Genomic DNA, 45,945 nt, shown 5'->3' on the forward strand with positions numbered 1-45,945 from the left:
GGCGTACCGGTTGGGCGGAGCCGAAGACGGAAGGCGGCCGTGCGGCCGTCGCTGTGGACGGAATCGATCACCGAAGTGCCGTGCGGGTCGTGCGGCGGGCTACGAGGTCGTCGGGGCGGCGAGCCGGGATCACGGCAGCGAAGCCAAGGGCTTACGGCGTCGCCCTCGGGTGGTGGCCTGCCGTCGGTGGCGGTGCCGTCGGGGTGCCGAGGCACTCATCGGGGTCGGTGGTGGCCGGCGGGCCCGCCAGTGGTCAGGCCGGTGAGAAGACGTGATCGCTGATGAGCCGGGCCGCGCCGATGACTCCGGCGGTCGGCCCCAACTCCCCCAGCACGATGGGTAGATTGCGCGTGGCCAGCGGCAAGGACTGCCGGTAGACCTGCGTCCGGACGCTGGCCAGCAAGGTGTGCCCGAGCCCGGTCACACCGCCGCCGATCACCACCAGCCCCGGATTGAAGAAACTGACCAGCCCGGCGATGACCTGGCCCAGACGCCTCCCGCCCTCCCTGATGAGTTCGAGAGCCACGGCGTCCCCCGCCGCGGCGGCCGCCGAGACATCCGCGGCCGTCAGGTGCCCGGCCGTCTCCAGCCGGGCGGCAAGCTCCACCGACCGGCCCGTACGCGCGGCCTCCTCGGCGTCGGCGGCCAGCGCGGCACCGCTGAAATGCGCCTCCAGGCAACCGCGGTTGCCGCAGGCACACGCACGGCCCTCGGGTTCCACCGGGATATGGCCGATGTCGCCGGCGCTGCCCGTCGTCCCCCGGTAGACCTCGCCACCGACCACGATCCCGCACCCGATGCCGGTGCCGATCTTGATGCACAGGAAGTCGCGCACGGAACGGGCCACGCCCGCGTGCTGCTCCCCCACGGCCATCAGGTTCACGTCGTTGTCGACCATGACGGGGCAGCCCAGTTCCTGGCTGAGCGCCTCCCGTACGGGAAAACCGTCCCAGCCCGGCATGATCGGAGGCGCGACCGGCACACCCTCCGGAAAGCGGACCGGCCCCGGGACACCGATGCCGGCCCCGTCGAAGCCCTCCGCGACACCGGAGGCCCTCAGCTTGGCGGCCATCGACAGCACCTGCTCGAAGACCGCCACCGGTCCCTCGCGGACGTCCATCGGATGGTTCAGATGGCCCAGGACCTCCAACTCCGCGTTCGTCACGGCCACATCGATCGACGTGGCACCGATGTCGACGCCGAGAAAACGCAGCGTCGGCGCGAGCCGGATGTTGTGCGAGCGCCGGCCACCGCGTGAGGGCGCGAGCCCGTCCGCGACGACCAGCCTCGTCTCCAGCAGCCGGTCCACCTCGACGGCCAGCTTCGATCGGGACAGGTCCACCAGATCACCCAGCTGGGCGCGGGAGTTGGGCCCGCTGTCACGCAGTAAACGAAGCAGCCGCGCCTGATGCGTGTTCTCAGGTCGAGCAGTCATACGTCTCACGAGCCTCTCCCCTCCCCTCGCCCACGGCTGGGGACCAGGCGCCTGTCTCCGTCGGAGGAGTCGTCCGGCTTCCGAAGAGGAACGTAGCAGCGATTTACCTGACTGAGAAGAACTTAGGAGTGGATTGAGTACAACTTCTTCCACTCACAGGACAAAGGCTTGAACGGGCCAGTGCGCGCGGTCGGTTCACTTCGCGGTCGACCACTTGAGCTCGATCTCCAGCTCGATCTCCCCGTCGCCGATCTCGACCTCGATCTCGCCGCGGAGGTCGTCGGGGACCCTCAGGCTCAGCGTCCCCGGGCCCATGTCCAGTTCCGCGTCCTCGCCCTTCCGCAGCGCCGCTGCGAGTGCCATGAGCTGGTCGGCCGCCTCATGGCGGGACAGCGAGCGCTTCTGCTCGAACTTGAGGTCCTTCATGGGTGTCTCCGATCCGCGTGCGGCCCGGTCGGCGGACCGCGGCCGAGGGCAGTTGTCCGCCCCGTCGCTCCGATGCACCGAGGTCGGCGCGGAAGGCCAGGATCACGAAACTGCCGGTCGCGAGCAGGGCGAGGCGGCTGCGGGCCCGCGCGCGGGGGATCCTCCGGAAGTCCGCCTGCACGGCCGGGCCCACCGGAAGGCCGCGTGCACGGCCGGGCCCGCCGGCGCGCCGACGGCGCCCGCGATCGGATGGATCCATGCCCATCGCCGGTTCCTCCCGCTTCCACGTCGTACCGCCCCGCGTCACCGTGCACGGGGTTTCGGCCGTTCGGGCTACTTCCAATCTGTGCCCGCCAGTGCCTCACCGCACCTCGGGAGGTCCCGGCGGCAACGCCCGACCGCCGGTTTCACCGGCCGTCCTTCGGCGACTGCGCCAACCGGCCGACCTCCGGGGCGGGTCGCCGCCCGAGCGCCGGGACGGCTGGGACGATGCGCGCATGGCAACCAGGACAGAAGCTGCTGGGAATCCGTCGAAGGCGCGCATCGTGTTGCTGGCGCTCGCGGCCGGTCAGTTCCTGATGGCACTGGACAGTTCGGTCATGAACGTCTCGATCGCGACGGTGGCCGAGGACGTGGGCACGACGGTGACCGGCGTACAGGGCGCCATCACGGCCTACACCCTCGTGATGGCGATGTTCATGATCCCCGGCGGCAAGGTGGGGGCGCTGATCGGCCGCAAACGCGCCTTCATGATCGGCTGCGTCATCTACGGCTGTGGCTCGCTGACCACGGCCCTCGCACCGAACCTGCCCGTGCTGCTGCTCGGCTGGTCGTTCCTCGAAGGGATCGGGGCGGCCCTCATCCTGCCCGCGATCGTGGCACTCGTGGCGAGCAACTTCGCCACGGAGCGCCGGCCCGCCGCCTACGGCCTGGTCGCCGCCGCGGGAGCCGTGGCCATCGCGGTCGGACCGCTCGTCGGCGGCGTCGCGACCACGTACTTCTCCTGGCGGTGGGTCTTCGTCGGTGAGGTCGTCATGGTGCTCGGCATCCTGGCGCTGGCGGGCCGTATCACCGACGCCCCGGTCGGCGCACGGCCTCGCGTCGACCTCATCGGCGCCCTGCTGTCCGCGCTCGGACTCGGGCTCTTCGTGTACGGCGTCCTGCGCTCCGACGAATGGGGCTGGTTCCAGCCGAAGCCCGACGCGCCCTCCTGGCTCGGGGTCTCCCTCGTCGTGTGGTTGATGCTGGCCGGTCTGCTGCTGGTCTGGCTCTTCCTGCTCTGGGAGGCCCGCATGGTCCGGCGGCGCAGGGAGCCACTCGTCGACCCGGCCATGCTGCGCAACAGGCAGCTCACCGGCGGACTGACGATGTTCTTCTTCCAGTACCTCGTCCAGATGGGCGTCTTCTTCGTCGTACCGCTCTACCTCTCCGTGGCCCTCGGCCTGTCCGCGCTCAAGACCGGCGCCCGCATCCTGCCGCTGTCCGTGACCCTGCTGGCGGCCGCCGTCCTGATCCCCCGCCTGCTCCCGGACGTGTCACCGCGGCGGGTGGTCCGGCTCGGGATCCTGGCGCTGTTCGCGGGCGCCGTGGCCCTGATGGCCGCGCTCGACGTGAACGCGGGCGCGGAGATCGTGACCCTCCCCCTGCTGCTGATCGGACTCGGCATGGGCGCGCTGGCGTCCCAGCTCGGGGCGGTCACCGTGTCCGCGGTGCCCGAGGAGCAGAGCGCCGAGGTCGGCGGTGTCCAGAACGCCGTCACCAACCTCGGCGCCTCGATCGGCACGGCACTCGCCGGATCGATTCTGATCGCCACGATGACGACGTCCTTCCTCACCACCGTGGAGAACAATCCGGATATCCCGTCCCAGGTCAAGAACCAGGCGAGCGTCAATCTCGAGAGCGGCGTGCCCTTCCTGTCGGACGCCCAGCTCAAGTCCGCCCTCGACGAAGCGGGCACGAGCAAGCAGGTGTCCGAGGCGGCGCTCGACGCGAACGAGAAGGCCAGGATCGACGGTCTGCGCGCCGCGCTGGCCATCCTCGCCTTCACCGCGCTCCTCGCGATGTTCTTCACCACCCGCATCCCGAACACCCAGCCCCGCTCGGCGAAGTCCTGACGGTGAACCGGCGAATCGGTGGGGACCGAGCCCGGTCTCTCACCCACCGATGCCGAAGGGCAGTCCGCTTCGATCACGGCTCAGTGATCGCCGAATGGCGTTGACCAGCTTCACCTGCGCCTGGGCCGGTGCCGCTCTGGCTCGTTCGAACTCCTCCGGACTCATCGGGTCACGCAGCGGATCGCGTGTCCGGGCCACCTGGTCGAGGAAGGAGCCGACGGCACGGCCGAACGCATCGATCTCGGCGGCGATCCCCGGAGGGGCGACCAGGCTCACGCGCATAAGAGCAGCGTTCCACTCACCCCAGTCGTAGTCCCATCCACGTCGGTCACCGTGAGCTCGCCTGAGTTCCATCGTGAACTTCGCGTAGTGGCCGAACAGCTCCTGATAGGCGACGAGCTGCTGGTCACGCAGCCACTGACGCTCCGTGGCGCGACGCGTCACGACACCGCCGACCAGGACGCCCACCGTGGCGGAGACGGCCCCGGCAGCCGTCGTCAGCAACGTCTCCAGCACCAGACCCCCCCAGTCACCCCGAGCGCTACGAGACGAACGTACTGTTCATCGCTCCTTGGCGACAACGATGCCGTCCGGGGGACGTCGGCCACCGGATCCGGGACCGTGATCGGGGTGTGGGCGCCGCGACGAGTTCTGCCCACCCGACCACGGCGATCACGTCGACTTCGGCGGACGGACACCCCGGCATACCATCGACGGTGGCAGCACCGAAGAAGCGGGCTCGACCACCCTGGCCTCGCCCTCACCAGTGCGGCGACGGATCCAACTCCCCTGCGAGGGGGTGGACGGCGGCGGTCCACGTCCGGTCGGCCCGGGGACGACCGGCTACAGTGCCGGGACGGCAGCCTGGTCAGAGAGGGCAAGTGTGACCGACACCAGCGACACCCGACCCGCCGACAGCGCAGTGCGGGCTCCTCGGCGGAGCGTGCTGCACCGCCTGATGAGCTACCTCCCTCTGATCGCCCCCGTTCTGCTGTGGACCGTGCCGTGCTGGGTGCTCCTGTACGGCGGCCAGCACTGGCCGCTGCCCGTCACACTGGTCGGCACCGCTCTGTTCGTCCTCGGCCTGATCGGCATGCCGCTCGCGATGGCGCGCGGCCACGGTCGGCGCCAGCAGGACTGGGCGGCGATCATCGGTGACACCCTGCTGGGTACCAGCTGGGTCCTGTTCACCTGGTCCGTGCTCCTCGGCGTCCTCCTGCGGCTCGCCCTGACCGTGGCCGGCGTCGGCGGAAGCCAGGACCGGGCACGCATGGTCAGCTGGGCCGTCCTCGCGGTCGCTGGCGTACTTCTCACCTGGGGGTACGCCGAGGCCCGCCGCGTGCCGCGCGTACGCCGACTCGACCTGCAACTACCGCGCCTGGGCGCCGGGTTGGACGGTCTGCGTGTCGTCCTCATCACCGACACCCACTACGGCCCGCTCGATCGCGCTCGCTGGTCGGCACGCGTGTGCGAGACGGTCAACGACCTGGAAGCCGACCTGGTCTGCCACACCGGCGACATCGCCGACGGCACGGCCGAACGCCGCCGCGCCCAGGCCGTCCCGCTCGGCACCGTGCGGGCAACCGAGGCCCGCGTGTACGTCACGGGCAACCACGAGTACTACAGCGAGGCCCAGGGCTGGGTCGACCTGATGGACGAACTGGGCTGGCAGCCGCTGCGCAACCGCCATCTGCTGCTGGAACGCGCCGGTGACACCCTCGTCGTCGCCGGCGTGGACGACGTCACCGCCGAGTCCTCCGGCCTGGCCGGCCACGGCGCCCATCTCGCCGGTGCCTTGAACGGCGCCGACCCCGAACTCCCCGTGCTGCTCCTGGCGCACCAGCCCAAGTTCGTCGACCGGGCGGCAGCCGCCGGTGTCGACCTCCAGCTCTCCGGCCACACCCACGGCGGCCAGATCTGGCCCTTCCACCACCTGGTCCGCCTCGACCAGCCCGCCCTCGCCGGGCTCAGCCACCACGGCCCCCGCACCCTCCTCTACACCAGCCGCGGCACCGGCTTCTGGGGCCCGCCGTTCCGCGTCTTCGCCCCCAGCGAGATCACCCTGCTCGTGCTCCGCTCCCCGAACGCGCCCACCTCGGCGTAGAGCCGGCCGGGCCACTCCTCCGACAGAAGGCTCGCGCCGTTCAACCGCCGGCGGTCAGAAACTCCAGCTGTAAAGGCCACCGCCCCTGTTCACCGCAGACACCGCGAGCCGGGCAACGTCCCGAAGGACCGCCGGCAGGTCGTCGTCGGTCATGTCGTCGCCGTCCTCGGCCCGCAGACGCGCGGACCAGCGGCCCGCGAGCTCGTCGAGTTGGGCGGGGCTCGCCTCGGCCAGTGCCCGCGTCAGCCGCCTCGGCAGAGCGAACACCTCGACGCCGTCGTTCATGGGGGTGGTCACCCACTGCGGCCACTCCCACGCGAGGAGCCGCTCGAGCGACGGGACCTCGGTCGAGGGCTGTGCGAAGTACATGTCCCACTCGGCGATGGCACTGTCCGGCTCGACGAAACGGCAGGCCACCGTCTCGAAGGCCGCGCCGGGCCCACGCAGGCGGGTCGCAGCTGCGGCCTGGTCGTCGGGCGCGAGGAAGAACACGATGTCGTGGGCCATCCGGGCATGATGGCAGGCCGTCGTACGAAGGCAGGCGCGGATATCGCCTGCACGGGGCATTGCCGACCGCCGACAGGGATTCAGACCAGGCAGCCAGAACGGCTACAGTGTTGCCGTTAATCCGTTCGTGACAGGCGGCATACTTTCCCGCGTGCCGACATCACGAGATCACCTGCGAGGAGGCGAGTCGCCGGTGCGGCGCTCCCCCGGCCGTCCACCCGTCCCGCTCGAACGGATCGTCGCCGCGGCGGTGCAGATCGTCGACGAGGAGGGTGCCGAGGCCCTGTCGATGCGCACGCTCGCCCAGCGCCTCGGCTCCGGCACGGCCACCCTCTACCGGCACTTCGACAACCGGGCGGCCCTGGTGGCCCATGTCGTCGACCGCATGTTCGGCGGCATCGAGATCAAGGACGACGAGTTCGCCGCCCTGGGCTGGCGGGACGCGTGCCGCACGGTGGCGCAGGCCATGTTCGACGCGGTGAGCCGGCACAGAAACGTGGCGCCCCTGCTCGTCGAGGCGATCCCCGTCGGCCCGAACGCGACGGCCGTGCGGGAGCGCTGCCTCGCCGTCCTGCTCGCCGACGGATTCCCGCCCCAGGTGGCCGCCCACGCCTACGCCACCCTGTCCCGCTACGTGCTCGGCTTCGCGATCCAGATCCGCGGGGACCAGGGCGCGGAACGGCCCGGCGGCGACAGCGGGGCGACCGCCGTCTTCCGGGCCGTCGACCCCTCGGTGCACCCCGCGACCGCTGCGGTGGCCGACTGGATGCCGGTGCCGCTGGAGGACGAGTTCCGCTTCGGGCTGGGGCTCCTCCTGGACGGGCTCGGCAGCTTGCGCGAGGGCGACTGACCGTCGGCCTGACGTAGTGCCGCTGGAGGCGCGGCGGCCGCAACGGGCCGTGGGGACAGCAGAAGAGGAGCTCCGCTCGCCGCGGCTTCACGAAGAGAATGCCTAAGATCACCCGCCCGCATACGCCATGCGGGGTATGTCAGTAGGGTGAGCGCATCAGAGCGAGGAGGATCGGTGAGAGCGGCGCGCACCCTGGCGACACTCGACGAGGCCGGCGTCGGTGATCACGTCTGCCAGCTGATGGGGCCGACGGACGATGTCATCGACCGCAGCCGGGCCTTCGTCGCGGACGGCGCCCTGTTCGGCGACAAGGTGATGATCGTCGGCCCCGCGGTGGAGGCGGCCGGCGAATTCGCGCAGACGGTGCTCGACCCCTCCCGGCTGGACGGCTCCCTGATAGCCGCGGTGCGCCGCGAGGCGGAGAGCGCCGGACGCGAGGGCTACCGGTCGCTGCGCGTGCTGCACCACGTGACCCCCGGCGCATGGTCCGAGGGCCCCGAGGAACTGCTGCGCAGTGAGCTGGATCTGGAGGAGTTCGCCGCCGACAGCGGTGCCCTGGTGGTCTGCGCCTACAGCGGTGCCGAATGGGGCGCTTCTACACTGGACGAAGTCAGGTGTGTGCATCCCCATCACCTGGGCAGCCGTCCGTCATCACCCGCGTTCCAGGTGTACCGGACGGGAAAGGAAGGCTGGACGGTGAACGGGACCATCGACGCCGAGGGCGCCGACGCTTTCGGTGCGGTCCTGTGCTCGCTGCTCGCCCAGAGCGCGACCGTGCGCCTGCTCTGCCACGGGCTGGAATTCCTCGACGCGGCCGCGATGGGCACCCTGGCCGACGCCTCCCGGCACCTTCCCGATCGCAAGGTGGTCCTGGAAGGAACGAACGCGACACTGCGGCTGGCGTGGGAGCTGTCCGGCTTCGCGGTTCCCTCGATCCCGGTGGTGATGGCGTCGTGACCCGCTCTTCCGAGACCGGGACTCCCCCGCAGGCACAGGCCGGGTACCGGCACGAGCTGTACCCGTACGCGGGCCGCGACGAGTTCCTCCAGGGCACTGTGGAGTTCATCCAGGAAGCCCTCGACGGCGGTGAGGCCGTCGTCGTGGCCGTCCCCGAGCGCAAGGCGTCCCTGCTGCGCTCCGAGGTGCCCGAGGACGGCTCGGTCCGCTACGTCGACACCACCGCCGTGGCACACCACCCGGGCCGGCTCATCGGAGCCTGGCAGGAGTGGATCAAGGAGCATGCCGCGGACGGCCGGCCCGTACGCGGGATCGGCGAGTCCCCCTGGGACGAGGTGCGCAGCCAGGCGCAGGCGGAACAGCTCCGCTACCACGAGTGGCTGCTGAACAAGGCCTTCGCCGACGGCCCCGCCTGGTGGCTGCTGTGTCCCTACGACACCGCCGGGGACAACTCCGCCCTGGACCAGCTCACCCGTTGCCACCCCCAGGTCCGCTCGGGCGGGCACAGCACGGCCTGCGAGGACTACGACCCGCAGGCTCCGTTCGCCTTCGCCCCGCTGAGCCACCCCTGCGACCCCTACGAGGAGTTCATCTACGCCCGTGGCGACCTGCCCGCCCTGCGGGAGAAGATCTCGGCCTGCGCCGAACAGCTCGGACTGGGCGGACACCGACTGCGCGAGCTGCACCTGGCCGCCACCGAGATCGCCAGCAACAGCATCCGGTACGGCGGCGGGCACGGCACCCTGCGGACGTGGAGCGAGGACCAGCGGCTCGTGTGCGAGTTCCGTGACACCGGCTACATCGCGGACCCCCTGGCGGGACGGCGCAGGCCGACCAGCACCCAGGTCGGCGGGCGGGGCCTGTGGCTGGCGCACCAGCTCTGCGACCTGGTCGAGATCCGCTCCACCCCCGACACGGGAACCACGATCCGCCTCCACACCGAGCTCACCGGCTGACCTGAGCGCAGAGACTCCGACGCCGCCACAAGGCCCGTCGGGCGTGCGGTGGTCCGGCACCGGCTGCCCACGCACGCGGGGCGGGGGCGGACCCGTCCATGGCCACCGTCACGGCCACGGCGTCCGGACGCGCGGCATGCGTCGACGGGCCCCAACACCGCCGTGGGCAGCAGTACTTGACCCTCACACCGTGTCAGGCGGTCGGCTGGGAGACATCATGTTCACCATCGGAGACTTCGCCCGGCACGGCCGCGTCTCGGTCCGGATGCTGCGTCACTACGACGCCACCGGCCTGCTGCGACCGGCCCACGTCGACCCTGCCAGCGGCTACCGGTACTACACCGCCGCCCAGCTCGCCCGCCTCAACCGGATCATCGCGCTCAAGGACCTCGGGTTCACCCTTCTTCAGGTGCACGCCATCGTGGAGGAGAAGGTCGGCGCGGAGGAACTGCGCGGCATGCTGCGGCTGCGCCGGTCGGAGCTGGAGACCGCCATGGCCTTGGCGGAAGCACGGCTGGTCCAGGTCGAGGCGAGGCTCCGAGCGATCGAGAGCGAGGGGCACATGCCCACGAACGACGTTGTGATCAAGAGCGTCCCCGGCCTCCGGGTGGCGGAGCTGACCGCGACCGCCGCGAGTTTCGGGCCCGAGGACATCACCCCGGTCATCGGGCCGCTCTACGACGAGTTGTTCCAGCTCCTGGACGCGGCGGGCATCGCCCCCACGGGTCCCGGAGTGGCCTACTACGAGGACGCCCCGGAGGGCGGCGGACGGATCAGCGTCCACGCCGCCGTCCAGGTGTCCGCCCCTGTCCAGGACGGCGCCTTCCGCGTCCACGACCTGCCCTCCCTGGACCAGGCGGCGACCATCATGCACCACGGCTCGATGGACACCGTGCTCCCCACCGTCCAGGCCCTGGCCCACTGGATCGACGCCCACGGCTACCGGTCGGCCGGGTATCCGCGCGAGATCAACCTGGAGTGCCCCGAGAACCGGGACGACTGGGTGACGGAGCTACAGGCACCCGTCACCCGGGCCTGACCGCACCCGCCCGGCCCGAGCAGTGATCACGGTCGCCCCGAGGCCGCACCGGCGGCGGGGTCGGCCGCCCGGGCCGGGCGTTCGGTCACCCGGGCGCGTTGCCGACGGCGCGTCACCAGCACATAGGACAGCGCCACCACTGCGACGAAGGGCACGCCGGCCTGCCAGGCCAGGGAGAAGGCGTCCACGAAACCGGTCAGCACCAGGACGAGCAGGGTGAAGGCCATGGCGAGCGCCGTCGTGACCGGCGCCCCGGGCAGCCGCACCGTGGGCCTCCGCACCGGATCCTCGGCCCCGGCGCGCCTGAAGGCGAGATGTGTGGCGAAGATGAGCAGCCAGGTCACCATGCCGGTGAACAGGGCCGCGCCGAGGAGCACGGGAAACGCGGTGTCCGGCGACACGACGGACACGACGGAGGCGGCCACCAGCCCCACCGCGGAGGCCAGCACGGCGGGCAGCGGGATCCTGCGGTCGCTGGTGCGCCCGAGAGCGCGCGGCGCGTATCCGCTCAGGGCGAGGGAGTGCATCATGCGGGAGGCCACGTACAGGTTGATGTTGGCGGCGGAGAGGGCGGCCGTCAGCACCACGGCGTTCATGATGTCGGCGGCCGCGGGGACGCCGACGAGGCTGAAGAGGCGCACGAACGGGCTCTGCTGCACACCGGAGACCTGCACGGTCTCGGTCCAGGGCATGATCGACACGATCACGGCGGTCCCCAGGACGTAGAACAGCAGCAGCCGCAGTACGGCCCCTCGTGCCGCTCTGGGCACGTCCCGGCCGGGGTCCTTGGATTCGGCCGCTGTCATGGCCACGGCCTCGGTGCCGCCGTAGGCGAGTGTGGTGACCGTGAGCGCGAGCAGCATCCCCTTGAGGCCGTTCGGGGCGAAGCCGCCGTGCTCCGTCCAGCCGCCCAGGCCCGCCGCGGGATGCTCGCCCGCGCCGAAGAAGACGAAGGTCACGCCGAAGCCGATGAACAGGACGACGGCCAGCACCTTGACGAGGGCGAACCAGTACTCGACCTCACCGAACACGGAGACCGCCGCGCAGTTCACGAGGGTGATGAACAGGGTGAAGACCACCACCGGTACCCACAGGGGAAGCTCCGGCCACCAGAAACGGAGGTAGATGCCGGCCGCCACGATCTCGCCGCCGATGGTGACGACCAGGCAACCCCAGTAGCACCATCTCTGCACGTATCCGGCCAGCGGCCCGAGGTAGCGGTCGGCGAGCCGGCCGAAGCCCCCGGCCTCCGGGTGCGCGGAGGTCATCTCGGCCAGGGCGTAGGCCAGGGCGATGGCGCACAGCGCTCCGGCGAGGTACAGGACCGTCACGGACGGCCCGGCCATGGACATGGCCAGTGAGGATCCGAGAAAGAGGCCGGTGCCCAGGGCGCCGCCGACGGCCAGCATGGTGATCTGGCGGCTGCCGAGCGACCGGTCCAGTCCGCTGTCCTCTCTGCCCGCTGCGTGGTCAGTCATGGTCGAGCGGCTCCTTCACCCGGGTCTCGTCGTCGGCTTGCGGTGCACTGCGCTCACGGATGGCTCGCCCGAGCCCCCACTGTCCGGCGGCCACCAGAGCACAGACCCCGAAGCAGGTCGCCCACAGCGTCGTGGGTCCCGCGTGGGCGTACAGCTGCGTGCCTGCGGCCGGGGCGACCACGGCGGCCAGCGCGTAGGCCGCGCCGAAGAGCCCGTTGTAGCGCCCGCGCAGATGCTCCGGTGCGAGGTCGGCGACGATGGTCTGCACGACGGCCGCGACGGTGATCTCGCCGGCAGTCCAGATCACCACCGTGACGGCGTAACCGGCGAGGCTGGACATCCAGGCGCCCAGACCGAACCCGGTGCCCATCAGCAGGACACCGCAGGCGATGACAGCGCTGTGGTCCCGCCGGCTGAGCCACTTGATGAGCAGGGGCTGTACGACGACCACGAGCACGCCGTTGACGGCGACGGCGAACCCGTAGTCGGCGGCGGTCAGTCCGCTGTCCACCATGGCGAGCGGCAGGGTGGAGCCGACCTGGAACTGGACGGACGCGTGCAGCAGGAGCAGCAGCACGTAGGCGACCATGACGCGGTCCCGCAGGACCTCCCGGTAGCTGCCCGGAGGTTGTCGCGCGCCCTGCTCGGGGCGTGGGGTGTCGGCCGGGAGGCGCCACCACACGAGGAGGCCGAACAGCACGCAGGTGACGGCGTCGATCCAGAAGAGCCACAGGAAGCCGCGCTGCGCCAGCACACCGCCGAGCACGGAGGCGACGGAGAACCCGACGTTGACCGCCCAGTACAGAAGGCCGTAGGCGCGGGGCCGGTCCTCCTTCTTCACGGCGTCGGCGACGATGGCCCCCGAGGCGGGCTGGTACAGCTGGAGGCACAGCCCCGCGAGGAAGGCCGTGGCGAGGATGGCCGCAAGGCCCCGGACGTAGCCGAGAGCCAGCAGGGCGGCCCCCGCGGCGACCGGACCGGTGGCGAAGGTGGCCCGGCGTCCCCACAGGTCGCTGAGGAACCCCCCGACCAGCTGGGAGCAGGTGCTGCCCAGGCCGAGTGCGGTGACGACGGCTCCCGCCCAGGTCACCGACATGGCGCGCTGGTCGGTGAGATAGAGGGTGAGGAACGGGACCACCATGGTCCCGGCCCGGCTGACGAGAATGCCGGACCAGACCACCCAGTAGAGGTGCGGCAGTCCTCCGAAATGGGCCCGCAGGAAGCCGGCGACCCGTCCGGAGGGTGCGCCGCTCGGCGGACGGTCGGTCATCTGTCCTGTCACCAAGGGAGTTGCTCCGGCCGTGCGTGCGTGAGCCGGGCATGGGAGACCCGGACCGAATCCGGATCGAGGCACGCCATGAAGGCCGCCGCTCGCGGATCCGTCCGGATCGATTCGGCGGCGGCCAGGGCGTCGGCGAGGTCCTTCCACCAGACCAGATCGACGCGGCTGCCGTCGGTGTCGACGGTCAGCACCTGCCGGGACAGGAAGCCGGGCTGTTCCGCCAGGAAGTCGCCCACGGACCGGACGGCCTCGTCGAATTGGCGCTCGCCCACGCCGTCGTGGATGCGGAACGTCACGAGTTCAAGAATCACCGGCTTGCCTGCCCATCGTCTTCCATGAGGAACTTCTCCGCGGACCCGTGATCCGGTGCCGTGAACAGGATGTGTCCGTGGCGCCGGTGGGGAAGTCTGATGTTGTCGAGCGCGTCGGGCTCCCGGCTGTCGGGTCCGGTGAGGACGACCTCCGCCTGGACGCCGGCAGGCAGGGCGGGCAGACGTCGTCCCATGCCGTCGGCGGTCCGGCCGAGGAACCGGACCCCCGCGATCCGGTGCGGGGCCGCCGGGGTGCGGGGCGCCTCGCCCGACAGCAGCGCGTCGTAGAACTGGCCGAACACCTTGATGTCCAGGGCTCGTTCCATCAGGAGCGGGATGAGGTCGCCGCCGAAGCGGGTGTGGATCTCGATGAGATCGACGGTCTCGCTCGTCACCTTCACCTCGGCGTGGATCGGGGCGGTGCCGATACCGAGGGCGGCCACGACGTCCTGGACGTAGGACGCGAAGCGGGGGTCGTCCTGCTGGGCGCGGGCGGGCAGCACGTGCCCGGTCTCGTAGAAGGAGGGAAAGCCGCTGGTCTCCTTCTGCGTCACGGCGAGCAGATGGAAGGTCCCCGCCAGGCAGATGCCCTCCACGCTGTACTCGGTTCCGGGGACGAACTCCTCCAGCAGGAGGCGGCGCCCGCGGTCCTGTTCGGCACGCGGATCGTCGAAGAGGTCCGCGTAGGACGACACCTCGGCGTGATCCCGTACGGCGCGCACGCCGATGCTGCCGGTCATGTCGACGGGCTTCACGACGAACGGGACGGGGAAGACGGCCGCGGTGCGGGGCAGGTCCGCCAGCGTGGTCACGGCGGACCGCACGGTGGACAGCCCCTGGTCGACAAGCCGCTGCCGGGTGGCGCCCTTGTCCCGGATCAGGTCCTCGACGGCGCTCGGCTCACCCGGCAGGCCCAGTCGCTCCCGGACCCGTGCGGCGAGGCCGAGATGCAGCTCCGAGAAGGACAGGACCTGCTCCGGGGAGAGCGCGGCCACCGCGTCCGTGACGTGGTCCGGTGTCATGTCGGCGACCTCGATCAGCCGGGACACCGGAAGCGTGCCGGGGACGACACCGAGGCCCTCCGCCCGGTCGACGAGTGCGACGTCGAGCCCGCGCAACCGTGCCTGCACCACCGCTTCGTGCAGGGTGTACGACGTGCGGGGCACCCCCACGAGCGCCAGGTACGTCATACGGCCTCCTCCAGTTCCGCCTTGAGAACGCCCCTGATCCGCTCGGCGGTGGCCTCCACCCCGGACCGGCTCTCCCCCTCCACGAGGAAGGCCGCGATGTGGTAGTCGGTGCCCTCCGGCAGCGTGACGAGGACGTCTCCCGGCTTCTTGATGACGTCCAGGAGAAGCACTCCCGGCAGTTCACGAGCCGCTTCCTCGCCCGTGATGTGGACGACCCGGCCCGGGCGTTCCACGTTGACCGCGCCGTACAGGCAGGCGCGGTCGGCGGCTGACGGGGGCACCTGGGGCAGGGTCCCCTCGGCCATGAGCCGTACCAGGGCGGTCAACGGATCCACGCCGGTCAGACGCTCCACGGCGAGAGGGGTGAGGAACCCCCCGGGGCGCAGCGCGCCCTCGATCACGACCGGTCCACGGTCCCCGACGCGGAGTTCCATGTGCGCCGCTCCTCTGGTCGCGCCCAGGGCGCGCGCGGCCCGCACCGCGACCTCGACGGCCCGGGCGACGTCGGCGGGGGCGAGGGAGACGGGGTGGACGCTGTGCACCTCGCCGAAGGTGGGGCCGGCGGCCGGGTGCTTCTCGAAGACGCCGAGGACCGCGTGACCGTTCTCGGACAGCAGCAGGTCGATGTTGAGTTCGGTGCCGCTGACGTACTCCTGGGCGAGGACCGTCGCCGTGTCGTCCGTGGGCGCGTAGAGGTCGGCGAGCCTGTTGGCCGACGCCTCGGCCCGGTAGAGCCTGCGGATGACGGACAGTGCCTCTTCGAGTTCGGTTCGCGTGCGGACGAGCATGACGGACTGGCTGTTGGTGGACCGGGGGATCTTCACCACCATCCGGCCGTCGGCGCACTGGTCCAGCGCCTCCGCGCCGGCGTCGGGCTCCGCGGCGTCGAAGGTCCAGCTGCGGGGGTGGGGCACATCGGCGTGCCGGAAGCGGGCGGAGGCGAGCGACTTGTCCCGGGCGGCGCGCGCGGCGTCCGGTGTGCAGCCGGGCAGGCCGAGCGCCTCGGTGATGAGAGCGGCGGTCTCCACCGCGCCCTCCCACACGGAGAAGGCCGCGTCCAGGGGGGCGTCCCGATGCAGCTTCCGCGCGAGCGTCACGGCCTCGCCGGGGCTGCCGTACGTGTGCACCACGACTCGCTCGGCAAGGGCCGGCGGCGCTGTCGGTGTCGGGCCCGCGGTGGCGGGGACGAGCAGGACGACCTCGTCCGCCGCGGCGAGCAGGGAACGCAGCAACCTCGGTGCGGCAGAGGCGTGCAGCGCGAGGACCCGTGTGCTTCGAACCGTCATAGTCCTTCGCTTCCAGACACCGCGAGTCCGGCAGGGATGTGTTCGTCGAGCGGTTCACAGGCCGCGGGCGCGAAGAACGCGCCCTGGTGGACGTTGGCGACACCATCGGTTCCGGCGGGGACGCCGCGGGCGAGGAACCCCGCGCAGTGACCGTCCACGTAGAGGCAGCCGACGCCCACTTCGAAGGGCGCGCGTCCGCCGGGGACAGGAAGATCGAGGCTGCCGGAAGCCACGTGGTCCTGGAGGACGTGCGGGCGGTCGAGCGCGGCGGCGAGCCGTTCGTCCCACACCTCGGCCGGCACGGCACGCCCGATGACCACGCCCCTGCCTCCGTAGCCGATCGCGGGCTTGAGCACGAGGTGCTCGCGTTCGGCGCGCGCCCAGGACAGGACGTCCGGGGTGAGCAGGCGGGTGGCCGCCACTCCCCCGGGCCCGTCGGGCGGTTGCTCGCCGTCCTCCGTCGCCAGCATCGCCTTGTTGCCGAGCAGGCTGAAGACGGGCGGTGCCACATAGACGGGTCCACCGCGTGCGTGGCAGGCGAGGGCGGCGTCGACGAATGTCCGGTACCGGGGCGTGATGACCTCGTCGTAGGTGAAGCAGCCGTAGACGAGGTCGACGCGTTGTCCGCCGGCCTCGGCACGGGCGCCGTCGAAGGAGATCTCCGAGGTGCGGGCCACCGTCGCTGCGAAGCCCTGGCCGGTCAGGTAGTGCGCGGCGTCGTGGGGGATGGGGATGTCGGCCTCTTCGTCTGTGACGGCCAGCACGATCCGGGGGCGGGGCCCGTCCGGCGGCACGTCGACCAGACGCCGGAGTGCGCTCCCCCAGGGCACGGCCGGCCGGGGCAGGCGCTCGCCGGGTGACTCCGAGCGGAACAGCTCGGCGGCACCCGGCAGTTCGTCCACGACCTCGGCGTACCGGTCGAGGATGCCGATGCCGCCGACGGTCGGGCCGACGTTGATCTCGACCAGGCGCGGCCCGCCGGGGCCCAGGACGAAGTCGGCGCGGGCGAAGGAAGCGGCCATGTCCAGTGCCGCGGGCGTGTGCATCGAGGCCAGCCATGACGCCTCGTCAGGGGGGTGTCCCAGGCCGCCGAGCGTGCTGCCGGAGCCGTCGGCCAGAGCACGGGACGCCCGGTCACGCAGCCGTGCCATGCAGGTGCGGGTCGTGTCCCACATGACGCGCGCCGCGCCGGAGGAGACGACCAGGGGCGCGAAGGCGGGCCGGATGCGCCGGTAGCCCTCGTGGTGCGCCGCGAAACGTGCGGGCAGCGCGGTGCCGAGCTGGCTGAACGACGCGTCCCAGGCGGCGTCCGGCACCCGCAGAGCCGGTTCGTTGCTCCTCATGAGCCGGACGCCTCCCTGGCAGCCGCTTCGTCGGCTCGCGGCGACTGCGCCAGCATGAAGTCGATGTTCTCGCGCACCGCACGGTGGGCGGGGGCGCGGAACAGGGCCCGCCCGGCGCGCCAGTACATCAGGCGCACGCCTTCGTAGGCGCGCAGTTTGGGTTCGGCGGTCGCGTCGACCTCCAGCTGTACGACCGCCTCGGGGTGCGGGAAGTCGTACGAGGCCCAGCGGAAGGGCGATCCGACGGGGGCGCTGAAGAAGCCGACGCCCCAGACCGCGTCACGGTTCTGGTCGCTCGACGCGGGCCGTGTCCCGTCGAGCATCGCGGCGAAGTAGGCCTCGAAGGGTCGTACTCCACAGCTCTTCTCCAGCAGCCGCACGATGTCGTCGCCGCCGTAGCGGGTGTGCAGCTCGATGAGCTCGACGGCGTCGTCGGTCATCTTCAGTTCGGCGTGCACCGGAGAGGTCACCACGCCGAGCGCCGTGACGCAGCGTTGCAGGTAGTCCCCTGCCCGCGCCCCCCACTGCGCGCTGTGCGCACTGGGCATGAGGTGCCCGACCTCGACGTAGTGGGGGGAGCCGGTGTTCACCTTGTCGGTCAGCGCGAACACGTGCAGTTCGCCGTCGACGACCAGGCCTTCGACGCTGATTTCGACACCGGGTACGTAGCTTTCGACGAGCAGCCGGTGACGGTCGAACCGCTGGGCCGTCTCGCGCTGGTACTGCTCGATCAGCGGCGCCACGTCCGCGGGTGAGGCGACCAGCCGGACGCCGGCACTTCCCGTCAGCTGACGGGGCTTGACGACGACCGGCAGGTCGACGGCCGCGACGAGGTCGGCGACCTCGTCGAGCGTCGTCTCCCAGTGACCGACCCGGGTCAGCCCGTGCTTCTGCAGGAGGCCTCGGGTGCGGAACTTGTCGGCGACGGTCAGCTCGGTGTCGGCCGCCGTGCCCAAGTGGCCCACGGCCGTGCGAACCCGGGCGGCGAGCTCCATGGTCAGCTCGGTGATCGACACGATGCAGTCGGGCCCGATCCGGTGCGCCGCCGCGACGAGTTCGGGCTCGTCGAGGACGGGGACCGGGACGCGCTCGTACGTCGGGTCGTCACCGAGGGAGCTCAGTGTGTCCGCGGTGTCGACCACGTGCAGCCGAGCGCCCAGCCGCTCGGCGTCACGTGCCGCCGGGGCGAGCTCGTGGCTGCTCCACGGGACACCGACCACCATGATTCGCCTGGCCATACTCCACTTTCCGTTCACGCGGCGGAGGTCACAGGGTGACGCGGTTCGAATAGTGCGAGTCGAGTTCCTCGACCCAGCTGTCGTGGATCTCCCGTTGCGGGTCCTCGAAGAGGTCCACCGTGATGTTCGGGATCCACTCCTTGCCCTTGTCCGTGAGCCGCAGCTCGCCGTCGTCGATGAGGGCGTATCCCTGCTCGACGAGGTTGTCGAGGAAGACCCGGGTCCGCGCGTCGTCGGGGATGCGGTCCAGCGGTGTGCGGAAGAACTTCGGGAAGAACACCATGCCCCGGTTGCGGGGGTCCGCAAGGAGCGCCGACACCTTGTTGACCGGCAGCTTGCCCTCTTCGATCTGCTCCACGTAGGGGTCGGGGGCGAGCGTGTTGGCGTAGCTGTAGCCGTTCAGGTAGCCGCGGGCCGAGGCGCCGACGGCCAGGGTCTCGGCACGGTGCTCGCCGAACCCGCCGCCCCACAGCAGGCGGTAGTACTCGGAGCCCTGGGGGTTCTTGGCGTACACGTGGTCGGTGACGTGGTGGTAGCCGAGTTCCTTCATGCGGCGCTGCACGAGCTGCCCCATCTGGGGCCGCATCTCCGCGGGCGGCCTGCGCGGGTACGTGCCCTTCTCCATGCCGAGGAACGTGCTCTTGGGCATGGCGTAGTAGGACATGTAGTAGTAGTCGACGCTGTCGAACCCGCAGTTGCCGAGTTCCTTGAGGTCGCGCTCCACCGCGGCCAGGGTCTGGCCGGGCATGTAGTACATCATGTCGACGTTGATGTCCTCGAAGCCGAGCTCCTTGGCCCGCTCATTGGCCGTGAGGGCGTCCTGCACCGTGGCGGCGATGTTCATGGTCATCCGCAGCGGCTCGTCGAACGTCTGGATGCCGTAGCTGAGCCGCTTGGTGCCCTGCGAGGCGAGGAACTCCAGCAGCTCCGGGTTGCACAGCCCGGCCGGCTCCCCTTCGAAGGTCCACTCGGCGTCGGGTTCGATGGCGAAGTTGCGGCGCAGCGCCTCGTACAGGCGCTTGATCTGCGGGACCGTGAGCAGCGAGGGGGATCCGCCGCCGAAGTACACCGCGCGGAAGGTCATGCCCTGCACGTAGGGCAGCCGGCCCAGCATCTCGATCTCCCGCAGCAGCGCGACCACATAGCGCTCGTACACGGAGACGTCGCGCTTGACGCGCACGTGGAAGGGGCAGAAGGTGCACCGCTTCTCGCAGTACGGGATGTGCAGGTAGAGCAGGTTGTCCGTGGCTTCCGGCTTGGGGCTGTCGAGCACCCGCAGGAAGTCGGAGAACGGGGCGACCTGTGGGTCGGTGTGCCGCTGCAGCGGGTAGAAGTGGTGCGTCACCGGCACCAGCGTTTCGTACACGGCCGTGCTTCCCCTTTCCTACTGAAGTCCGTGGAGGGACCGCAGGTACCGGTAGTTGTCGCCGAGTCCCTCGGCGTGCAGTTCCTGCTCCTTGCGGATCGCGCTGAAGTGCTGCTCGGCGCCGGCGACGGACTCGGGCCGGTGGTCGAGGATCGGCAGGGGGTGGTCGGGCATGAGGCCGAGTCCGGCGAAGATGCAGTAGTAGCTGCCGTTGGTCCAGAAGTTGCGGAACTCCGCCCCGGGGTCGCCGTAGTAGGTGTCGGCCGTGGTGTACGGCTGGTTGATGGGCAGACCGGCCTTGTACGCCTCGACCTTCTCCAGGATGTTGTCGGTGAGCTTCAGCTCCTTGTTCGCGCGCCAGAACTCCGTGTCGTTGCGCGGCGAGAAGTAGAAGTGCGCCTGGATGAAGTCCCGCGTGTCGTCGAACATGACCTCGATCTCGCGGTTGAAGCCGTCGATGAGGGCCTGGTCGAACCGGCGGTCGGGGAAGTGCTTGACCAGCTGGTAGATGGCTCCGTACGTGAAGTGGATGCCCGTCGACTCCAGCGGCTCCAGGAAGCAGGAGGCGAGGCCCACGCTCACGCAGTTGCGGACCCAGGCGCGGCGGTTGCGCCCCACACGGAAGCGGATGCGGTTGACCTGCGTGGCGTCGGGGTCCAGCCCCCACAGCCGGCACAGGTCCTGCGCGGCACGGTCGTGGTCCGCGAACCGGCTGGAGAACACGTAGCCGCTGCCGAACCGGCCGAGCAGCGGGATCTTCCACGTCCACCCGGACTCCATCGCGATGGCCGAGGTGTAGGGCTCGATGCCGTTCTTCTCGTCGTCGTGGGGTACCGAGGTGGCGACCGCGCTGTCGCACAGCAGGTGGTCGCTCATGTCGATGAAGGGTTCCTCCATGGCCTGATTGATGAGCAGGCCGCGGAAGCCGGAGCAGTCGATGAACAGGTCTCCGGGCAGGGAGTGTCCGTTCTTCGTCCGCAGTTCGGTCAGGAACCCGCGCTCGTCCTTGAGGACCTCCGTCATCTCGTCCTGCACATGGACGACGCCCTGCTTGCCGGTCGCGTAACGGCGGAGGTAGTCCGCGACCAGGTGGGCGTCGAAGTGCCAGGCGTAACGGGTGGCGGGCCCGCCGTCGGCCCACCTGGGCGCCCGCTTGGCGTCCATCATCGCCGGCTCCTTGAAGCAGGCGTAGTCGAACGGAAGGTCGGTCTCGCCCAGGGCACGCTTGCGGTACCAGTAGTGGGACAGCGGGATGCCGTCATGGTTCGGGAGGAGTCCGAACGGATGGTAGAAGTGGTCGCTGCGCCCCTCGTGGGGCCTGCCCTCGGCCTGCGCGGGGCCGGGCGTGCGCCAGTTGATGAACTTCACGGCCGTCTTGAAGGCGGCATTGCACTCGCGCATCCACTCGTCCTCGGGGATGCCGAGGTAGTTGAAGAAGGCGTTCTGCAGCAGGGGGATGGTGGCCTCACCCACACCGATCTTGGGTATGGAGGGCGCCTCCAGGACGGTGATGGTCGCCGTGCCCTGCAGCGCCTTGCCGAGGTACGAGGCGGCCATCCAGCCGGCCGTCCCGCCGCCGAGGATGACGACGTTCCGAATCCTGTGATCTTCCATTTCTTCCCCTCGCCAAATGAGTGGACACGAAAGAGAGTCGGATGATCGGGCGTAGCACCCGCAAATGATCGTTCAGCCTGTGTGGACTGGCCACGAAGCGAACGTGCGCAGTCCGTACATCAGCGGCGAACCCTTCGACGTGCCGTCTATGCGAGTGACGCGTCCCAAAGTCAGCACGTGATCTCCGACTTCATGGGTCTCGGTCAGCGCACATTCCGCCCAGGCGAAGGAATCGTCCACCAGCCATGGAATTCCGGCGATCCCAGCAGGTTCCCAGTTGACTTTCTGGAAGCGATCAGGGACCGGAGTGGAAAATATCCTCGCTGCTCGCTCGCCCTTCTCATGGAGCAGGTTGACGCCGAATACCCGACTCCGTTGCATCGCGTCGAGCACGGGGCTCGCGCTCTTCACGGACACCAGCAGGGTCGGCGGCTCCAAGGTGACACTGACGAGGGAGGAGCAGGTCAAGCCGTATGGCTGCCCTGTCGCAGGACAGCGGGTGGTGATCACGGCGACACCGGTGGGGAAACCACTCATGAGGTCCGCACCGGCGCGCGGAGAAACGTAGGAAACACCAGTCGATGCCGAACCCGATCCGGGCATCAACTCCCCCATTCAGCACGACTGCGTCCTGATAAAGGTTCGCCACGGCGCGGATATGGCAGATCGTTCGGAACCCTGACGAGGGTTCCTTGCCGGTGCCACGCAGATCGCTGATGCGCCGTACAGTTCGGGGACTGTACATAAGCCCGGGTGGGCCGCACAACATCCGCTGTCATTGCGTCAGAGTTTGGCCGAAACGCTGCATGGTTTGCCCGGGACCGCGAGGGTCCTGGTGTACTACCAGTTGCATCGGGGTAAGGTGCGCAGTTGCCGCTGGCGTATGCCACTCGCATGTCGGCGGTGCAGTGCTCGGGTGCGCCGGGATCGGACGGACTTCCCTTGCTGTGGCGTGCCCTGCGGGCTTATTCGCGTTGGTCAGCAAGTCGTCCAAGCCTGTTGAGGAGTATGTTCCATGACCCAGCCTGGCGTGGGGCCCTCGGTGCCGACCCTGCTCGGGCGGCAGCCACGGCCCCCTGCCCACACGGGTTTCGATCGACTGGCGGTCGTCGTGGCCGCCCCCGACATGAAGCGTCTGGAGCTCGCCGTCGACGACCGTCGCGGCAAGCTCGCCGAGGCGGCCGAGTACGCCCGCGAGAACGCGAAGTGCTACTCGGACTGGTTCACCCGGAACGGCCATGCCAGTCCCCTGGCCGGCCAGCTCCGGGCCGTCGCCGACGGACGGCCCCTGCGTGGCCCCGCCCCCGTACGGGCTTTGCTGCACTGCGAGTTGTCCCACGGAGTGCTGATGGGCGTGCAGGACTTCGACGCGGTACGCGGCCCGGTCCGGGTGGAGTACGCCGCGGCGGGGGACGAGTTCGCGGGCTTCCGGTCCACGGTGACGTGCGGTGCCGGCGAGCCCGTCCTGCGGGACGACGCCGGCATTTTCGCCTCGGTCTTCCAGGGGCCCGACGCCCGGACCGGCATCACCCGGGACACCGAGCGGCTCCTGTTCCTGGTCTTCGACGCACCAGGTCTGAGCCCCGAACGGTTCGAAGCGGCGGTGCACGACGTCTCGGCACTGCTCGACGAGGCCGGCGGAGCTCCTCGCGCCGAAAGAGTCGACCTCGCATGAGGGTCAACGGCACGGTCCGCTCCGTCTGGGACGGGCCGTTACCCCCCGCGCACGAACGCCGGGTCCTCATCCACGTGTCCGACCGCGATCCGAAACCTGACGTCGTCACGGCCGCCCTCGACTGGCAGCAGGCCCGCATCGGATCGGTGTTCGTGTCCGTCGGAGCCCGGCACGCCGGAAGCGACGACGAAGCCGAACTGGTCCAATCCCTGCTGCGCATGGGGTACTTGCCGCAGCAGACCACGTTCTACACACCACGTGAGGTGCGCCGCCTCCCGGAGCTGGCCGACATCGTCAGCGAGCTGTGGCGGCGATCGACGGACGATCATCTGCCCACACCGCCCGACCATCGGGCCCCCGCCGTCGCCGAACTCCTGGCGGTGGGTGCCACGGACACGTTCGGCATCCCCGACTCCCTGGTGGACGCCGCCCGTCACACCGCGGCCTGTCTGAACCGACTGCTCGGGTCCAGCGAACTACCGCTAGCGACCGCCGGACCGGCGTCCCCGCCCACGAGGCACCCGCATGCCGTTTCCGCTCCGGTGACTCCTCCTGGTCCGGCGGACGGCCCGACGAGGCGCCAGGACGCCCGTCGGCTGCTTCGCACCGGAGGGGTCCAAGTCACCCTGGAGTGCGACCAGTTGCTCAGTCTGCTCTGTGACATCTAGGAAGCGCGCGGCCTGAGGGGATCGAGCCGATCGTGCCGACGCCGGTCGGCAGCCCCCGCCAGGACCTTTGGTACGCCACCTTCTGACTCCTGGAGCCCTCATGAAGGCACCGTCGGTTGTCCGTGCTGTTCTCGACTTCGACGTGGCGGAGTACGTCTCCACGACACGCGCGGTGGGAAGGCATCACCTCGATCCCGAACTGCGCAACCGTATGGCCGAGTTGTATCTGGACCTGCGCGACGCACTTCACGAGCCCGACGCCGTGTTCGACCGTCGGGAGCTGCGCGTGCTCCGCTTCGCCGAACTGGCGCTGCAAAGCGAGTGGAAACTCGCCGACCCCTCGGGCGGCACGGACTGCGCGGGCCTGCTGAACACGGTGAGCGGCCCCCGGGGCAAGCGCTACCAGCCCTACGCGAACGTACGCCTTCTCAATCAGGTGCTGGGAACCCGACGCGGTTCCAGCGACGCGTCCATCGAGTACCGCTGCCGGCAGACACTGCGGTTCCTCGTCCGTTCCTGGCTGGAGTACGAACGACGCTCGTCGAACGGCACGGAGACGACATGGGGGTGGCAACGCCCGCTGACGCCGGACGCGATGAGCGAGCGCCTCGACCGCCTCGCGCGGCTGCGGCAGGACACCGCCGACTGGCCGTCACTGCCACGGCCGCATCCTGTTCCTCCCGCTCGCTGGCATCACTACGTGGGCGACGCGGGGCGCAGCGACACCCTCGAGTACCTGGTGAACCTGCCCCAGACGCAGCATCACGACGAGAACGCGTTCCTCCGGGTCATCCACCTGACCGAGGTGACGACGTCCGGCATCCTGGCCCGCACGCTCGGAGCCAAGACATGGCTGGAGGCGGGAAGGCTGCGGGAGGCCGCGATGTGCCTGGAGCGCGCCGCCGCCCTCGCGTCCCTGCAACTGGACGTGATGCGGGTGCTGCGCCGGACCATGTCGGTGGAGAACTTCCTCGGCTTCCGCAAGGAGACCGGAGACGCGAGCGCGGTCCAGATGACCTCCTCGCAGGCCCTGCACGTGCACCTTCTCGGCGTACACCCCCTCAAGGTGGAGGCCCTCGAAGGGGTCCCCGAGAACGCCTTCCTGCTCTTCCACCTCAACGACCGCTTCCGCCCCCTGCGCTCCCTCCTGCATGAGCTGCCCACCGACCGCGACGAGGCCGCCCAGGTACTGGCCGCGGCGCGTGATCTCGACGAGACGCTGTACGCGTGGCGCCGGCTGCACCTCGGACTCGCTCATCGCTATCTGCCGAAGGACTCGATGGGCTCGGGAGGCACCTCCGGAGCGCCGTACCTGGCCGGCTTCTACCAGGACCGACTCTTCGACCACGCGGGCGAGTTGACCCCGCACCCGGTGCCCGTCACCTCGCCCGCCCTGGAGGGCCGGCCGGTGTGGGCGCGTGCGGTCTTCTCCCCCATGAACTGAACGGGCCAGGTTGACTCAGAGCACGAGGAGAACTTGTGTCCAACGCCGAACAGATGACCCGCCTTCTGATCTCCTTGCCCGTCGTGATCCTGGCGTGCCGTGCCGGTGCCGCGGTGTTGCGTCGCCTCAGGCAGCCGCCCGTCGTGGGCGAGATCGCCGTCGGAATCCTCCTGGGCCCGTCGCTCCTCGGCCGGCTCTGGCCGCAGGGCCATGCCTACCTATTCCCGCAGGGTGTCATCGACCACATCGAGGTGCTCGGACAGCTGGGACTGCTCGCCTTCATGTTCTTCGTCGGCCTGGAACTGGACCCGGGCCGCCTCAGGGGGAACGGACGGGCCGCCGTCGTCGTCAGCCAGTGCAGCATCCTCGTGCCGTTGCTGCTGGGGTCGTTGCTGGCCCTGGCCATGTACGGCTCACTGGCTCCTCGGGGCGTCAGCAAGGGCGCGTTCGTGCTCTTCGTCGCGGTGGCGCTGAGTGTCACGGCCTTTCCGGTCCTGGCCCGCATCCTCATCGACGACGGGCTCTATCACACCCGGTTGGGCAGCTTGGCCATGACCTGCGCCGCCGCGAACGACGTCATGGCCTGGTGTCTGCTCGCCGTGGTGGTCGCGGTCGCGACCGGCGGCACGTCCCTCGCGTTCCTGAGCACCCTGGCCCTGCTGGTGGGCTACTTCGCGGTGATGCTGCGGGTGGTGCGTCCCGCGCTCGCCCGGGCGAGCCGGCTCCGGCGGTTCACCGTGGGCGGAGAGAACCATGACGGACTGGTCCTGGTGCTGCTGTTCAGCGGGTTGTGTCTGTCCGCGCTGGCCACCGACGCCATCGGGGTGCACGCCATCTTCGGCGCCTTCCTCTTCGGTCTCGTCGTGCCACGGCGAACGGTCGTGGTGGAGCGGGCCGCGACCCGGATGCGCTCGGTCACCGAACCCCTGCTGCTCCCCCTGTTCTTCGTGACGACCGGCCTCCACACCGACATCGGTCTCCTTGCCTCCGATCCGAGGCAGTGGCTGTGGTTCAGCGCCGTGCTGTTCGTGGCCGTCGTGGGCAAGTGGGGCGGCGGCGGGGGCGCCGCGCGTCTGAGCGGCATGCCGTGGCGGGAGTCCCTCGTGCTCGGGGCGCTGCTGAACTGCCGGGGCCTGACCGAGCTCATCGTCCTGAACGTCGGCCTCGATCTGGGGGTGATCTCCGAGAGCATGTTCACCATGCTGGTCCTCGTGGCCATGCTCACCACCGCGGTCACCTCCCCGGCGGTCAGGGCGCTCGGCACGGGGGCACCCATCGTGCCCGCCCGTGAGGAAGAAAGGGTCACCGCGCGAGACGTTCCTGAGCGTTCTCAGCCAGGATGATCCAGGAGCGGGTTCCTGTGCGGGAGGTCAGGCATGTGGTCGATCACTTCAAGGCCGGTGTCCCGGCGTCTCGCCGCCGCGCTCGCGGTCGCTGCGGGCCTGGCCGCGGTCTCGGGGTGCACGGTTCCCATCGACGCCGTGACCGGCATCTCCGTGACCGGGGACGGCCATCTGCTCGGCGTCATCATGGTCTGCGGCCACGAGATCGACGGCGCGACCCTCTCCGTGGACGATGACGACGTCGACGAGCAGGCGACGGTGGGTTCATGGACCGCCGGCCGTCCCCTGCGTGCGGGACTCACCACCTGGACCCTCGACGCGCCTGCCGCAGGCTGGAAGACGACCAGGCCCCTCACCCCACTCAACTCCAGGACCGCCTACGCCCTGTACGGCTGGACCAAGGACAACTCGTGGTCGTCGAGCGCTGTTTCCTTCGGCCTGGCCGACCGGGCCCGGCTCACCCCGGGCCAGGTCCGCTACGACCGCATCTCGGAGAACGGCGACGAATCCGAAGTCACCGTCTCCCTGGCCCGGTTCGAGGCCGACGCCTGCCGGGACATGTGACGCCCCTGCACGCACTGAGCCAGCGGGCCCGTCACTCGTACCGGTACTTCAGCGAGTCCGCCTCCACCTGCTCGATGTCGGCGATCGTCAGCTCCGGCATCCGCAGCTGGGCCAGGGTCACCTCCGCCGAGCTCGGCTGCGCGTCCGCGGGCAGCCACTGCTCCGGCTTCCAGGCCGCGCTGCGCAGCAGCGCCTTGGGGCAGTGCGGGTAGACCTCTTCGATCCCCACCACCAGCGCACTGGCCGGCGGCTTGCCCACGGCGGTCAGCTGGGACAGCAGCTCCGGGTCGGTGGAGACGCAGGCCCGGCCGTTCACTCTGAGTGTCGTGGTCCGCCCCGGGATGACGAACAGGAGCCCGGCCCGCCCCGTGGCCATGACGTTGTACAGGGTGTCGAGCCGCTTGTTGCCGGTCGCGTCCGGTATCGCCACCGTGCGTGCGTCCAGGACGGCCACGAACCCTGCGGGTCCGCCGCGTGGCGAGACGTCGCAGTTGCCCTCGGCGTCCGCGCTGGCGACCATGACGAGCGACGCGCAGGCTATCAACTTCCGTGTCTGCTCCGTGAGTTCGGTCATCTGCTTGCGTATGGCCGCGTCACTGGGCAGCGCGTAGACCTGACGCAGCGCCTCCGGGTCGTGCACGGCGTCGAGGCGGAGCAGGTCGAAGGCACTGTCGGCAAGGGGTTGCGTCATGCGACCGACCCTAATGGCCGGGCTGCGGCTGTGCGCCGCGTCAGCCGGCCCCATGGGCTTCCGCGCCGATCGGTTGATCACCACGGGACCGGGCGGAAGACTGTCGCGGTGTCGTGCCTGTAGTCGACACCGCTGCCTGGGGAGTGTCCTGCGTTGCCAGATCTCGAACCGCGGCTGCCTCCGGGATACCGGGCGCGTCCGGTCACCGCCGACGACACCGCTGATGTCCATCGCCTGGTCGCGGCCTGCGAGTTCGCGCTCTTCGGGAGCGTGCATTCCGATCCCGGTGGCATCGCCGCCGTCCTCGCCCGACCCGGTCTGGTCCCGGAGCTGGACACCCGCCTGGTGCATGACCAGGCGGGACAGCTGGTCGCCCGGGCCTGGGTCGACAAGCGCTCCGAGGTGGACGTGCATCCCGCACACCGGGGCCGTGGCCTGGGCCGCGCGCTCGTGGCCTGGGCCGAGGCGAGGGCACGGCAGGCGGGCAGTGCCCGCATCGTCCAGACCGTGGCCGACGGCGACACGGAAGCCCTCGCGCTGCTGCGCTCGCGCGCGTACGAACCGATGGTGACCGAGTGGCTGCTGGAGTTTCCCCTGGAGCAGGAACCAGCCGTGCCCGAGGTGCCCGCGGGCATCACGGTCCGGCCGTTCCGGGCGGGCGACGAGCACCACGCCCACCAGCTCGTCGAGGACGCCTTCGACGAATGGCAGCAGCGGCGCAGAAGCTATGAGGAGTGGGCCCGGCACACCGTCGCGCGCCCGTCCTTCGCCCCCGCCATGTCGGCACTGGCGTTCGCCGGCGGCCACCTGGTGGGCGCCGTGCTCTCCCTGGACCTCCCGGACTCGGGCGAGGCCTACATCGAGCAGGTCGCCGTGCGCCGCGACCACCGCCATCGCGGCATCGCCCGCCTCCTGCTGCGCACCGCCTTCCTCGCCGGCCACCGGCACCGACGCCGGACCTGCACCCTCGCGACCCACTCGGACACGGGCGCACTGGACCTGTACCTGCGTGTCGGCATGACAGTGCGGCACAGCTCCACGGTGTTCCGGAAGGACCTGTGAGCCGGTCACCGGGTGGTCCCAGCAACACCCCCACATGCACCGTCTGGCCGCACTGTGCTGTCGCCCCGCGTCCGCCAGAGTCGTGAAGGTCGGCGGGCTCTGCCGACGGACGCAGCAGCGGGAAGGGAAACGGCATGTCCGACACGACAGTTGGGGCACCACACGGCATGGCCCGACGAGGATTCCTGGCCGGGGCCGCCGCCGTGACGGGTACGGCGCTGACGAGCACGGTGTCCACCGGCACGGCACGCGCGGCCGGGGCGAGGGCCGAAAGCGGCGCCGACAGCGGCCCGTTGGCGCTCACCCACGTCACCGTGATCGACGGATCGGGAGCACCCCCGGCGCCCGGCATGACGGTCGTGGTCGAGGACGGTCGCGTCACCGGCCTCGCCCCGAGCGCACACATCCGGCTCCGCCCGGGCACCCGCACGGTCGACCTGACCGGCAAGTACCTGATCCCGGGGCTGATCGAGGCGCACACCCACAGCGACGGCCCGGAGACCGTGGTCCCGGCGCTGTACGCCCTCGCCGGCGTCACCACGGTCCGGGAGATGCGAGGTCAGCCGGTCCACCACGAGTGGCGCGAGAAGATCCGCAGCGGTGCCCTGCTCGGCCCCCGCTGGGTGGTCGGCAGCCCCATCGTCGACGGCACGCCCTCCCTGTGGGCGGCCGACGTCGGCCCGACGATCGAGGTGCGCGACGCGGCCGAGGGCCGCCGAGCCGTGCGGCGGGTCAGGCGCGAGGGCGCGGACTTCGTCAAGGTGTACTCCCGGCTGTCCCGTGAGGCCTACTTCGCCATCGCGGACGAGGCCCGGCGCCAGGGCATCCCCCACCTCGGTCACTGCCCCGACACCGTACGGATCGCGGAGGCGAGCGCCTGCGGCCACCGTTCCATCGAGCACCTGCACGCACTGCTCCTGGCGACCTCGCGGCACGAGAAGGAGATTCGGCGCCGTCTGGCCGCCGTACGGATCGATCCGCGCGATCCCAGCAGCCTGTCCCGGTACCACAGTTGGTTCCAGCAGGTGCATCCCCTCGAATGGCGGGCGGTGCAGGGTTACGACCGGGACCGGGCGGACGCCCTCTTCCGGAGTCTGTCGGCCGACGGGACCGTGGTCGTCCCCACGCTCAGCGTTCACCACACGCTGGAGCGGCCCGAGGACGTGCCCGCCCGGGCCGAGGAGCGGAAGTACCTGCCCGCGTGGCAGGTGGAGAGCTGGCCGGACCAGCTGACGGCCCTGATCGGCGGGCGCACACCCGAGCAGGAACGGCAGATCCGGCAGATCTTCGCGCACCGGCTCCGGCTGGTGAGGGAACTGCGCGACATGGGCGTAAGGCTCGCCGCGGGCACCGACACCGGCACGGGATACCTCGTCCCCGGCTTCGCCCTCCACGACGAACTGGCACTGCTCGTGTCGGCCGGTCTCACCCCGGCCGAGGCCCTGCGCGCGGCCACGCGGGACGCGGCCCGCACCCTCAGGCTGCCCGATGTCGGCACCGTGGCCCGTGGACAGGCCGCCGATCTGCTGGTCCTCGATGCCGACCCGCTGCGCGACATCCGCAACACCCGTCGCATCCATGGCGTGGTCGTCGACGGCAGGTGGATCCCGCCGGAGGAGCGCCACCGGTTGCTCGCGGCCGTGGAGGAGGCCGCCGCGCACACCCCGCCGCCCGAGGAGGGGGCGACCATGACGGGCTGCGGCTGCGGCGGACACCCCTGACGACCCTCGCACGGCGCCGACGATCACCGTGGCGGTCGGGGCGCCGGTCGGCGAACCACCCACCGGATGTTCAGTACAACGTGTTCGACCCCGGCGCCGCACACGGGCGGCATCACCCGGCGGCCTGTGTGGCCCACGGTGTCGGTACGGCGGCTTGGGACGGGCTCGTGTACCCCTGTTCCAGGACCGTCCGCAGGGCGCGGAAGTCGTGGGGTCTGCCGACGGCCACGGCGCCCACGGGGTGCCCGTTCGCGGTGGCCAGGGCGGCGAAGTCGAAGTCGCCGATGTCGCCCTGCACCGTCAGGGAGTCGGCTTCGGCGCAGTGACCGGCGATCTGCAGCATGACGCCGTACTGGTCGGTCCACGACCAGGGCACCGCGGTGAAGGGTCTCCCGGCGCCGAGCATGTTCCGGGCGACGGCGGCGGCGTGTTGCTGGGCGTGGTTCCACTGCTCCACGCGCACGTGTCGTCCAAGGACCGGGTCGGGGTACAGCGCCACGTCCCCTGCCGCGAAGACACGGGGATCGCTGGTCGCGCCGAACGCGTCGACGCGTATGCCGTCGCCTGCGTCCAGGCCGGCCCGCGCGGCCAGTTCCACGTCGGGCCGCATGCCGGCGGCGACCAGCACCGTGTGCGCGTCCCAGCTCCTGCCGTCTGCGCTGGCTGCCGCCGGCATGCCGCCGTCCCTGCGGGTGAGTCCTGTGAGCGTGACCCCGGTGTGCACCCGGGTCCCGTGGGCGCGGTGGAGCTCCAGGACGGCGCGGCGCAGGGGTGCGGGCAGGACCCGGCGCAGGGGCTCCGCTTCGGCCTCCAGGACCGTGACGTCGAGTCCGGCCGAGCGAGCGCTCGCGGCGACTTCCAGGCCGACCAGTCCCGCGCCGACGACCAGCAGAGGACCGCCGGACATCAGGTCGGCGCGGAGAGCGGGCACGTCGTCGAGGCCGCGCAGGGTGTGCACACGGTCGTGTCCGGTGGCGTACGGCAGGATGCGCGCGCGTCCTCCGGTCGCCAGCAGCAGCCGGTCGTACGGCAGCCGGCTTCCGTCGGAGCATTCAAGGACCCCGCCGGAGACGTCCGTGACCCTCGTGCCGGTGCGCAGTTCGATGCCCTGTTCCTGCCAGGTGGCCGGGGGCTGAAGGCGGAGCCGCTCGTGTGCCAGGGCCCTCTTGACGAGGTCCTTGGACAGCGGCGGACGCCGGTACGGGGCGTGCGGTTCCTCGCCGATCAGGAGGATCCGGCCGTCGAATCCTTCTTTGCGCAGGGTGAGCGCGGCGGTCGCGCCGGCGACTCCGGTGCCGACGACCGCGATGGTGCGGGGCGTGGTCTCAGGCACGGGACGCCTCGACCATCTGGAAGTCGGCCTTGGCGGCACCGCAGTCGGGGCAGGACCAGTCGTCCGGGATGTCCTCCCAGCGGGTGCCCGGGGCGATGCCCTCCTCCGGCCAGCCCTGTGCCTCGTCGTAGACGAAACCGCAGACCAGGCATTCCCAGATCTTCACGCCGGCTCCTCGAAGTCGATCTTCTCGCGGACCCCGCAGTCCGGGCAGGGCCAGCTGTCGGGCACGTCCGCCCAGGCGGTACCGGCGGGAAAGCCCTCGCGCGGCGCACCGGTCCGTTCGTCGTACACATAGCCGCAGACAGGGCACAGGTGACGGCTCATCAGCGGCTCCCGTGGCGGGCGAGGACCTTGGCCCGCGCGCGGGGGTGGATGTTGGCCCGGGTCACGTCGCCGTCGTAGTGGGCGAGGAGCCGGGGGTCCATCACCCGCCGCCACAGCGGCGGAACGACGGCGAGCAGGATCATCCCCGCGTACCCGGTGGGAAGTTGCGGCGACTCCTCGAAGTGGCGCAGGGCCTGGTAGCGCCGGGTGGGGTTGGCGTGGTGGTCGCTGTGCCGCTGCAGGTGGTAGAGGAAGACGTTGGAGGCGATGTCGTCGCTGTTCCAGCTGTGCTGCGGGGTGCAGCGCTCGTAGCGGCCCGCGGGTGTCCTCTGCCGCAACAGCCCGTAGTGCTCCAGGTAGTTGACGACCTCCAGCAGGCAGAAGCCGATGACCGCCTGGGCGGCCAGGTACGGCAGCACCCGGGGCCCGAACGCGGCGGTGAGCGCGGCGAACAGCACCGCCGAGAGCGCCCACGCGCCGAGCACGTCGTTGCCCGGGTGCCACGGGCTGCGGCCCAGTCGGGCGAGCCGTTCCTTCTCCAGGTGCCAGCCCGAGCGGGCGCTGCCGTACACCGAACGGGGCAGGAACCGCCAGAAGGACTGGCCCAGACGGGAGCTGGCGGGGTCCTCGGGGGTGGCGACCCGCACATGGTGGCCGCGGTTGTGCTCAATGTAGAAGTGCCCGTAGCAGGTCTGGGCGAGGGCGATCCGGGCGAGCCGGCGTTCCAGCGCCTCCTTCTTGTGGCCCAGTTCGTGCGCGGTGTTGATGCCGATCCCGGCGACGATGCCGAGGGTGACGGTCAGCCCCGCCCCGTCCGCGACGGACAGGCCGCCACCGGCCCACAGCCGGCAGGCCAGCACCAGCCCGGCGTACTGGAGGGGCAGGTACAGGTAGGTGCACCAGCGGTAGTACCGGTCCGACTCCAGCCAGGTCAGGACGCTGTCGGGCGGGTTGTTGGAGTCCTTGCCGACCAGGAGGTCCGCCAGCGGGATCACGCCGAAGACGACCAGCGGCAGCAGCCACCAGAAGAAGCCGTGCCCCGTGGCCGTCGCCAGTCCCCACGCCGCGAACGGGAAGGCGGGCAGCACGAGTCCGAGCAACCAAAGGTAGCGCTTGCCGTCTCGCCAGGTCACCGTCGACGCCGGCGCGCCGAGCGGATACGAGCTCCCTGCCATGCCCCACCTCCATTGGACACTTTGAATGGAAACTGTCCAGAAACTAGACAGTAATAAGCGTGAGTGTCAATGGATCGGGAGCCGCTCGTTAGGATGGGGCCGAGATGACGCGCTATCGAGAATCGGTCCGCTCCCTGCTCAAGGAGCGGATCCTGGACGCCGCCCACGAGCGGGTCGCGGCCGACGGCTGGGACCGCCTGAAGATGACCCATATCGCCACCACCGCGGGGGTGAGCCGGCAGACCGTCTACACGGAGTACGGCTCCAAGGCGGCCATCGGACAGGCCCTGGTGATGCGCGAGGTCGAACGCTTCCTCACCGGCATACAGGGTCAACTCCTCGCGCACCCCGACGACATGAGGGCCGCCATCACCGCCGCCATCGGGCACACCCTGCGCACGGCGGCCGACAACTCGCTGCTCAAGGCCATCCTGACCAGCAGCCGGGGCGGTGACGAGGATCTGCTCGCCCATCTGACGACCCGCTCCGAGCCCCTCCTCGACACCGCCATCAGCATGCTCACCGCCTACGCGACGGAGGTCTGGCCCGATATCGACGCGCACTCCCGGGACCTGGCGGTCGAGTCGGTGGTGCGCCTGACCGTCAGCCACCTCGTCCAGCCCACCCTGCCGCCGGACCTCTCCGCGGAACGCATCGCCGAGATCACCATGCGGGTCGTACAGGCCTGAACGGCCCGTCCGGGAAGGGCACGCCGACGCCCGCAACGCCCCGTTCACGGAGGACAGCGGCCGGATCGAAAAGGGTTTGAGCCGGACCGGCCCCGCTGCTAGGTTCCCGGTGGATCGTGAAGTCGTCGTAGGGAGGTGAGCCCCGTGAACGCAGTAACCCGTGGGTGCTCCCTCACTCCGTCACGGTCCGGCGGCTGACGTTCGGTGTCGCCGGGAGCGCCTGAGATCGAGGCACTCCTGGAGGGAGACTCCGATGAACACAACGCCTTTCACACCTGGCCTGAGCGAGCACGCGGTAGTCATCACACGCGTCACGGACCGGCACTGGCACGCCCTGCACGACGCCCTGGTGGTCGGCCGCGGACATGCTCAACACCGGCCCGACGGACGCCTGTTCGTCAGTGTCGACGCCTGGCACGACACCGCTTTCGACCGACTTGCCGCAACCATGTCGGCGAGCCTTCCGGGGCCCCTGTACACGGTGGTCGACGAAGCCGACACCGAGCTGACGGCCGCCTGGCTGCGGGCCGGGTTCGCGGTCCGGCGCCGCGAGTGGGAGTACGCCGTGCCGACCGATCCCCGTCTCACGGGACTCGGCACGGTCCTGCCGCCCTCCGGCGTGACAATCGTCCCGGCCGGTCAGGCGGACGAATCGCTGCTGCGGGCGGTGGACCGGGAGATCCGTGGCGAGGTCGAGGCGACGGTCGGGTGGCATTCGATGCCCGCTGAGGTGGTTCCGTGCCGCGACGGCGACACCCTCGTCGACCCGTCGAAGTACGCGGTGGCCGCGGCAACCGACCGCTACCTGGGGCTGATCCGGGTGGTGACGGCGATCCGGCCGCGCATCGGGCTGGTCGCGGTCCGGGCCGACGCACAGCGCCGGGGCGTCGCGCGGGCCCTGCTCGCCCACGCGCTGGGCATCCTGCACCAGTCCGGCTTCGCCGAGGCCTGGACCGAGGTCCAGGAGTCCAACCGAGCAGGCTCGGCACTGTTCGAGGGCATCGGCGCCCGGCCGATGAGCAGCAACCTGGAGCTGGTGCGATGACGAGGAACAAGAACGTCATCGAGGTCGAGGGCCGGGTCGTCGAGTGCCTGCGCAGCGCCATGTTCACCGTGGAGCTGGAGAACGGCCACCAGGTCCTCGCGCACGTCAGCGGCAAGATCCGCAAGAACTACATCAGGATCATGCTTGAGGACCGGGTGCTGGTGGAGCTCCCGCCGTACGACCTGACGCGCGGCCGGATCGTCTTCCGGTACCGGAACTAGCGGGCCTGCGCCCGCCCGCAGGGCCACGTCGGGGCCCGGTCACGGAGTTCGCGTGACCGGGCCCCGGGACGGCCTCTTCGGCACCCGTCCCGGCACCTGGTCATGTCCTTCCCCCGCTCGGGGCGACGCGGGCCCACTCCGTCTCCCAGTCCCGCAGCCGCCGCCGTTCCAGCCGCAGCCTCGCCAGGCAGCCGCAGCCGTAGGGGACGGAACCCGCGACAAGAGCCACCAGGACGCCCGTCAGCGCGGACTGAAGACGCGCTTCCTCCGCGCCGGGGGGTTCGCGGACCAGGTTGCCTCCGTGGTCGATCCACACCTTCACCGACGTGTCCGCCGAGCGGCCCGGCACCACCCGGGCCAGTCCGGTACGGACGGTTCCGTCGGGAGCCGTCCAGCGGACCCTGGCCTGCACCGTGCCGCCGGTGCCGTCACCGGTCAGCGCCGGGGTCCGGTCCGCATTCTCGGTGAGCACGGCCGACACGGGGTGCGCCGCGGCGCGTCGGGCGTCGAGGGTGTCCTGCGTGACCGCGGCCGCCGCCTGTCCCGCGAACAGGCCGACCAGCAAGGCGGCGATCCAGGTGGCGAGGACGATCCACGCCTCCACCACGTCGCTGCGCCGCCGCAGCGGATTGCGCCGCCACCGCCACAGCCACACCCTCCTCGGACGCGCGCGACCCGTCCTCGCCATGAACCGCCACCCCCTCTCCTCTCACCTCGCCACGTCTCACGCGGACGCGCCCGGGGTCCGACCGGACACGCCCGTCAGGCCGAGGAGCCGTCCGGCCGGTCCTGCCGGGTACCGCCCGCCGACGTCATGGCGGGAAGGTCCGGATCGAGGTCGGGCCGGCGCGGTGGGCCCAGCAGCGCGCAGTCCACGTCCACCACTCCCTCCACGGCCCGCACCAGGCGTACCGCGACGGGCACGATCGTCGTGTCCCGCACCCGGCCGCTCAACGTCACCAGGCCGTCGCGCACCTCGACCCGGATCGGCTCGACCGAGTCGGGGAAGAGCAACGGGACGACCTCGCGGCGCACCTCCAGGGCGATGTCCTCGTCGTCGCGCAGGAACACCTTGAGCAGGTCGGAGCGGCTGACGACGCCCTGCAGCACCCCGTCGCCGTCCACCACCGGCAGCCGTTTCACCTTGACCAGCGCCATGGTCCGCGCGGCCTGGGCCAGCGTCTCGTCGGCCCGTGCCGTGACGGCGGGTGCCGTCATCAGCTCCTCGGCGGTCCGGGCTCCGACCTTGGACAGGTCGGAGAGCCGGCGCAGACGGGCGTACCGGTCCGGGTCCCCGTCGCGGAACTCCTCCTTGGGCAGCAGGTCCGCCTCCGACACCACGCCCACGACCCGGTACTCGCGGTCCACGACCGGAAGGGCGCTGATCCCCCACCGGCCCATGGCCTTCACGATGTCCTTGAACGACGTGTCGCACACCAGGGCGACGACGGTACGGGTCATCACGTCACTGACCAGGTACGGGGTGCCGGACATGTCGGCCTCCGGTGTTCGGGTACCACGCCTGTCTTCAGGTTGCGCCACGAACACGCGCGGCGCATGGGCCGGTCGGCCCACGTCAGGCGGGCCGCCGTGACCTGGTCGCGGGGGACGGGACAGGGGCGGACGGCCTGGCGCGGGACCGGGCGGCGGACGGCCTGGGGGCGAGTCCACCGGCCCCGCCGGAAGCCCGGTCGCCCTGGGCCGAACGGCCCTGGTCCCGGCCCGGTCGGTCCCGGTACGCGGCAAGGTGCCGGGACCTTGGTCCCGACCTCGGCGCCGATGGTCCCGCACGACCCCACTCGGGCCCGAAACAGCCGTAAATGCCGGAATCGCTGTTGCTATACAAGGTCGACCGCCATGTGATCGGCGGCTCCGATTCCCCACTGTCCCGGGAGACTTCATGCTGTCCGCCGAGTCCGCCGCCCTCGTGAAGGCCACCCTGCCCGCCGTGGCCGGGGCCCTCGACGAGATCACCACCCGGTTCTACGCCGCGATGTTCCGCGACCGGCCCGAGCTGCTGGACGGGATGTTCAACCGCGGCAACCAGGCCAGTGGCGCCCAGCGACGGGCACTGGCCGGTTCGATCGCCTCGTTCGCGACCACCCTGCTCGCCGAACCCGGCACCCGGCCCGACGCCCTGCTGGCCCGGATCGCCCACAAGCACACGGCGGTCGGCGTCACCGACGACCAGTACACGATCGTCCACAAGTACCTGTTCGGCGCGATCGCCGAGGTCCTCGGTGACGCCGTCACCCCGGAGGTCGCCGCCGCCTGGGACGAGGTCTACTGGCTGATGGCCGGCGCGCTCATCGCCCAGGAGGCCCGTGTCTACCAGGAAGCGGGGGTGGAGCCGGGCGCGACCTGGCGGCCGTGGACGGTCGTGGAACGCCGTGAGGAGACGGCGGACGTGGTCTCCTTCCTGCTGCGCCCGGCCGACGGACGGCCCGCCCCGGCGGCGCGGGCCGGACAGTACGTGAGCGTGCGGATGCGGATGCCGGACGGTGTGCACCAGCTGCGCCAGTACAGCCTGTCCGGGGACCCGGGCGGAGAGCTGCGGCGCATCACGGTCAAGCGGGTCGCCGGCGGCGAGGGCGCCCCCGACGGCGAGGTGTCGGACCTGCTCCACCGCACCGTGCGGCCCGGCGACGAACTCACCCTGTCCGCCCCCTTCGGCGATGTCGTCCTCGACGAGGCCGACACCCCGCTGGTCCTCGTGTCGGCGGGCATCGGCTGCACGCCCATGGTCGGCATGCTGGCCCGTCTCACCGCGACCGGCTCCACCCGTCCCGTCCTCGTCCTGCACGCGGACGGCGCCCCGGACGAACACGCCCTGCGCGCCGAGACCCGGGAGCTGACCGACCGGCTGCCGGGGGCGCGGAGCGTGTTCTGGTACGAGCGTCCCGGCGCCGCCGAGCCCGACGCCCGCGTCGGCCTGATGGACCTCGACGGAGTGCACGTGCCCGCCGACGCCACCGTGTACCTGTGCGGTCCGCTGCCCTTCATGCGCTCGGTCCGCACCCAGCTGCTGGAGCGGGGCGTCCCGGCGCGCCACATCCGCTACGAGGTCTTCGGCCCCGACCTGTGGCTGCCGGACACCGTGGCCTGAGACCGGACGGACGCACCTCGGGCGGGGACCCGGGCCGCACACGCGTCCTCGGAAATGGGGCTGAACGGCCCACCCGGTGCCGGGAACGGGTCCCGAGCGGCCCGGTGCGGGCGGCTCCTCGGCCCATGTCGCGCGGCTCCCCCGACTGTCACCGTCGAAGACGGGACACCCGAGGGAGGTGTGCGGACATGGGCGGCAGGTGGTTCTGGCGCTGGCGGAGCAACCCGTTGCGACGCCGGGACGACGTCGTCGAGGCGTGGGTCGTGCTGGCGGTGTGGGCGGTCGTCGCGCTGGGCGGCACGGCCGCCGGGCTGGTGACGGCACACGCCGCCGACAACGTGTTCGCGAGCCAGCGGGCGGACCGGCACCCCGTCGCGGCGGTCCTGCTCACCGACGAGTCGAAACGCACGTCGGTGGTCCGCGCGTCGAGCGACAAGTCCTTGGGAACGGTCCGCTGGACGGCACCCGACGGCTCGGTCCGCACCGACCGGACACTGGTCGAGACGGGGCTGCGGGCCGGCAGCCCTCTCGTGCTCTGGCAGGACGCTCACGGCAGGCTCGCCACCGCTCCGCCGAGCCCACGGCGGGCCGCCGCCGAGGCGGGCTTCCTGGGCGCCCTCGCCGGCCTCGCCCTCGCCGGCACCGTCCACGCGGCGGGAGCCGTCGTGCGCTGGCGGCTCGAACGGCGGCGGGTCGAGTCCTGGGGCCGGGAATGGGACCTGGTCGGCCCGCAGTGGGGGCACCGTACCGGCTGACACGCACGTGCAACGGCACTCGACCACCTGGCAGGAGGCCCGCTCATGCAGAAGCCCTCGCACCGTTTCACCGAGATCGTGCTCGGTGTGGACGCCCGCGCTCCCGCCGAGGCCGCCCTCCGTCTCGCCTTCGACTGCGCCGCGGTGTGGGGCGCGCGCCTGCGCGCCGTGCACGCGTGGCGGTACCCGTCCGGCGCGGCCGAACTGCCCTTCGGCATCCCCGAGGAGGACCGCGGCGCCTGGGAGGACCAGGAGGTGCAGCTGCTGTCCGACGCGCTGCGGCCGTGGCGGGAGAGGTATCCCGAGGTGCCCGTGCTGGAGGACGTACGCCACCTGCCGCCGGCCGAGGCCCTGGTCCGGCAGTCCACGCAGGCCGAACTGGTGGTCGTGGGCCGCGGCCACGACGGCGAACTCGGCACAGTGGCCCGGGACGTCCTGCGTGACGCCGCGGGCCCCGTCGTCGTGGTGCCCGCACAGAGCCGGACGGCATCCGTTCAGTAGGCCACCACGACTCATGTGCCGAGGCCCGATCCGCCGAGCCCCGAAGAGCCGGGCCCCGACGACCTCAGCTGCCCACCGGCACCCGCCACACCAGCGTCGTGCCGCCCGTCTCCGGGCAGTCGATGGTCAGTTCTCCTCCGTACCCCGCCGCGCGGTCGGCGAGGTTGCGCAGTCCGCTGCGGCGGCCCTGCTCCGGGATGCCCACCCCGTCGTCGGACACGGTCAGCCGTACCTCGTGGCCGTCGGTCTCCAGGATGACGTCGGCCCGTCGGGCGCGCGCGTGGCGGGCGACGTTGGTGAGCGCCTCGGAGAGCACCGCGACCACGTCGTCCGCGATCTCCCGCGGCACGTCGGTGTCGACCAGTCCCTCCATCCGGATGCTGGGCGGGAAGCCCAGGACCGACGCGGCCTCGCCGATCACCCGGACCGCCCGGGCCCGCAGTCCCGAACCGGCCCCGCCCTCGCGCGAGCGCAGGCCGAAGATCGTGGACCTGATGATCTTGATGGTCTCGTCGAGGTCGTCCACCGCGCGCACGACCCGCTCGGATGCCTCGGCGTGCTCGATGAGACGGCCGGCGCTCTGCAGGGTCATCCCGGTCGCGAAGAGCCGCTGGATGGCGAGGTCGTGCAGATCGCGGGCGATCCGGTCACGGTCCTTGAGCACCGCGATCTCCTCGGCGTCCTGGCGGCGCTCCGCCAGCTCCATCGCGACCGCGGCCTGGGCGGCGAAGCCCCGCAGCGGCTCGATCTCCTTGTCGGTGAACACGGTCCGGCCGGCCTCCCGCACCAGCAGGACGACCCCGCGCACCCCTCCCGTGCCCGATCCGATCGGCACCGCGACCGCGGGACCGAGCCCGGCGAAGCGCTCCGCGGCGCCCGCGACCCGCTCGTCGTGGGAGACGTCCGCGCTGGTGACCGGGGAGGCTCCGGTGAAGGCGTGCCCGATGAGACTGCCGTCCACGGGGAGCACGAGCCCCCGGTGGGCCTCGGCCTCCGTGCCGACGGCCAGTTCCACGGTGAGCGAGTCCGTGTCCGGCATGGGCATAGCGACCAGGGCGAGGGCGGCGCCGGTGTTCTCCCGGGACCGGTCCGCGATCAGCCGCAGGACCTCGCCCTGCGCGCCGCCGGACATCAGGCTGTGGGTGATCTCGGCGTTGGCCCGCAGCCAGCGCTCACGCAGCCGGGAGTCCTCGTAGAGGCGGGCGTTGTCGATGGCGACGCCGGCGGCCACCGCCAGCGTGGACAGCACGGCCTCGTCCTCCTCGTCGAACTGGGCGCCGCCCCGCTTCTCGGTCAGGTAGAGGTTGCCGAACACCTGCTCGCGCACCCGGATGGGGACGCCGAGGAAGGTGTTCATCGGCGGGTGGTGGGGCGGGAAGCCGTACGACGCCGAGTGCTCGGAGAGCTTGGTCAGCCGCAGCGGCTCGGGATGGCGGATGAGCTCCCCGAGGATGCCGTGGCCCTCCGGATAGGGTCCGATCCGCGCGATCTGCTCGTCGGACACTCCCACGGTGTGGAAGGCGGACAGCCGTTTCCCGTCGGGACCGATCACACCGAGGGCCGCGTACTGGGCGTCGACCAGCGCGGCGGCCGCCTCGACGATGCTGTGCAGGGCCTGCTCCAGGTCCAGTTCACGGCCGACCGAGAGCACGGCCTCCAAGAGGCTGTGCACCCGGTCGCGGGTGCCGCGGGCCGCGTCCAGGCGGGCCTGCAGTTCCTCCAACAGCTCGTCCAGCCTCAGCTGTGGCAGCCTGACGCGGGCCTCCGCGGTTCCCTCCGAGCCACCCACCTGCGATCCTCCACATCCCCTGCGCCGGCCCCGTGCCGTCACGTGCCACCGTAATGGTCCGGGCGGTGAGGGTGGTACGGATCAGGTCGGGTCGCTCGTACGGGGCGGTGCCGGAGGGAGGGTCAGCCGCGCGGGAGGCGTCCGGCCACGTACTCGGTGAGGTCGAGCAGCCGGTTGGTGTAACCCCACTCGTTGTCGTACCAGCCGAAGACCTTGACGAGGTCGCCGTGCGCCTGGGTCAGCGGGGCGTCCAGCACGCAGGAGGCGGGGTCGCCCACGATGTCGCGGGAGACGATCGGCGCGTCCGAGACGCGCAGCACGCCCTTCAGCGGTCCGTCGGCGGCCTCCCGGAAGGCGGCGTTGACCTCGTCCGCGGTCACCGGGCGCTCCAGCACCACGCTCAGGTCGGTCAGCGACCCGTCCTCGACGGGGACGCGTACGGCGATCCCGTCGAGTGTGCCCGCCAGTTCCGGCAGCACCAGTCCGACCGCGCGGGCCGCCCCGGTGGACGTGGGGATGATGTTGACGGCGGCGCTGCGGCCGCGGCGCAGGTCCTTGTGCGGGCCGTCCAGCACGACCTGGTCGTTGGTGTAGCCGTGGATGGTCGTCATCAGCCCTTTGACCAGGCCGAAGTGCTCGTCGAGGACCTTGACCATGGGCGCCACGCAGTTGGTGGTGCAGGAGGCGTTGGAGATCACGTGGTGGTGGTCGGGGTCGTAGGTGCCCTCGTTGACGCCCATCACCACGGTGGCGTCGACTCCCTTGCCCGGCACGGACAGCAGCACCTTGCGGGCCCCGCCCACGAGGTGCGCCCCGGCCTGTTCACGGGTGCGGAAACGGCCGGTGGACTCGATGACGATGTCGACGCCGAGGTCGCCCCAGGCCAGGGCCGCCGGGTCGCGTTCCGCGGTGACCGCGATGCGGTGGCCGTCCACGGTCAGGGAGTCCTCGTCGTGCTCGACGGTGCGGCCGAGGCGGCCGTACGTCGAGTCGTAGGCCAGCAGATGGGCCAGTGCCGCCGGTGAGGTGACGTCGTTGACCGCCACCACCTCGACCGGAGTGCCGGTGCCGTTCCGCGTGCGCTCCCCCACGCAGCGCAGGTAGTTGCGTCCGATACGGCCGAAGCCGTTGATGCCCACGCGCACGCTCATGTCCTTCGTCCTCCCCTTTGGGTGTTCGTCCTGGTCACCACCTTCCCGCGCCCGGCCGCGGCCGGACTTGGGCCGGACGGGGGTGAACGGCGGGACCTTGGGCCCCAACCGGCGTGGGCGGCCGGGAACGCGGCTCGAACCGGCCGTAAGGAGGTGAAGGGACCGGCACCGGGGCCGTAAGGGCCCCGACTCTGGGCCGACCGGCCCTGGTGGCACCGGTGCCGAACGGTTCGAATGGCCTGATCGCACCCGACACGTTCCCTCACACCCGTACGGAATCCGTCATGTATGTCGACAACGCCCGGCCGGTCCCGGCCGAACCCCGCCGAAGCATCGGGATCGACAGCGCCGAGGCGCTGCGGTTGCTGGGCAGCGTGTCCGTGGGGCGCATCGTCTTCACCCAGCACGCGCTGCCGACGATCCGCCCGGTCAACCACGTCCTGGCCGACGGTGACATCGTCATCCGTACGCACGCCGGCGCGGCCCTGACCTCGCGGACCCGGCAGGCCCCGCAGCAGGGGGTGGTGGTGGCCTACGAGGCCGACGCCATCGACCCGGACACCCATCTCGGCTGGAGCGTGGTCGTCACGGGGTATGCCCACCTGGTCACCGATCCCGACGAACTGGCCCGCTACCAGGCGCTGTTGCGCCCCTGGGTGGACCGGACCATGGATTACGCGGTCCGGATCCACCCCGATCTGGTGACCGGCATCCGCCTCACCGCGGCGGAAGCCTGACCCGTCGCCCGGGCGGCCTGCGCCCGGGCGACGGTTCCCTTCAGCCGTCCCAGGTCCAGTCCGCGACCTCCGGCAGGTCCGTGCCGTGGGCGCGGATCCAGTCGTGGTGCCGCAGCCGCGTGTCCTCCATCCGCTGCCGTACGGCGGCGGCCCGTACCGCGAGGCCCGGGACGCGGTCGATGACGTCCATGACCAGCCGGTACCGGTCGAGGTCGTTGCGGACCACCATGTCGAACGGCGTGGTGGTCGTGCCGATCTCCTTGTAGCCGCGTACGTGCAGGTGCGCGTGGCCGGCCCGGCGGTAGGCCAGGCGGTGGATCAGCCACGGGTAGCCGTGGTAGGCGAAGATCACCGGCTTGTCGCGGGTGAACAGGGCGTCGTACTCGGCGTCCGGCATGCCGTGCGGGTGCTCCTCCTGCGGCAGCAGCCGGGCCAGGTCGACCACGTTGACCACGCGGACGGTCAGCTCGGGCAGGTGCCGGCGCAGCAACTGGGCGGCGGCGAGCACCTCCTGGGTGGGTACGTCGCCCGCGCAGCCGAGGACCACGTCGGGTTCCCGGCCGTCCTCGGTACCGGCCCAGTCCCAGATGCCGGCGCCGCGTGCGCAGTGCGCGTGCGCCTGCTCCATCGACAGCCAGTCGAAGGTGGGCTGCTTGCCGGCGACCACGACGTTGACGTAGTCGCGACTGCGCAGCACGTGGTCGGCGACGGACAGCAGGGTGTTGGTGTCCGGCGGCAGGTAGACCCGTGCGGCCTCGGGGCTCTTGTTGAGGATGTGGTCGACGAAGCCGGGGTCCTGGTGGGAGAAGCCGTTGTGGTCCTGCCGCCACACGTGTGACGTGAGCAGGTAGTTGAGGGAGGCGATGGGTGCGCGCCACGGCAGCCGGCGGGTGGTGCGCAGCCACTTGATGTGCTGGTTGACCATCGAGTCGACGATGTGCACGAACGCCTCGTAGCAGGAGAACAGTCCGTGCCTGCCGGTGAGCAGGTAGCCCTCCAGCCAGCCCTGGCAGGTGTGTTCGGAGAGGATCTCCATCACCCGGCCGTGCCGCTCCAGGTGCTCGTCCACGGGCAGGGTCTGCGCCTGCCAGGCCTTGCCGCTCGCCCCGTAGACGGCCTGGAGCCGGTTGGAGGCGGTCTCGTCCGGGCCCACGATCCTGAAGTCGCGGCGCTCGCGGGTGTGGTGCATGACGTACTCCAGCATGTCGCCCAGGACACGCGTGGGTTCGTGCATCGTCGCGCCCGGCTTGTCGACCTCGACGGCGTACGTCTCCAGCTCCGGCAGCGGCAGTTCACGCACCAGCAGCCCGCCGTTGGCGTGCGGAGTCGCGCCGAGCCTGCGGGTGCCCTCGGGCACGCAGGACAGCACCTGCCCGGACGGGCGTCCCTGGTCGTCGAAGAGTTCCCGCGGGCGGTAGGAGCGCATCCACGCCTCCAGCTGCCGCAGGTGCTCGGGGTTGTCGCGGACGGCGGACAGCGGGACCTGGTGGGAGCGCCAGGTGCCCTCGACCGGGAGGCCGTCGACCTCGGCGGGGCCGGTCCAGCCCTTCGGGGTGCGCAGGACGATCACCGGCCAGTGGGCCCGCTGGGTCACCCCGTCCTCGCGGGCGCTGCTCTGGATCGCGTCGATGCGCTCCAGGGCGTCGTCCAGGGCGGCGGCCATGGCCCGGTGCACGGTCATGGGGTCGTCGCCGGTGACGTGGATCGGCGCGTGGCCGTAGCCGCGCAGCAGTTCGTCGAGTTCGGCCTCGGGGAGCCGGGCGAGGACGGTCGGGTTGGCGATCTTGTACCCGTTGAGGTGCAGGATCGGCAGGACCGCGCCGTCGTGCACCGGGTCGAGGAACTTGTTGGAGTGCCAGGAGGCGGCCAGGGGTCCGGTCTCCGCCTCGCCGTCGCCGATCACACAGGCGACCAGCAGGTCGGGGTTGTCCAGCGCGGCCCCGTACGCGTGCGACAGGGAGTAGCCCAGCTCGCCGCCCTCGTGGATCGAGCCGGGGGTCTCCGGTGCCACGTGGCTGGGCACGCCGCCGGGGAACGAGAACTGCCGGAACAGCCGTTCCATGCCGGCCGCGTCCCTGCTGACGTCGGGATAGGTCTCCGAGTAGGAGCCCTCCAGCCAGGAGTTGGCCAGTACGGCCGGTCCGCCGTGGCCGGGCCCCCACACGCACAGGGCGTCCCGGCCACGGTTGCTGATGACGCGGTTGAGGTGGGTGTGCACGAGGTTCAGGCCCGGGGAGGTGCCCCAGTGGCCGAGCAGCCTCGGCTTGACGTGCTCCGGGCGCAGCGGCTCGGTCAGCAGCGGGTTCGCCAGGAGGTAGATCTGGCCGACGGACAGGTAGTTGGCGGCGCGCCAGTGGGCGTCGAGGGCTTTCAGCTCGTCGTCGGTGAGCTCGGCGGGTGCCTGCAGCGGGTCGACGGACATCTGGGTTCCCTTCCGGTGCGGGTCTCGGGG

44 protein-coding genes are annotated in these 45,945 nt (G+C 71.0%); 20 read left to right on the forward strand and 24 right to left on the reverse strand.

The genetic code is table 11. From position 1 onward, the window contains the following. Positions 1-253: 253 nt before the first annotated feature. Together EHS43_RS01390 and EHS43_RS01395 are read right to left on the reverse strand one after the other, a co-directional pair. Entirely contained in the window at positions 254-1,435 is a 1,182-nt protein-coding gene (locus EHS43_RS01390) for an ROK family protein (RefSeq protein ID WP_125188644.1), read from the reverse strand. A gap of 195 nt (positions 1,436-1,630) precedes the next feature. Continuing rightward, complete coding sequence (locus tag EHS43_RS01395; protein ID WP_125188646.1) at positions 1,631-1,861, reverse strand: amphi-Trp domain-containing protein; 231 nt, start codon at positions 1,859-1,861, stop codon at positions 1,631-1,633. Positions 1,862-2,358: 497 nt separating this feature from the next. Between EHS43_RS01395 and EHS43_RS01400 the strand changes: the two genes are divergently transcribed. Next, complete coding sequence (locus EHS43_RS01400) at positions 2,359-3,975, forward strand: MFS transporter (RefSeq protein WP_125188648.1); 1,617 nt, start codon at positions 2,359-2,361, stop codon at positions 3,973-3,975. A 39-nt stretch (positions 3,976-4,014) separates the two neighbouring features. Here the strand turns inward: EHS43_RS01400 and EHS43_RS01405 are convergent, their stop codons facing one another. Continuing rightward, a complete protein-coding gene (locus EHS43_RS01405; RefSeq protein WP_260470332.1) occupies positions 4,015-4,491 on the reverse strand; it encodes a hypothetical protein in 477 nt (158 codons plus the stop codon). A 367-nt stretch (positions 4,492-4,858) separates the two neighbouring features. Between EHS43_RS01405 and EHS43_RS01410 the strand changes: the two genes are divergently transcribed. Beyond that, a complete protein-coding gene (locus tag EHS43_RS01410; protein WP_125188652.1) occupies positions 4,859-6,079 on the forward strand; it encodes a metallophosphoesterase in 1,221 nt (406 codons plus the stop codon). Positions 6,080-6,133: 54 nt separating this feature from the next. Here the strand turns inward: EHS43_RS01410 and EHS43_RS01415 are convergent, their stop codons facing one another. After that, positions 6,134-6,586 carry a hypothetical protein gene (locus EHS43_RS01415; protein WP_125188654.1) on the reverse strand — a complete coding sequence of 151 codons (453 nt, stop codon included), beginning with the start codon at positions 6,584-6,586 and terminating at the stop codon, positions 6,134-6,136. Positions 6,587-6,779: 193 nt separating this feature from the next. Between EHS43_RS01415 and EHS43_RS01420 the strand changes: the two genes are divergently transcribed. The 4 genes from EHS43_RS01420 (at position 6,780) to EHS43_RS01435 (ending at position 10,388) form a co-directional block, all read left to right on the forward strand. Further along, entirely contained in the window at positions 6,780-7,436 is a 657-nt protein-coding gene (locus EHS43_RS01420) for a TetR/AcrR family transcriptional regulator (RefSeq protein ID WP_125188656.1), read from the forward strand. A gap of 174 nt (positions 7,437-7,610) precedes the next feature. Then, positions 7,611-8,393 carry an MEDS domain-containing protein gene (locus EHS43_RS01425; RefSeq protein WP_125188658.1) on the forward strand — a complete coding sequence of 261 codons (783 nt, stop codon included), beginning with the start codon at positions 7,611-7,613 and terminating at the stop codon, positions 8,391-8,393. Beyond that, complete coding sequence (locus EHS43_RS01430) at positions 8,390-9,349, forward strand: sensor histidine kinase (protein ID WP_125188660.1); 960 nt, start codon at positions 8,390-8,392, stop codon at positions 9,347-9,349. Before EHS43_RS01425 ends, EHS43_RS01430 begins: the two co-directional genes overlap by 4 nt. A gap of 217 nt (positions 9,350-9,566) precedes the next feature. Continuing rightward, entirely contained in the window at positions 9,567-10,388 is an 822-nt protein-coding gene (locus EHS43_RS01435) for a MerR family transcriptional regulator (protein ID WP_125188662.1), read from the forward strand. Between the two features lie 26 nt (positions 10,389-10,414). Here EHS43_RS01435 and EHS43_RS01440 read toward each other — a convergent pair whose 3' ends face one another. The 10 genes from EHS43_RS01440 to EHS43_RS01485 all read right to left on the reverse strand — a co-directional run bounded on the left by EHS43_RS01440 (position 10,415) and on the right by EHS43_RS01485 (position 22,111). Further along, positions 10,415-11,866, reverse strand: a complete 1,452-nt coding sequence (locus EHS43_RS01440) for an amino acid permease (RefSeq protein WP_125188664.1) — start codon at positions 11,864-11,866, stop codon at positions 10,415-10,417. Then, positions 11,859-13,136, reverse strand: coding sequence for an MFS transporter (locus tag EHS43_RS01445; protein ID WP_125188666.1), 1,278 nt, complete (start codon positions 13,134-13,136; stop codon positions 11,859-11,861). The genes EHS43_RS01440 and EHS43_RS01445 overlap by 8 nt, the downstream gene beginning before the upstream one ends. Positions 13,137-13,144: 8 nt before the next feature. After that, a complete protein-coding gene (locus EHS43_RS01450) occupies positions 13,145-13,444 on the reverse strand; it encodes an antibiotic biosynthesis monooxygenase (protein ID WP_125188668.1) in 300 nt (99 codons plus the stop codon). Between the two features lie 11 nt (positions 13,445-13,455). Beyond that, on the reverse strand, positions 13,456-14,649 hold the full coding sequence (locus EHS43_RS01455) for an acetyl-CoA carboxylase biotin carboxylase subunit family protein (RefSeq protein ID WP_125188670.1): 1,194 nt from the start codon (positions 14,647-14,649) through the stop codon (positions 13,456-13,458). Then, positions 14,646-15,935: an ATP-grasp domain-containing protein gene (locus EHS43_RS01460; protein ID WP_125188672.1), complete on the reverse strand. Its 1,290-nt coding sequence runs from the start codon at positions 15,933-15,935 to the stop codon at positions 14,646-14,648. Before EHS43_RS01460 ends, EHS43_RS01455 begins: the two co-directional genes overlap by 4 nt. Further along, positions 15,932-17,278, reverse strand: a complete 1,347-nt coding sequence (locus tag EHS43_RS01465) for a hypothetical protein (protein WP_125188674.1) — start codon at positions 17,276-17,278, stop codon at positions 15,932-15,934. Before EHS43_RS01465 ends, EHS43_RS01460 begins: the two co-directional genes overlap by 4 nt. Further along, positions 17,275-18,516 carry an acetyl-CoA carboxylase biotin carboxylase subunit family protein gene (locus tag EHS43_RS01470; RefSeq protein WP_125188676.1) on the reverse strand — a complete coding sequence of 414 codons (1,242 nt, stop codon included), beginning with the start codon at positions 18,514-18,516 and terminating at the stop codon, positions 17,275-17,277. The genes EHS43_RS01465 and EHS43_RS01470 overlap by 4 nt, the downstream gene beginning before the upstream one ends. 28 nt (positions 18,517-18,544) lie before the next feature. Continuing rightward, on the reverse strand, positions 18,545-19,882 hold the full coding sequence (locus EHS43_RS01475) for a coproporphyrinogen-III oxidase family protein (RefSeq protein WP_125188678.1): 1,338 nt from the start codon (positions 19,880-19,882) through the stop codon (positions 18,545-18,547). An 18-nt stretch (positions 19,883-19,900) separates the two neighbouring features. Next, entirely contained in the window at positions 19,901-21,496 is a 1,596-nt protein-coding gene (locus EHS43_RS01480; RefSeq protein WP_125188680.1) for a tryptophan halogenase family protein, read from the reverse strand. Positions 21,497-21,568: 72 nt separating this feature from the next. Further along, positions 21,569-22,111, reverse strand: a complete 543-nt coding sequence (locus EHS43_RS01485; protein WP_125188682.1) for a flavin reductase family protein — start codon at positions 22,109-22,111, stop codon at positions 21,569-21,571. 400 nt (positions 22,112-22,511) lie between these two features. On the opposite strand from EHS43_RS01485, the gene EHS43_RS01490 reads away from it, so the two are divergent. The 5 genes from EHS43_RS01490 (at position 22,512) to EHS43_RS01510 (ending at position 27,190) form a co-directional block, all read left to right on the forward strand. Further along, on the forward strand, positions 22,512-23,171 hold the full coding sequence (locus tag EHS43_RS01490; protein WP_125188684.1) for a hypothetical protein: 660 nt from the start codon (positions 22,512-22,514) through the stop codon (positions 23,169-23,171). Further along, a complete protein-coding gene (locus EHS43_RS01495) occupies positions 23,168-23,839 on the forward strand; it encodes a hypothetical protein (protein ID WP_125188686.1) in 672 nt (223 codons plus the stop codon). The genes EHS43_RS01490 and EHS43_RS01495 overlap by 4 nt, the downstream gene beginning before the upstream one ends. Before the next feature lie 100 nt (positions 23,840-23,939). Beyond that, on the forward strand, positions 23,940-25,283 hold the full coding sequence (locus EHS43_RS01500) for a hypothetical protein (RefSeq protein ID WP_125188688.1): 1,344 nt from the start codon (positions 23,940-23,942) through the stop codon (positions 25,281-25,283). Positions 25,284-25,318: 35 nt separating this feature from the next. After that, on the forward strand, positions 25,319-26,626 hold the full coding sequence (locus EHS43_RS01505; protein ID WP_312023400.1) for a cation:proton antiporter: 1,308 nt from the start codon (positions 25,319-25,321) through the stop codon (positions 26,624-26,626). A 33-nt stretch (positions 26,627-26,659) separates the two neighbouring features. Next, on the forward strand, positions 26,660-27,190 hold the full coding sequence (locus tag EHS43_RS01510) for a hypothetical protein (RefSeq protein WP_260470333.1): 531 nt from the start codon (positions 26,660-26,662) through the stop codon (positions 27,188-27,190). 31 nt (positions 27,191-27,221) lie between these two features. On the opposite strand, the gene EHS43_RS01515 is transcribed toward EHS43_RS01510, so the two are convergent. Continuing rightward, positions 27,222-27,881 carry an MSMEG_1061 family FMN-dependent PPOX-type flavoprotein gene (locus EHS43_RS01515; RefSeq protein ID WP_125188690.1) on the reverse strand — a complete coding sequence of 220 codons (660 nt, stop codon included), beginning with the start codon at positions 27,879-27,881 and terminating at the stop codon, positions 27,222-27,224. 153 nt (positions 27,882-28,034) lie between these two features. Here EHS43_RS01515 and EHS43_RS01520 point away from each other — a divergent pair, with 153 nt between their 5' ends. After that, a complete protein-coding gene (locus tag EHS43_RS01520; RefSeq protein ID WP_125188692.1) occupies positions 28,035-28,943 on the forward strand; it encodes a GNAT family N-acetyltransferase in 909 nt (302 codons plus the stop codon). Between the two features lie 134 nt (positions 28,944-29,077). Then, a complete protein-coding gene (locus tag EHS43_RS01525; protein WP_260470334.1) occupies positions 29,078-30,664 on the forward strand; it encodes an amidohydrolase family protein in 1,587 nt (528 codons plus the stop codon). A 112-nt stretch (positions 30,665-30,776) separates the two neighbouring features. Here the strand turns inward: EHS43_RS01525 and EHS43_RS01530 are convergent, their stop codons facing one another. The 4 genes from EHS43_RS01530 to EHS43_RS01545 are packed head-to-tail and all read right to left on the reverse strand — an operon-like array spanning position 30,777 to position 33,499. Further along, positions 30,777-31,997, reverse strand: a complete 1,221-nt coding sequence (locus tag EHS43_RS01530) for an NAD(P)/FAD-dependent oxidoreductase (protein ID WP_185806076.1) — start codon at positions 31,995-31,997, stop codon at positions 30,777-30,779. Further along, positions 31,990-32,163 carry a rubredoxin gene (locus tag EHS43_RS01535; protein ID WP_125188696.1) on the reverse strand — a complete coding sequence of 58 codons (174 nt, stop codon included), beginning with the start codon at positions 32,161-32,163 and terminating at the stop codon, positions 31,990-31,992. Before EHS43_RS01535 ends, EHS43_RS01530 begins: the two co-directional genes overlap by 8 nt. Further along, positions 32,160-32,324: a rubredoxin gene (locus tag EHS43_RS01540; protein ID WP_125188697.1), complete on the reverse strand. Its 165-nt coding sequence runs from the start codon at positions 32,322-32,324 to the stop codon at positions 32,160-32,162. Before EHS43_RS01540 ends, EHS43_RS01535 begins: the two co-directional genes overlap by 4 nt. Beyond that, positions 32,324-33,499: an alkane 1-monooxygenase gene (locus tag EHS43_RS01545; protein WP_125188699.1), complete on the reverse strand. Its 1,176-nt coding sequence runs from the start codon at positions 33,497-33,499 to the stop codon at positions 32,324-32,326. The genes EHS43_RS01540 and EHS43_RS01545 overlap by 1 nt, the downstream gene beginning before the upstream one ends. Positions 33,500-33,603: 104 nt before the next feature. Between EHS43_RS01545 and EHS43_RS01550 the strand changes: the two genes are divergently transcribed. From EHS43_RS01550 to infA, 3 genes are all read left to right on the forward strand, one after another. After that, entirely contained in the window at positions 33,604-34,188 is a 585-nt protein-coding gene (locus EHS43_RS01550) for a TetR family transcriptional regulator (protein ID WP_125188701.1), read from the forward strand. A gap of 253 nt (positions 34,189-34,441) precedes the next feature. Further along, on the forward strand, positions 34,442-35,233 hold the full coding sequence (locus EHS43_RS01555) for an N-acetyltransferase (RefSeq protein ID WP_125188702.1): 792 nt from the start codon (positions 34,442-34,444) through the stop codon (positions 35,231-35,233). Further along, on the forward strand, positions 35,230-35,454 hold the full coding sequence (infA, locus tag EHS43_RS01560) for a translation initiation factor IF-1 (RefSeq protein ID WP_018565744.1): 225 nt from the start codon (positions 35,230-35,232) through the stop codon (positions 35,452-35,454). Before EHS43_RS01555 ends, infA begins: the two co-directional genes overlap by 4 nt. Positions 35,455-35,554: 100 nt before the next feature. On the opposite strand, the gene EHS43_RS01565 is transcribed toward infA, so the two are convergent. Together EHS43_RS01565 and EHS43_RS01570 are read right to left on the reverse strand one after the other, a co-directional pair. Next, a complete protein-coding gene (locus EHS43_RS01565; protein ID WP_125188704.1) occupies positions 35,555-36,142 on the reverse strand; it encodes a hypothetical protein in 588 nt (195 codons plus the stop codon). A gap of 74 nt (positions 36,143-36,216) precedes the next feature. Beyond that, positions 36,217-36,948, reverse strand: coding sequence for a CBS domain-containing protein (locus EHS43_RS01570; protein WP_125188706.1), 732 nt, complete (start codon positions 36,946-36,948; stop codon positions 36,217-36,219). Between the two features lie 406 nt (positions 36,949-37,354). Between EHS43_RS01570 and EHS43_RS01575 the strand changes: the two genes are divergently transcribed. The 3 genes from EHS43_RS01575 (at position 37,355) to EHS43_RS01585 (ending at position 39,816) form a co-directional block, all read left to right on the forward strand. Beyond that, positions 37,355-38,560 carry a globin domain-containing protein gene (locus tag EHS43_RS01575; protein WP_125188708.1) on the forward strand — a complete coding sequence of 402 codons (1,206 nt, stop codon included), beginning with the start codon at positions 37,355-37,357 and terminating at the stop codon, positions 38,558-38,560. 188 nt (positions 38,561-38,748) lie between these two features. Next, complete coding sequence (locus tag EHS43_RS01580) at positions 38,749-39,315, forward strand: hypothetical protein (protein WP_125188710.1); 567 nt, start codon at positions 38,749-38,751, stop codon at positions 39,313-39,315. 45 nt (positions 39,316-39,360) lie between these two features. Then, positions 39,361-39,816, forward strand: coding sequence for a universal stress protein (locus EHS43_RS01585; protein WP_125188712.1), 456 nt, complete (start codon positions 39,361-39,363; stop codon positions 39,814-39,816). A 64-nt stretch (positions 39,817-39,880) separates the two neighbouring features. Here the strand turns inward: EHS43_RS01585 and EHS43_RS01590 are convergent, their stop codons facing one another. Next, positions 39,881-41,605, reverse strand: coding sequence for a GAF domain-containing protein (locus tag EHS43_RS01590; RefSeq protein WP_125188714.1), 1,725 nt, complete (start codon positions 41,603-41,605; stop codon positions 39,881-39,883). A gap of 122 nt (positions 41,606-41,727) precedes the next feature. Then, a complete protein-coding gene (gene gap / locus EHS43_RS01595) occupies positions 41,728-42,756 on the reverse strand; it encodes a type I glyceraldehyde-3-phosphate dehydrogenase (protein ID WP_125188716.1) in 1,029 nt (342 codons plus the stop codon). Positions 42,757-43,040: 284 nt separating this feature from the next. Between gap and EHS43_RS01600 the strand changes: the two genes are divergently transcribed. Continuing rightward, positions 43,041-43,493, forward strand: coding sequence for a pyridoxamine 5'-phosphate oxidase family protein (locus EHS43_RS01600; RefSeq protein WP_125188717.1), 453 nt, complete (start codon positions 43,041-43,043; stop codon positions 43,491-43,493). A 40-nt stretch (positions 43,494-43,533) separates the two neighbouring features. On the opposite strand, the gene EHS43_RS01605 is transcribed toward EHS43_RS01600, so the two are convergent. Then, positions 43,534-45,915, reverse strand: coding sequence for a phosphoketolase (locus EHS43_RS01605; RefSeq protein WP_125188719.1), 2,382 nt, complete (start codon positions 45,913-45,915; stop codon positions 43,534-43,536). Positions 45,916-45,945: the final 30 nt, after the last annotated feature.

This window comes from Streptomyces sp. RP5T, assembly GCF_003933965.1.
Classification (GTDB): domain Bacteria; phylum Actinomycetota; class Actinomycetes; order Streptomycetales; family Streptomycetaceae; genus Streptomyces.

Bases quoted from the DNA above. Each gene is read 5' to 3' on its own strand.
- EHS43_RS01585 (WP_125188712.1), top strand. From the start codon at position 39,361: ATGCAGAAGCCCTCGCACCGTTTCACCGAGATCGTGCTCGGTGTGGAC.
- EHS43_RS01485 (WP_125188682.1), bottom strand. From the start codon at position 22,111: ATGGGGGAGTTGATGCCCGGATCGGGTTCGGCATCGACTGGTGTTTCC.
- EHS43_RS01480 (WP_125188680.1), bottom strand. From the start codon at position 21,496: ATGGAAGATCACAGGATTCGGAACGTCGTCATCCTCGGCGGCGGGACG.
- infA (WP_018565744.1), top strand. From the start codon at position 35,230: ATGACGAGGAACAAGAACGTCATCGAGGTCGAGGGCCGGGTCGTCGAG.
- EHS43_RS01565 (WP_125188704.1), bottom strand. From the start codon at position 36,142: ATGGCGAGGACGGGTCGCGCGCGTCCGAGGAGGGTGTGGCTGTGGCGG.
- EHS43_RS01515 (WP_125188690.1), bottom strand. From the start codon at position 27,881: ATGACGCAACCCCTTGCCGACAGTGCCTTCGACCTGCTCCGCCTCGAC.
- gap (WP_125188716.1), bottom strand. From the start codon at position 42,756: ATGAGCGTGCGCGTGGGCATCAACGGCTTCGGCCGTATCGGACGCAAC.
- EHS43_RS01575 (WP_125188708.1), top strand. From the start codon at position 37,355: ATGCTGTCCGCCGAGTCCGCCGCCCTCGTGAAGGCCACCCTGCCCGCC.
- EHS43_RS01555 (WP_125188702.1), top strand. From the start codon at position 34,442: ATGAACACAACGCCTTTCACACCTGGCCTGAGCGAGCACGCGGTAGTC.
- EHS43_RS01435 (WP_125188662.1), top strand. From the start codon at position 9,567: ATGTTCACCATCGGAGACTTCGCCCGGCACGGCCGCGTCTCGGTCCGG.
- EHS43_RS01445 (WP_125188666.1), bottom strand. From the start codon at position 13,136: ATGACCGACCGTCCGCCGAGCGGCGCACCCTCCGGACGGGTCGCCGGC.
- EHS43_RS01465 (WP_125188674.1), bottom strand. From the start codon at position 17,278: ATGAGGAGCAACGAACCGGCTCTGCGGGTGCCGGACGCCGCCTGGGAC.
- EHS43_RS01605 (WP_125188719.1), bottom strand. From the start codon at position 45,915: ATGTCCGTCGACCCGCTGCAGGCACCCGCCGAGCTCACCGACGACGAG.
- EHS43_RS01525 (WP_260470334.1), top strand. From the start codon at position 29,078: ATGTCCGACACGACAGTTGGGGCACCACACGGCATGGCCCGACGAGGA.
- EHS43_RS01550 (WP_125188701.1), top strand. From the start codon at position 33,604: ATGACGCGCTATCGAGAATCGGTCCGCTCCCTGCTCAAGGAGCGGATC.
- EHS43_RS01580 (WP_125188710.1), top strand. From the start codon at position 38,749: ATGGGCGGCAGGTGGTTCTGGCGCTGGCGGAGCAACCCGTTGCGACGC.
- EHS43_RS01415 (WP_125188654.1), bottom strand. From the start codon at position 6,586: ATGGCCCACGACATCGTGTTCTTCCTCGCGCCCGACGACCAGGCCGCA.
- EHS43_RS01540 (WP_125188697.1), bottom strand. From the start codon at position 32,324: ATGAGCCGTCACCTGTGCCCTGTCTGCGGCTATGTGTACGACGAACGG.
- EHS43_RS01600 (WP_125188717.1), top strand. From the start codon at position 43,041: ATGTATGTCGACAACGCCCGGCCGGTCCCGGCCGAACCCCGCCGAAGC.
- EHS43_RS01490 (WP_125188684.1), top strand. From the start codon at position 22,512: ATGACCCAGCCTGGCGTGGGGCCCTCGGTGCCGACCCTGCTCGGGCGG.
- EHS43_RS01460 (WP_125188672.1), bottom strand. From the start codon at position 15,935: ATGACGGTTCGAAGCACACGGGTCCTCGCGCTGCACGCCTCTGCCGCA.
- EHS43_RS01400 (WP_125188648.1), top strand. From the start codon at position 2,359: ATGGCAACCAGGACAGAAGCTGCTGGGAATCCGTCGAAGGCGCGCATC.
- EHS43_RS01500 (WP_125188688.1), top strand. From the start codon at position 23,940: ATGAAGGCACCGTCGGTTGTCCGTGCTGTTCTCGACTTCGACGTGGCG.
- EHS43_RS01440 (WP_125188664.1), bottom strand. From the start codon at position 11,866: ATGACTGACCACGCAGCGGGCAGAGAGGACAGCGGACTGGACCGGTCG.
- EHS43_RS01495 (WP_125188686.1), top strand. From the start codon at position 23,168: ATGAGGGTCAACGGCACGGTCCGCTCCGTCTGGGACGGGCCGTTACCC.
- EHS43_RS01570 (WP_125188706.1), bottom strand. From the start codon at position 36,948: ATGTCCGGCACCCCGTACCTGGTCAGTGACGTGATGACCCGTACCGTC.
- EHS43_RS01390 (WP_125188644.1), bottom strand. From the start codon at position 1,435: ATGACTGCTCGACCTGAGAACACGCATCAGGCGCGGCTGCTTCGTTTA.
- EHS43_RS01470 (WP_125188676.1), bottom strand. From the start codon at position 18,516: ATGGCCAGGCGAATCATGGTGGTCGGTGTCCCGTGGAGCAGCCACGAG.
- EHS43_RS01545 (WP_125188699.1), bottom strand. From the start codon at position 33,499: ATGGCAGGGAGCTCGTATCCGCTCGGCGCGCCGGCGTCGACGGTGACC.
- EHS43_RS01395 (WP_125188646.1), bottom strand. From the start codon at position 1,861: ATGAAGGACCTCAAGTTCGAGCAGAAGCGCTCGCTGTCCCGCCATGAG.
- EHS43_RS01510 (WP_260470333.1), top strand. From the start codon at position 26,660: ATGTGGTCGATCACTTCAAGGCCGGTGTCCCGGCGTCTCGCCGCCGCG.
- EHS43_RS01455 (WP_125188670.1), bottom strand. From the start codon at position 14,649: ATGACGTACCTGGCGCTCGTGGGGGTGCCCCGCACGTCGTACACCCTG.